50 protein-coding genes (1 of these 50 only partly in view) are annotated in these 55,598 nt (G+C 66.0%); 21 read left to right on the forward strand and 29 right to left on the reverse strand.

Features of this window, described 5'->3' with window-relative positions; translation table 11 throughout:
* From ACSS7Z_RS08885 to ACSS7Z_RS08895, 3 genes are all read right to left on the reverse strand, one after another.
* On the reverse strand, positions 1–825 hold the 5' portion of the coding sequence (locus ACSS7Z_RS08885; RefSeq protein ID WP_438254196.1) for a tryptophan 2,3-dioxygenase. It extends 27 nt beyond the left edge of the window; the window shows 825 of its 852 coding nt (coding positions 1–825); its start codon is at positions 823–825; its stop codon lies off the left edge, out of view.
* A gap of 118 nt (positions 826–943) precedes the next feature.
* Positions 944–2,005: an alpha/beta hydrolase gene (locus tag ACSS7Z_RS08890; protein ID WP_438254197.1), complete on the reverse strand. Its 1,062-nt coding sequence runs from the start codon at positions 2,003–2,005 to the stop codon at positions 944–946.
* 155 nt (positions 2,006–2,160) lie between these two features.
* Positions 2,161–2,700, reverse strand: a complete 540-nt coding sequence (locus tag ACSS7Z_RS08895; RefSeq protein WP_438254198.1) for a TetR/AcrR family transcriptional regulator — start codon at positions 2,698–2,700, stop codon at positions 2,161–2,163.
* A gap of 91 nt (positions 2,701–2,791) precedes the next feature.
* On the opposite strand from ACSS7Z_RS08895, the gene ACSS7Z_RS08900 reads away from it, so the two are divergent.
* Positions 2,792–3,499, forward strand: a complete 708-nt coding sequence (locus tag ACSS7Z_RS08900) for an MBL fold metallo-hydrolase (protein ID WP_438254199.1) — start codon at positions 2,792–2,794, stop codon at positions 3,497–3,499.
* 103 nt (positions 3,500–3,602) lie between these two features.
* On the opposite strand, the gene ACSS7Z_RS08905 is transcribed toward ACSS7Z_RS08900, so the two are convergent.
* The 7 genes from ACSS7Z_RS08905 to ACSS7Z_RS08935 form a co-directional block, all read right to left on the reverse strand.
* Positions 3,603–5,165, reverse strand: a complete 1,563-nt coding sequence (locus ACSS7Z_RS08905; RefSeq protein ID WP_438254200.1) for a GMC family oxidoreductase — start codon at positions 5,163–5,165, stop codon at positions 3,603–3,605.
* A gap of 16 nt (positions 5,166–5,181) precedes the next feature.
* Complete coding sequence (locus ACSS7Z_RS08910) at positions 5,182–6,654, reverse strand: aldehyde dehydrogenase family protein (protein ID WP_438254202.1); 1,473 nt, start codon at positions 6,652–6,654, stop codon at positions 5,182–5,184.
* Positions 6,651–8,801, reverse strand: coding sequence for a choline BCCT transporter BetT (gene betT, locus ACSS7Z_RS08915; protein ID WP_438254203.1), 2,151 nt, complete (start codon positions 8,799–8,801; stop codon positions 6,651–6,653). The genes ACSS7Z_RS08910 and betT overlap by 4 nt, the downstream gene beginning before the upstream one ends.
* A gap of 85 nt (positions 8,802–8,886) precedes the next feature.
* Entirely contained in the window at positions 8,887–9,513 is a 627-nt protein-coding gene (locus tag ACSS7Z_RS08920; protein ID WP_438254204.1) for a cysteine hydrolase family protein, read from the reverse strand.
* The gene (locus ACSS7Z_RS08925; RefSeq protein WP_438254205.1) at positions 9,510–10,955 is read right to left on the reverse strand and encodes a purine-cytosine permease family protein; all 1,446 of its coding nucleotides are present in this window, start codon (positions 10,953–10,955) and stop codon (positions 9,510–9,512) included. Before ACSS7Z_RS08925 ends, ACSS7Z_RS08920 begins: the two co-directional genes overlap by 4 nt.
* A gap of 306 nt (positions 10,956–11,261) precedes the next feature.
* Complete coding sequence (locus ACSS7Z_RS08930) at positions 11,262–12,551, reverse strand: M18 family aminopeptidase (RefSeq protein WP_438254206.1); 1,290 nt, start codon at positions 12,549–12,551, stop codon at positions 11,262–11,264.
* 31 nt (positions 12,552–12,582) lie between these two features.
* Positions 12,583–13,239: a response regulator gene (locus tag ACSS7Z_RS08935; protein ID WP_438254208.1), complete on the reverse strand. Its 657-nt coding sequence runs from the start codon at positions 13,237–13,239 to the stop codon at positions 12,583–12,585.
* Positions 13,240–13,467: 228 nt separating this feature from the next.
* Here ACSS7Z_RS08935 and ACSS7Z_RS08940 point away from each other — a divergent pair, with 228 nt between their 5' ends.
* The 5 genes from ACSS7Z_RS08940 to ACSS7Z_RS08960 all read left to right on the forward strand — a co-directional run bounded on the left by ACSS7Z_RS08940 (position 13,468) and on the right by ACSS7Z_RS08960 (position 18,952).
* Positions 13,468–14,607 carry a sensor histidine kinase gene (locus ACSS7Z_RS08940; RefSeq protein WP_438254209.1) on the forward strand — a complete coding sequence of 380 codons (1,140 nt, stop codon included), beginning with the start codon at positions 13,468–13,470 and terminating at the stop codon, positions 14,605–14,607.
* A gap of 366 nt (positions 14,608–14,973) precedes the next feature.
* Complete coding sequence (locus ACSS7Z_RS08945; protein WP_438254211.1) at positions 14,974–16,107, forward strand: TIGR03364 family FAD-dependent oxidoreductase; 1,134 nt, start codon at positions 14,974–14,976, stop codon at positions 16,105–16,107.
* The gene (locus ACSS7Z_RS08950; protein WP_438254212.1) at positions 16,104–16,838 is read left to right on the forward strand and encodes a phosphonatase-like hydrolase; all 735 of its coding nucleotides are present in this window, start codon (positions 16,104–16,106) and stop codon (positions 16,836–16,838) included. Before ACSS7Z_RS08945 ends, ACSS7Z_RS08950 begins: the two co-directional genes overlap by 4 nt.
* 1 nt (position 16,839) lies before the next feature.
* Positions 16,840–17,928, forward strand: a complete 1,089-nt coding sequence (locus tag ACSS7Z_RS08955; RefSeq protein ID WP_438254214.1) for an alcohol dehydrogenase catalytic domain-containing protein — start codon at positions 16,840–16,842, stop codon at positions 17,926–17,928.
* A 19-nt stretch (positions 17,929–17,947) separates the two neighbouring features.
* Positions 17,948–18,952: an EamA family transporter gene (locus ACSS7Z_RS08960; RefSeq protein ID WP_438254216.1), complete on the forward strand. Its 1,005-nt coding sequence runs from the start codon at positions 17,948–17,950 to the stop codon at positions 18,950–18,952.
* 13 nt (positions 18,953–18,965) lie between these two features.
* Here ACSS7Z_RS08960 and ACSS7Z_RS08965 read toward each other — a convergent pair whose 3' ends face one another.
* Both ACSS7Z_RS08965 and ACSS7Z_RS08970 read right to left on the reverse strand, forming a co-directional pair.
* Positions 18,966–19,712, reverse strand: coding sequence for a YidC/Oxa1 family membrane protein insertase (locus ACSS7Z_RS08965; protein ID WP_438254217.1), 747 nt, complete (start codon positions 19,710–19,712; stop codon positions 18,966–18,968).
* 65 nt (positions 19,713–19,777) lie between these two features.
* Positions 19,778–20,065: a DUF6412 domain-containing protein gene (locus ACSS7Z_RS08970; protein WP_438254218.1), complete on the reverse strand. Its 288-nt coding sequence runs from the start codon at positions 20,063–20,065 to the stop codon at positions 19,778–19,780.
* Between the two features lie 44 nt (positions 20,066–20,109).
* On the opposite strand from ACSS7Z_RS08970, the gene ACSS7Z_RS08975 reads away from it, so the two are divergent.
* The 3 genes from ACSS7Z_RS08975 to ACSS7Z_RS08985 are packed head-to-tail and all read left to right on the forward strand — an operon-like array spanning position 20,110 to position 21,837.
* Complete coding sequence (locus ACSS7Z_RS08975) at positions 20,110–21,153, forward strand: NAD(P)H-dependent flavin oxidoreductase (protein ID WP_438254220.1); 1,044 nt, start codon at positions 20,110–20,112, stop codon at positions 21,151–21,153.
* A 43-nt stretch (positions 21,154–21,196) separates the two neighbouring features.
* The gene (locus ACSS7Z_RS08980) at positions 21,197–21,454 is read left to right on the forward strand and encodes a type II toxin-antitoxin system Phd/YefM family antitoxin (protein ID WP_438254221.1); all 258 of its coding nucleotides are present in this window, start codon (positions 21,197–21,199) and stop codon (positions 21,452–21,454) included.
* On the forward strand, positions 21,451–21,837 hold the full coding sequence (locus tag ACSS7Z_RS08985; protein WP_438254222.1) for a type II toxin-antitoxin system VapC family toxin: 387 nt from the start codon (positions 21,451–21,453) through the stop codon (positions 21,835–21,837). The genes ACSS7Z_RS08980 and ACSS7Z_RS08985 overlap by 4 nt, the downstream gene beginning before the upstream one ends.
* A 211-nt stretch (positions 21,838–22,048) precedes the next feature.
* Here the strand turns inward: ACSS7Z_RS08985 and purU are convergent, their stop codons facing one another.
* Positions 22,049–22,912 carry a formyltetrahydrofolate deformylase gene (purU, locus tag ACSS7Z_RS08990; protein ID WP_438254223.1) on the reverse strand — a complete coding sequence of 288 codons (864 nt, stop codon included), beginning with the start codon at positions 22,910–22,912 and terminating at the stop codon, positions 22,049–22,051.
* A gap of 95 nt (positions 22,913–23,007) precedes the next feature.
* Here purU and ACSS7Z_RS08995 point away from each other — a divergent pair, with 95 nt between their 5' ends.
* From ACSS7Z_RS08995 to ACSS7Z_RS09005, 3 genes are all read left to right on the forward strand, one after another.
* Entirely contained in the window at positions 23,008–24,216 is a 1,209-nt protein-coding gene (locus tag ACSS7Z_RS08995; protein ID WP_438254225.1) for a cation:proton antiporter, read from the forward strand.
* Entirely contained in the window at positions 24,213–24,671 is a 459-nt protein-coding gene (locus tag ACSS7Z_RS09000; RefSeq protein WP_438254226.1) for a glutaminase, read from the forward strand. The genes ACSS7Z_RS08995 and ACSS7Z_RS09000 overlap by 4 nt, the downstream gene beginning before the upstream one ends.
* 74 nt (positions 24,672–24,745) lie before the next feature.
* Complete coding sequence (locus ACSS7Z_RS09005; RefSeq protein WP_438254228.1) at positions 24,746–27,286, forward strand: ATP-dependent Clp protease ATP-binding subunit; 2,541 nt, start codon at positions 24,746–24,748, stop codon at positions 27,284–27,286.
* A 13-nt stretch (positions 27,287–27,299) separates the two neighbouring features.
* On the opposite strand, the gene ACSS7Z_RS09010 is transcribed toward ACSS7Z_RS09005, so the two are convergent.
* Genes ACSS7Z_RS09010 through ACSS7Z_RS09020 form a run of 3 tightly spaced genes read right to left on the reverse strand, consistent with a single transcriptional unit; the run spans position 27,300 to position 30,498 of the window.
* Positions 27,300–28,016, reverse strand: coding sequence for a glutamine amidotransferase-related protein (locus ACSS7Z_RS09010; protein ID WP_438254229.1), 717 nt, complete (start codon positions 28,014–28,016; stop codon positions 27,300–27,302).
* Positions 28,016–29,755, reverse strand: coding sequence for an alkaline phosphatase family protein (locus ACSS7Z_RS09015; RefSeq protein WP_438254230.1), 1,740 nt, complete (start codon positions 29,753–29,755; stop codon positions 28,016–28,018). The genes ACSS7Z_RS09010 and ACSS7Z_RS09015 overlap by 1 nt, the downstream gene beginning before the upstream one ends.
* Before the next feature lie 20 nt (positions 29,756–29,775).
* Complete coding sequence (locus ACSS7Z_RS09020; RefSeq protein ID WP_438254232.1) at positions 29,776–30,498, reverse strand: LysR substrate-binding domain-containing protein; 723 nt, start codon at positions 30,496–30,498, stop codon at positions 29,776–29,778.
* A 162-nt stretch (positions 30,499–30,660) separates the two neighbouring features.
* Here ACSS7Z_RS09020 and phnD point away from each other — a divergent pair, with 162 nt between their 5' ends.
* Genes phnD through ACSS7Z_RS09035 form a run of 3 tightly spaced genes read left to right on the forward strand, consistent with a single transcriptional unit; the run spans position 30,661 to position 34,379 of the window.
* Entirely contained in the window at positions 30,661–31,611 is a 951-nt protein-coding gene (gene phnD, locus ACSS7Z_RS09025; RefSeq protein ID WP_438254234.1) for a phosphate/phosphite/phosphonate ABC transporter substrate-binding protein, read from the forward strand.
* 39 nt (positions 31,612–31,650) lie between these two features.
* Positions 31,651–32,547 (forward strand): phosphonate ABC transporter ATP-binding protein, encoded by an 897-nt coding sequence (gene phnC, locus ACSS7Z_RS09030; protein WP_438254236.1) that lies wholly within the window; start codon positions 31,651–31,653, stop codon positions 32,545–32,547.
* Complete coding sequence (locus ACSS7Z_RS09035) at positions 32,544–34,379, forward strand: PhnE/PtxC family ABC transporter permease (protein ID WP_438254238.1); 1,836 nt, start codon at positions 32,544–32,546, stop codon at positions 34,377–34,379. Before phnC ends, ACSS7Z_RS09035 begins: the two co-directional genes overlap by 4 nt.
* Before the next feature lie 82 nt (positions 34,380–34,461).
* On the opposite strand, the gene ACSS7Z_RS09040 is transcribed toward ACSS7Z_RS09035, so the two are convergent.
* The 4 genes from ACSS7Z_RS09040 to ACSS7Z_RS09055 all read right to left on the reverse strand — a co-directional run bounded on the left by ACSS7Z_RS09040 (position 34,462) and on the right by ACSS7Z_RS09055 (position 41,313).
* Positions 34,462–34,869: a transferase gene (locus tag ACSS7Z_RS09040; protein WP_438254240.1), complete on the reverse strand. Its 408-nt coding sequence runs from the start codon at positions 34,867–34,869 to the stop codon at positions 34,462–34,464.
* A gap of 80 nt (positions 34,870–34,949) precedes the next feature.
* On the reverse strand, positions 34,950–35,723 hold the full coding sequence (locus tag ACSS7Z_RS09045; protein WP_438254241.1) for a DNA-formamidopyrimidine glycosylase family protein: 774 nt from the start codon (positions 35,721–35,723) through the stop codon (positions 34,950–34,952).
* Positions 35,716–36,558, reverse strand: a complete 843-nt coding sequence (locus ACSS7Z_RS09050; protein WP_438254243.1) for an EI24 domain-containing protein — start codon at positions 36,556–36,558, stop codon at positions 35,716–35,718. The genes ACSS7Z_RS09045 and ACSS7Z_RS09050 overlap by 8 nt, the downstream gene beginning before the upstream one ends.
* A gap of 54 nt (positions 36,559–36,612) precedes the next feature.
* Complete coding sequence (locus ACSS7Z_RS09055; protein WP_438254245.1) at positions 36,613–41,313, reverse strand: Lhr family ATP-dependent helicase; 4,701 nt, start codon at positions 41,311–41,313, stop codon at positions 36,613–36,615.
* A gap of 115 nt (positions 41,314–41,428) precedes the next feature.
* Here ACSS7Z_RS09055 and ACSS7Z_RS09060 point away from each other — a divergent pair, with 115 nt between their 5' ends.
* Positions 41,429–41,839, forward strand: coding sequence for a DUF6157 family protein (locus ACSS7Z_RS09060; protein WP_438254247.1), 411 nt, complete (start codon positions 41,429–41,431; stop codon positions 41,837–41,839).
* 215 nt (positions 41,840–42,054) lie between these two features.
* Positions 42,055–42,516, forward strand: coding sequence for a hypothetical protein (locus ACSS7Z_RS09065; RefSeq protein ID WP_438254249.1), 462 nt, complete (start codon positions 42,055–42,057; stop codon positions 42,514–42,516).
* A 14-nt stretch (positions 42,517–42,530) separates the two neighbouring features.
* Here the strand turns inward: ACSS7Z_RS09065 and ACSS7Z_RS09070 are convergent, their stop codons facing one another.
* Genes ACSS7Z_RS09070 through ACSS7Z_RS09085 form a run of 4 tightly spaced genes read right to left on the reverse strand, consistent with a single transcriptional unit; the run spans position 42,531 to position 44,931 of the window.
* Positions 42,531–43,205 (reverse strand): GAP family protein, encoded by a 675-nt coding sequence (locus ACSS7Z_RS09070; protein ID WP_438254251.1) that lies wholly within the window; start codon positions 43,203–43,205, stop codon positions 42,531–42,533.
* Positions 43,198–43,524 (reverse strand): SHOCT domain-containing protein, encoded by a 327-nt coding sequence (locus ACSS7Z_RS09075; protein WP_438254253.1) that lies wholly within the window; start codon positions 43,522–43,524, stop codon positions 43,198–43,200. Before ACSS7Z_RS09075 ends, ACSS7Z_RS09070 begins: the two co-directional genes overlap by 8 nt.
* 1 nt (position 43,525) lies before the next feature.
* Complete coding sequence (locus ACSS7Z_RS09080) at positions 43,526–43,987, reverse strand: DUF6325 family protein (RefSeq protein WP_438254254.1); 462 nt, start codon at positions 43,985–43,987, stop codon at positions 43,526–43,528.
* Positions 43,984–44,931, reverse strand: a complete 948-nt coding sequence (locus ACSS7Z_RS09085) for a DUF1214 domain-containing protein (protein WP_438254256.1) — start codon at positions 44,929–44,931, stop codon at positions 43,984–43,986. Before ACSS7Z_RS09085 ends, ACSS7Z_RS09080 begins: the two co-directional genes overlap by 4 nt.
* A gap of 148 nt (positions 44,932–45,079) precedes the next feature.
* Here ACSS7Z_RS09085 and ACSS7Z_RS09090 point away from each other — a divergent pair, with 148 nt between their 5' ends.
* The gene (locus ACSS7Z_RS09090) at positions 45,080–46,171 is read left to right on the forward strand and encodes an ATP-binding protein (protein ID WP_438254257.1); all 1,092 of its coding nucleotides are present in this window, start codon (positions 45,080–45,082) and stop codon (positions 46,169–46,171) included.
* A gap of 10 nt (positions 46,172–46,181) precedes the next feature.
* On the opposite strand, the gene ACSS7Z_RS09095 is transcribed toward ACSS7Z_RS09090, so the two are convergent.
* On the reverse strand, positions 46,182–48,764 hold the full coding sequence (locus ACSS7Z_RS09095; RefSeq protein ID WP_438254259.1) for a winged helix-turn-helix domain-containing protein: 2,583 nt from the start codon (positions 48,762–48,764) through the stop codon (positions 46,182–46,184).
* Between the two features lie 295 nt (positions 48,765–49,059).
* On the opposite strand from ACSS7Z_RS09095, the gene ACSS7Z_RS09100 reads away from it, so the two are divergent.
* Positions 49,060–49,458, forward strand: coding sequence for an SHOCT domain-containing protein (locus tag ACSS7Z_RS09100; RefSeq protein ID WP_438254260.1), 399 nt, complete (start codon positions 49,060–49,062; stop codon positions 49,456–49,458).
* 74 nt (positions 49,459–49,532) lie between these two features.
* Here ACSS7Z_RS09100 and ACSS7Z_RS09105 read toward each other — a convergent pair whose 3' ends face one another.
* Positions 49,533–51,689 carry an LAVTG motif-containing sortase-dependent surface protein gene (locus ACSS7Z_RS09105; RefSeq protein ID WP_438254261.1) on the reverse strand — a complete coding sequence of 719 codons (2,157 nt, stop codon included), beginning with the start codon at positions 51,687–51,689 and terminating at the stop codon, positions 49,533–49,535.
* 187 nt (positions 51,690–51,876) lie between these two features.
* On the reverse strand, positions 51,877–53,571 hold the full coding sequence (locus ACSS7Z_RS09110; protein WP_438254262.1) for an ABC-F family ATP-binding cassette domain-containing protein: 1,695 nt from the start codon (positions 53,569–53,571) through the stop codon (positions 51,877–51,879).
* Positions 53,572–53,849: 278 nt separating this feature from the next.
* Between ACSS7Z_RS09110 and ACSS7Z_RS09115 the strand changes: the two genes are divergently transcribed.
* A complete protein-coding gene (locus ACSS7Z_RS09115) occupies positions 53,850–54,176 on the forward strand; it encodes a glycine zipper domain-containing protein (protein ID WP_438254264.1) in 327 nt (108 codons plus the stop codon).
* On the opposite strand, the gene ACSS7Z_RS09120 is transcribed toward ACSS7Z_RS09115, so the two are convergent.
* Positions 54,165–54,818 (reverse strand): alpha/beta hydrolase, encoded by a 654-nt coding sequence (locus ACSS7Z_RS09120; RefSeq protein ID WP_438254265.1) that lies wholly within the window; start codon positions 54,816–54,818, stop codon positions 54,165–54,167. The two genes, ACSS7Z_RS09115 and ACSS7Z_RS09120, sit on opposite strands and share 12 nt — an antisense overlap.
* A 45-nt stretch (positions 54,819–54,863) precedes the next feature.
* On the opposite strand from ACSS7Z_RS09120, the gene ACSS7Z_RS09125 reads away from it, so the two are divergent.
* Positions 54,864–55,469 (forward strand): DUF4916 domain-containing protein, encoded by a 606-nt coding sequence (locus tag ACSS7Z_RS09125; RefSeq protein WP_438254267.1) that lies wholly within the window; start codon positions 54,864–54,866, stop codon positions 55,467–55,469.
* Between the two features lie 5 nt (positions 55,470–55,474).
* Here ACSS7Z_RS09125 and ACSS7Z_RS09130 read toward each other — a convergent pair.
* Positions 55,475–55,598: integrase core domain-containing protein (locus tag ACSS7Z_RS09130; RefSeq protein WP_438254287.1), on the reverse strand; the 124-nt coding region annotated here is incomplete at its 5' end.

Raw genomic sequence — 55,598 nt, forward strand, 5'->3', positions numbered from 1 at the left:
GTACAGCTCGGGGAAGAAGGTCAGCTCCAGTGCGCGCTGCAGGAATCCGACCCCGCTGGACCCGCCCGTGCCGGGCTTCATCCCGATCGTGCGCGTGACCGTCTTCAGATGGCGGAAGCGCCAGAACTGGAAGTTGTCCTCCAGATCGACGAGATCTTCGCACGCTTCGTAGAGGTCCCAGTGCGTCTGCGGGTTCTCATAGATCTCCCGGATGGCGGGCACGAGCGACTCGTGCGGACGGTACGGATCGCGCACATCGCGCTCGAGGATCTCGACGGGGATCGGGATGCCCCGGCGGGAGGCGTATCGCAGAAACTCGTCGTACAGCGTTGGCCGTTCGAACTCGGTCGTCAGCATTGCCAGGTTGGCCGGATGGTCGCGGAAGATCTGCAGCATCCGCTCGTTCTTGTTGCCGAGGGCGAACTCGACCGCGCGGTACTGCACCGACTGGAAGCCGGACGAGTTTCCCAGCGCACCGCGGAACTGCGCGTACTCGGTGGGGGTGAGGGTGGCCAGCACCGACCACTGCTGGGTCATGACGTCCTGGATGCGCTTGACGCGCGCGACCCGTTTGAGCGCCTCGCGCAGATCATCGCTGGCCAGTAGATCGCGCGCGGAGGACAGCTCGTGCAGCAGCTGCTTCAGCCACAGCTCGGTCGTCTGATGCTGAATGATGAACAGCATCTCGTCGTGGTGCTCAGGTCTGCTGACCGGATGCTGCGCGGCGAGCAGCGTGTCCAACCCCAGATACGACCCGTAGGTCATCCGTCCGCTCAGGTCTGTGACGATGCTGTCTTCCAGCGCCCGTTCGTTTTCATTGCCCATGATGCTTTGAACGTTACGCCAATTCCCCCCATCCTCCCATCTTCCGAGTGTTCGGTTGTGGCTCTGAATTTCGCAAAAGTCGAGCCACAATTGGCCACTCGCAAGCGGGATTAGGGGGTTAGGGGGTGGTGTGGGCAGCCAGGAAGGCGAGGGTTTTTTGGAGGGCGGTCTGGGCGTCGGGCATATCCAGGTGGAACTGGTACTCGTGCGGAAGGGCGGGCTCGTGCGGGGCGGGCCAGAACAGGGTCGTCACGTCGACCCCGAGCTCATCCAGGCGTTGCGCCATCGGGATCGACTGCAGCCAGGTGAGCGCATCGCCGTTACCGCCGGAGATGTAGGTGGTCGGGAAGTCCTCGGTGACCCAGTTCACGGTCGACATCGTCGCCCCGGTGGATCCCTCTGCCCAGGTCTTCTTGCCCGCGTACGCCCACATCGAGGACTTCAGGCCCCAGCCGACGACGCCGTCGAGGGCGGCGAGGGCGGCGAGGTCGTAGACCCCGCAGTTCAGCACGGTCGCGACGACCTGATTGGCCTCCAGCGTGGGGGTGATGCCCATGATCTCGGCATAGTCCTCGCTCGTGACGAGCGTCGCCATCTGGCTGGCCAGTTGGCTGCCCGCGGAGTCGCCGGCGAGGACGATCTGGGATGCATCGACGTTCAGCTCATCGGCGTGGTCGTTGATATATCCGAGAGCCTCGTTCACCTGGTGCACGGCCTTCGGATAGACACCCTCGGGCCCGAGCGTGTAGTTCACGGCGATGGTCGTGTACCCCTCGGCGGCGAGGATGCGCATGTACGGGGCGACGTTCTCCTTGGACCCGGAGATCCAGGCGCCGCCGTGGATCCAGACGATGGTCGGCAGGGGGCCGGTGGCAGATGCCGGTGTGAAGACATCCATCGTCGTATCGACGCCGTCCGTGCCGTAGGAGACGTCGAGAGTCTCCGTGAGCTTCGTGTCCGGGACGTATTTTTCCATCTCGGCAGCGGTGGCGTCGCCGCCCTGCGTGAAGACGGCACGGATGACCATGGCGGACGGCCAGGGAGTGATCGCCCCGACGATCGCCACCACCACTGCGATGGCGACGATGATTCCGAGAGTGATCCTCGTCTTCCACCACCGCCGATGCGGCTTCTTCGAGTTGGCGGCGTCGTCTGCCTCGGCGTGCGTGAGCGTGGTCATGGAACCCCTTCCACGGATCAGTGTGGCAGGAAACGGGCTCTGCAGTCGACGACGGCTGGTTTCCGCGCGTTGCGATCGTCGGAGGTTGTTTCAGATGCAGGAGGAATTCGACTGAAACCTCCGTCAGGTGTAACAACCTCCGACAGGCGTGACGGTCAGGATGCCCCGGACGGGCGCCGCAGGCCCGCGATGATGCTGCGCAGACCATAGTCGAATGCCTGATTTACGTCGCCACCCAGGCGGAACGCCCCGGACAGCTCCATCTGCAGAAATCCGGTGGCCCAGGCGGTGAAGAGGCGTGCTGCGTCGAGGGCTTCAGCCTCGCCGACGAGGGCGGATGCGGCGCGGATGACAGGGGCGGCAGCCCGATCGAGTGAGGCCAGCGGGGCGGATGCGGTGAACATCAGGCGGAACCCCTCCGGAAAGGCGTAGGCGTGCGCGCGATAGACCAGCGCGAGGGATGCGAGGTCATCGCCCGCATTCTCTAGGCGTACGGTGAGCTCGTCCACCACGGCCTCGGCGACGGCGGCGATCAGCGCATCCCGATCCTTCACCCGTTTGTAGAGCGACGGTGCGCGCACCCCGACGCGCGTGGCGACGGCCTGCATCGTCAGCCCGGCGGGGCCGTTCTCCTCGAGGATCTCGCGAGCGGCTGCGATGATCGCTGGATAGGACGTGCGTTCCGGTGTCGGCATCCGAACCTCCATGGGTATTGACATTAGCCATCATAGCTACGTACTGTAGCCATGACAAGCGCCACACGGATGGCGGAGAAAGGACGCGACCATGAAGCTCGCACCGCACCTGCACCGTCTGGGCAATGACATCGTCGCCTCGTACCTGATCGATGTGCCGGAGGGGATCACGCTCATCGACGCCGGTTTGCCCGGGCATTGGCATGATCTGCAGAAGGAACTCCAGGCGATCGGCCGGCCGCTCTCCGACATCCGCGGGCTCATCCTCACCCATGGCGACAGCGACCACATCGGCTTTGCCGAGCGACTTCGGCAGGAAGCAGGCGTGCCGGTCTACGTGCACGCGGCAGATGCCGATCGCACGCGCACGGGCGAGAAGCCGAAGACCCCGATGGGGCCCGCGCGCCTGGGGCCGATGCTGGGTTTCCTGGCCTACGGGATGCGCAAGAACGCGATGCGAACGCGGTACGTGCAGGAGGTGACGGAGATCGCCGACGGTGCGGTGCTCGACCTGCCAGGCTCCCCGGTCGTGGTCGGGATGCCGGGGCATTCGCCCGGGAGCATCGCCGTCCACATTCCGGCGGTGGATGCCGTCTTCGTGGGCGACGCCCTCACTACCCGGCACGTGCTCACCGGCCAGCAGGGCCCGCAGCCGGCGCCGTTCACGGATGATCCGGCACAGGCACTGGCGTCTCTCGACGCTCTGGCGCAGGTTCCGGCATCCTGGATCCTGCCCGGCCATGGCGCGCCCTGGCGCGGCGCACCTGCGGAGCTTGCCGCCGCCGTCCGCAGCGCCTGACACGTTCGTCGGAGGGTGTTACACATGTCGGAGGAAAATCAGCAGAACCTCCGACAGGCGTAACAGGCTCCGACATCCGTAACGGGACGGGGGCAACAGCGCCTCAGCTGCCGGAGCGAATCATCTCCGCGCACTTCTCGCCCATCATCATCACCGTGATATTGGGGTTGACCGTAGTGATCTCCGGCATCGCCGAGGCATCCACCACGCGTAGTCCGGTCACGCCCTTGACGCGCAGCTGCGGGTCCAGGGGTGACATCTCGTCCTCGACCGGCCCCATCCGAACGGTGCCCACCGGGTGGTAGACCGTGTTGTGCGTGGCGCGGATGTATGCGGCCAGGTCCTCGTCCGTGACAGCATCCGCACCAGGCGCCAGCTCTCGCCCTGCCCATTCGGCCATCGCCGGCTGCGCGACGATCTGGCGTGCCTTGCGGATGCCGTCGATCATCACCCGCATGTCGTGGCCCTCGGGGTCGGTGAAGTAGCGCGGATCCACCTTCGGCTTGTCGCGGTAGTCGATCGATCGCAGCCGCACCGTGCCGCGCGAGCGAGCATGCGTCACGTTCGGAGTCAGACAGATCATCTCTTCGGCCGTGGGATAGCCAGCGCGATAGGTGTGCATGTCGAAGGGGACTGAGCCGTAGTGCATCATCAGATCGGGGCGGTCAAGGCCCTCCTCGGTGGGCGTGAAGATCCCGATCTCCCACCACTGCGTCGACTCACGAGGCATTTGCTTCTTCGATTCCCACTGCACGACGCCCTCGGGGTGATCGGCGAGATTCGAACCGACGCCGGGGGAATCCACGCGCACCTCGATCCCGACCTCGCGCAGGTGGTCTGCAGGGCCGATCCCGGAGAGCATGAGCAGTTGTGGGGTGTTGATCGCACCGGCCGAGACGATCACTTCGCGGGTGGCCGCGATGTGCGATGGGCGTGCGAAGGGGTTGTCAACGCTGATCACGCCGGTGCACACGTTCTCATCGGAGAACGTGAGCTCCTTCACGTGCTGACCGGTGAGGATCGTGAGATTCTCGCGGCCGAGGATCGGATGCAGGTACGACACCGAAGAAGATGCACGAGTGCCGTCGGCTTGACGGTTCACCTGGAAGAAGTTCGCGCCGTTGATGACCGTCTCGCCGGTGTTGAACTGCACACGCGGGATGCCGGCCTGCTCGCAGGCATCCAGCAGTGCGATGCCGCACGGGTCGACCGCGGGCACATTCATCAGATGTACGGGGCCGTCATGGCCGTTCAGGTCACCCTTCAGCTCGTTCGTCTCGAGCTTCTTGTAGAGCGGGAAGGTCTTCTCGGACTCCCAACCGGTCGCGCCGTGCACTGACGCCCACTCATCGAGGTCTTCGCGCGGCGCCCAGAAAGCGATGCACGAGTTGTGTGAGGAGCATCCGCCCAGCACCTTGGCGCGCGCATGGCGCATGAAGGAGTTGCCGTTCTCCTGCGGCTCGATCGGGTAGTCCCAGTCGAAGCCCGATTCGAGCAACTCCATCCAACGGTTCAGCTGCAGCACGACCTGCTCGTCGGTATCCGAGGGACCCGCCTCCAGCAGACCCACCGTCACGGACGGGTCCTCACTCAGTCGGGCGGCGACTGCAGCGCCGGCGGACCCGCCGCCGACGACCACGTAGTCGAAAGTGTGCGTCGTCTTCATCGTGACCAACTCCTGATCAGTGCTCGGGGAACCAGCCGGTCACCGCGGGGGTGAGGTTCTGGTAGATGTGCTTTGCTTCCTGGTACTCGGCAAGCCCGGTCGGGCCGAGCTCCCGTCCGAAACCTGACTGCTTGAACCCGCCCCACTCGGCCTGGGGCAGGTAGGGGTGGAAGTCGTTGATCCAGATGGTGCCGTGGCGGAGGCGTCGGGCGATGCGCTGGGCGCGTCCGGCATCCTGCGTCCACACGGCGCCGGCGAGACCATAGATCGTGTCGTTCGCGATCTCGACAGCCTCATCTTCGGTCGTGAATGTCTCGACGGTGACGACAGGTCCGAAGGCCTCGTCGCGCACCACGGACATGCCGCGCTTGACCTGATCGAGCACGGTCGGAAGGTAGTAGAACCCGTCCGCCAGATCGCCGTCCGGTGCCCGCCCGCCGGTACGCAGTCGCGCACCTTCGGCGACGCCGGCCTGCACGTAGGCATCGACCTTTTCACGGTGCTCAGCAGAGATCAGCGGACCAGTCTCAGCCTCGTCGTCGAACGGTCCGCCGAGGCGGATGGCCTCTGCCCTTCGCACCAGCTCATCGACGAAGCGCTCGGCGATCGACTCTTCCACGACCAGACGTGCCCCTGCTGAGCAGACCTGCCCGGAGTGCACGAACGCCGCGTTCAGCGCGTTGTCGACCGCAGCATCGAAATCGGCATCCGCGAAGATCACATTGGGGTTCTTGCCGCCGAGCTCCAAGGCGACCTTCTTCACGGTCGCCGCGGCATTCGCCGCCAGCATCCGGCCGGTGACCAACCCGCCCGTGAACGAGACCATGTCGACGTCTTCGTGCGTGGACAGCGGCCCGCCAGCGGTGGCACCAGCGCCGAGCACGAGGTTGGCGACGCCCGCTGGCAGACCGAGCTCGTCGAGCACGTCCATCATCAGGATCGCCGTGTGCGGGCTCAGCTCAGCGGGCTTCAGGACGAATGTGTTTCCGGCGGCCAGCGCCGGGGCGATCTTCCACGCGGCCTGCAATAGCGGGTAGTTCCACGGGGTGATCAGCGCGCACACTCCGACGGGTTCATGCTCGATGCGGCTGAGGACATCTGCGTCGCCGGCATCCACAATCCGCCCGGCATCCTGGGCTGCGAGCTTTCCGAAGTAGTCGAAGCAGGCCGCGATATCGTCCATGTCGATGCGCGATTCGACCAGGCGCTTGCCGGTGTCACGAGATTCGGCCAGCGCGAACTCTTCTTTGCGCTCCCGCAATCGCTCGGCCACCTGCAGCAGGAAATCGCCGCGTGTCGGCGCAGGAGTCGAACTCCACTCGCCGCCGTCGAACGCGCGACGTGCGGCGCGGATCGCCGCGATCGTGTCAGCCGCTGAAGCCTCGTCGACGACGCCGACGAGTGACCCGTCTGCCGGGCAGTGGATCTCTCTGGTGCCGCCATCGATCGCCGAGGTCCAGGTGCCATCGATGAACAGTGTCGCGGTCATGGGGTCTCCTTGGTTGTGTTCTCTGCGGAGGTGTTCGCTGAGTCGTCGGCACCGTTCGTGTCGGATGCCGGATCCTGGAAGTCGTCCTGCCAGTCGGTGACTACCGGGAGTGCCTCTGTGAAGACGGGCTCCGCAACGTCGACCGTGATGCGCAGATACTCCAGGTGGGACTCGTAGCCGCTCAACACATCGGTGATCAGCTGGTCGGTCGTGTAGCCGTACACGTCGTAGCCGCGCGAGCCGGTGGCGGAGAACACTTCGAGCCGGAAGTACTGGCCGGACTCACTGACACTTCTGTAGGCGAAAGTCGGGAGCTCGTGACTGACCGGATACACCTGGTAGGTGAAGTCCTCGCTGCCGTCGTAATGCACGGTGAGCACCATCGAGGGCGCATCCAGCGACTCGATTTCGATACGTTCCAGGGTCGCCGGCACTCCGGCTGCCTGCAGTTCGTCGCTGACCTCCTGGAGTGCGGGCGCAACAGTCTTTTCCAGATACGTGATCACCTGTGCGCGCTGAGGATAGGTCGTGGAGCGCTTTAGCCGCTGGCGCCAGTTGGTCTGGGTTGGACCGAAGCGCCCAGGGATCGTCGCGAGATATCCCGCACGACGTTGCTTTTCAGCACCCAGTGAGCGGTACAGCGAGATCATCACCAGATACAGCAGCAGCGACACCGGCAGGCCGATGATCAGCGTCGCTGCCTGCAAGGTCGGCACGCCGCCGACCAACAGCATCCCGAGGGTCAGCAGGCCGGTCGCCAGCGCCCAGAAGACGCGCAGGAGCTTGCCCGCATCCTGCTTGGGGTCTTCCATCTTCGAGGTCAGGTTCGCCAGTACCAGGGCGCCGGAGTCGGCGGAGGTCACATAGAACAGCAGGCCGGTCAACAGCGCGACTCCGAGCACGACCGGGGCCGCCGGATACTGCTGCAATAGGTCGAAGAACGCCCGTTCCGGGGTGTTTACGGCCGACTCGGCGAAGGCGGCGTCGCCTCCGAGGATGATCTCGAGCGCGGAGTTGCCGAAGATCGATACGAAGATTGCAATGAACGCGAACGGGATCACCAGCACACCGACGATGAACTGGCGCAGCGTCCGGCCACGGGAGATGCGCGCCAGGAACAAACCGACGAACGGCGCCCACGCGATCCACCATGCCCAGAAGAACAGCGTCCATCCCTGCATCCAGTCATCGGGACGGCTCCACGCGAATGTCTCCATCAGGAGACTGGGGAACGTGGCGACGAAATCGCCGATGTTCATCACGAGGCCGTCCATGATGCGACGTGTCTGGCCGGTGATCGTGATCCAGACGAGCAGCACGATGGCGAGGATGACGTTCGCTTCGGAGAGTCGGCGGATGCCCTTCTCCACACCGCTCACGGTGGACACGGTCGCCATCGCGACAGCGAGCACGATCAGCGCGATCTGCATCGACACCCCATCCGGAGTGCCGAACAGCACGTGCATTCCGTAACTGAGCTGCACGACGCCGATGCCGAGCGTGGTGGCGATGCCGAAGACGGTGCCGAGCACGGTGAAGATGTCGACGCTGTGCCCCACCCAGCCGTTGGTGAACCTGCCGAAGATCGGCGAGAGCACCGACCGGATTGTCAGCGGCTTGTTGAGACGGTAAGCAAAGTAGGCGAAGGCTGCGCCCATCAGTGCGTACATCGCCCAGCCGACCGGGCCGTAGTGGAAGAACGTCCACACGATCGCCTGTCGTGCGGCGGCAATGGTCTCGCCTTCGCCCGTCGGCGGGTTCATGTACTGCGCAGCGGGTTCGGAGACGGCGAAGAACATCAGGTCGATGCCGATGCCTGCAGCGAACAGCATCGAGGCCCACGTGAACATACTGAACTGCGGCTTGGAGTGATCGGGGCCGAGTTTGGTGCGCCCCACCGAGGAGAACGCCAGAATCAGCACAAATACCACGACGATCGCTGCGGTGAGGACGAAATACCAGCCGAAGTTGGTCGCGATCCACCCGACCATGACGCCGATCACTTCGCCGGCCTGGACCGGGGCGAAGATCGCCCACAGCGCGATAGCCAGAATCGCCGCTGCCGAGCCGATCAGCACCGGCCAGCGGGGCGGCGGAACGGCGGTTCGTGTGCTGGCGGGCGTGGGCGGCGAGGTATCTTCAGTCATCACATCAGTTTCGTCGGGTGTCGCTCAGTAAAAGTGTCTGTCAGTTACGTGTTGCATTGACGATAGCAAAGCGCTGGACGCTCGTTTAGGTGATATTCGCGAGCACCTCTGCAGTGCTGCTGATCGTGATCTGCGGCGGATAGAGCCCCATCACGTGGACCGCCGCGGCATGGTTCTCGGCCGTCGAGCCTGCGCAGGCGTCGGCGGCGACGGTGATGTGCGCGCCGGCATCCGCTGCCGCCAGGGCAGTGGAGATCACGCAGCAGTCCGTCGAGACTCCGGCGAGGACGACGTGCGCGCCGCCGCCGACGATCGCCTCGATCTCCGGCCCCCACTTGCCGAAACTGGGCAGGTCAAGGGGCGGATGCGGGGACAAATCGCGGGCCGCGGGAACGAGGTCGAACAGCGCATCCGTCGGCGGCTGATCGGCGAACGGCCACGCCGCGAAGTACGCACCCCATGACGTGGAACGGTCGGCCGTCGGCATCCATCTGGTGACGAGTACGCGGTCGTCGAAAGCATCCGCCAGAGCGCGGATGCGCGGCATCGCCTCAGCGAAGAAGGGCGAGCCCCACTCCGAATCGGTCGCGGCGAAGATGTTCTGCGGATCGATGACGACGAGCCACGTCTGCCCACTCGCTGACGCTTCGACGGGCTCAGCGACCGAAGCGGGCTCAGCGACCGAAGCGGGCTCAGCGACCGAAGCGCTCATCTCTCCTCCTGCCGCCGGATCTTCCCGGCGCGAGCGAAGTACGTCACAACGAACGAGACGACGAGTGCGAAGAAGACGCCGAGGTTCGCGTAGCCCCAGTCATCCCTCAACCCGAACAGATCGAGGAAGTATCCCTGCCAGTCATTCCACGCGGCATCCGAGAACTGATTGATGACCAGGCCCCAGCCGATGACGCTGGTGACGACCATCGTGATGATCGAGGTCCAGTCCCAGGCGCCATAGCGGCCGTTGGCGTCGAAGAGGGCGTCGTCGTCGTAAGCCTTCTTGCGGCGCAGAATGTCGGCGATGAGGATGCCAGCCCACGAGGCCAGCGGCACACCGAGGGTGATGAGGAACGACTGGAAGGGGCCGAGGAAGTCCGTGGCGAAGAACACCACGATGATCGTGCCGATGGTGAGGATGACGCCGTCGATCGCCGCGGCCGAGGGCCGCGGAATGCGGATGCCGAGACTGATCAATGTCAGCCCCGAAGAGTAGATTCCGAGCACAGCGCCAGAGACGAGAGCAAGAACGGCGGTCAGCAGGAAGGGGATGAGCACCCAGATCGGAAGGATCGCCGCCAGCGCACCGATCGGATCCGCCTGCACAGCGTTGAAGAGGTCTTCGTCAGAACCCGCCAGCAGCAGGCCGAAGATCACCAGGACCACCGGTGCGATGGACCCGCCGATCGTGTTCCATGCGACGATCGCGCCATCGGATGCGGTGCGCTTCTGATAGCGCGACCAGTCGGCGGCGATGTTGATCCAGCCGAGTCCGAAACCGGTCATCACCATCACCAGTGCGCCGATTGTCTGAGCGAGGCTGCCACTGGGGAGTGCCATCACGGCGGCGAAATCGATGTGCGAGAAAGCGAGGATCACATAGAGGATCGTGACGGCACCGGTGATCCAGGTGAGCACCGATTGCAGCTTCATGATCGTGTGATACCCGAGAACGGATGCCGCGACGATGAGCGCGGCGACGATCACGGTGGCGATGATCTTCAGGGCGACGCTGTCGCCGTCGCCGCCGAGCTGCGTGATCACGGTCGCGGTGGCGAGCACGGCCATGATCGCCAGGAACGTCTCCCAGCCGATCGAGGTCAGCCACGAGACGATGCCGGGAACCTTCTGCCCGTGCACGCCGAACGCAGCGCGGGAGAGCACCATCGTCGGCGCGGAGCCGCGCTTGCCGGCGATCGCGATGAGGCCGCAGAGCAGGAACGACACCACGATGCCGATGACGGAGACGATCGTCGCCTGCCAGAACGAGATGCCGAAGCCCAGGACGAACGAGCCGTAGGACATCCCGAACACGGAGACGTTGGCTGCGAACCACGGCCAGAACAGGTCGCGCGGCTTAGCGGTGCGGTCGGACTCGGGGATGACCTCGATTCCGGCGCGCTCAATCAGTCCTGGTGCCGCGGCAATCTTCTCTGACATGCCATCATCTTGGCACCACTGCCGTGCCGATGGAATCAGATGCCGAGTGCTGATGAATCACGCGCGGGTGTCGATGGCGCCGGTCCCCGGTCCCCGGTCGGGGCGTGCGCCGGTCCCCGGTCGGGGGATGCGCCGGTCCCCGGTCGGGGAGGGGTCGCGTTTTGCCGCATGCGCGCACGTCGAGCGGCCCTTCGCGACACCTGCTGAATCGGGCGCCAGCGGGAGGGGTCGCAAAGGGTCGCTGCGCGGTGGTCGCGGCGGCCATTCGCGACACCTGCGACTCCTGGCCGGGCCCGCCCGGGACCGTCAGGCGGCGAAGAAGGCCTCCGCGACGCGAGTCAAGGCGTCGAGGTCGGCGACGCCAGCCAACTCGCGAGCGGAGTGCATCGAAAGGATCGGGATGCCGACGTCGACTGTGCGGATGCCGAGACGAGTGGCCGTGATCGGGCCAATCGTCGACCCGCACGGCACAGCGTTGTTCGAGACGAACTCCTGCGACTGCGCTCCGGCGGCCTCGCACCACTTCGCCCAGGCGGCAGCGCCCAGAGCATCGGTCGCATAGCGCTGGTTGGCGTTGATCTTCAGAATCGGGCCCGAGCCAAGAAGCGGCTGCACGACCGGGTCGTGCTTGTGCGCATAGTTCGGGTGCACCGAGTGTCCGACGTCGCTTGAGAGGTGCCAGGATGCCGCGAACGCGCGGCGCTGCTCGGTGGCATCGGCGCCGAGGCCGGCGTAGACCCGGGCCAGGATGTCTTCGAGGAAGGGGCCGGCGGCGCCGGAGCGCGACGCGGAGCCGAGCTCTTCGTGGTCGAAGGCGGCGAGGATCGCGATGCCCGGTCCCTCGAAGGTGTCTGCGGCGAGCGAGGTGAGAGCGACGACTCCGGCATGCACCGAGGCGAGGTCGTCCAGGCGGCCCGAGGCGAAGAAGGCGTTGTCCTTGCCGAACACGGCTCCGCGAGCGGAATCGGCAACGACGGCGTCGAAGCCGCGGATGTCAGCGGCGTTCACTCCGGCGGAGGCGGCGAGTTCGCCCAGCAGATCTTCGGCGGTCGGGTCGCCCAGGCCCCACACCGGCTGGGTCTGGAACTGCTTGTCCAGCGCCAGGCCGCTGTTTGCTTCGCGGTCCAGGTGAACGGCGAGCTGCGGCAGGCGCAGCAGTGCTCCGGTGTCGGCGAGCACGACGCGGCCATCGGCCAGGGCGAGGCGCCCGGCCAGGCGCAGTTCGCGGTCGAGCCACGAGTTCAGCAGCGGACCGCCGTAGACCTCGACTCCGGCCTGCAGCCACCCGCGGGATCCGGTGGTCGGCTTCGGCTTGAGTTTGAAACCGGGGGAGTCGGTGTGCGCTCCGAAGATCTGCGAGGGCGTGGTGGGCGAAGCATCCGCCGGCACCGCCCACGCGATTGTGGCGCCATCGCGGACGACGACGAACCGGCCACCGGCCTGCGTTGGCCACTCATCTTCCTCTTCGAGCCGAACGAATCCGACTTCTTCGAGGCGGCGGGCCACCTCTTCGGCGGCGTGATAGCTGGAGGGGGACGCGGCGACGAAGTCGGCGAGGTCCTCGGCGTGCGCGAGGGCAGAAGGCGTGACGGACATGCCTTCGATCGTAGCCGCGCCGGTTATGAGGTCAGCCGAAGTCCACGAGGCCGGCGCGCGCTGCCGTGACGATGATCTGCACGCGGTCGCGCACATGCCATTTCGACATGATGCTGCCGAGATGCGCTTTCACGGTGCCCTCGGAGACGATCAGCACGCGGGCGATCTCGGCGTTCGACATCCCCTGGGTGAGCCGGTGCAGCACGTCGGTCTCGCGCTCGGTGAGAGGTTCGAGTTCGGGTGTGCTGGATGCTGTGGGCTTGGTGTCACGTACGTGATCGATGAGCAGCGACGCGATGATCGGCGACAGCGAGCTCGCGCCGCTGTAGACCTCTCGAACAGCGGCGAGGATGCTCTCCGCGCTGGAATCCTTGAGCATGTATCCTGCGGCGCCGGCGCTCAGCATGGGAAGGACGGTGTCCCGGCCGGCGAGTGTCGTCACCGCAAGGATGCGCACCTCAGGCCAGCGTTCGGCGATGATCGCGGTCGCCTCAATGCCGTTCATCTCTGGCATCTGCACGTCCATCATGATGACGTCCGGGCGGTCTGCCTCGACGAAGGTGATCGCTTCAGCACCAGTGGTGGCTTCACCGATGACCTGGATCTCCGGATCGCGGGACACGAAGTGTGACAGTGCTGTGCGAACCAGAGGGTCGTCATCGACGACGAGAACACGGATTTCTGGCATGGGGGAAGCCTAACGGCGAAGCGGTACGTCACCGCGGGCCTAGACCTTTGGCTAGCAAGGTCTGACCGGTGGTCTGATGTGCAGGGTGTTGGTTGTCGAGAAGATGGGGGCAGTTATCCGACAAACGACTAGCTCGGGGTGGTGAACACTATGTCTTTTTGGCAGATGCTTGCAAAGGCTTTCGGTCTCTGACGCTAGCGCACCTGGCGAATAGGGGATACTGCAACTATGGCTTTCGGTCGGTCGCTGCGGAATGAACCTGGCGCCATCCGATTGACGCAGGGCGGACGGCTGAGCCCTCTCGAACGCGTCGCCACTCTGGTGGTCGTCGGCGGGCTCATTGTCGTTGACATCGTCGGCATCGTCATATTCGGTGCCAATCCCCTGACAGCGGTGGTCAGCATCGCGACCACAGCCGCTTTCGCGCTCTACCTCTGGAAGCCGTGGGTGGCAACCTGTGCGCTCGGCGTGGTGTTCGCGCTCTCGTTCATCACCGGCACCGGATCAGAAGTGATTCTCGCCGCCGCGATCGCGGCAGGCCTGGTCATGCGGCTGGGGCGAACCGTGCTGATCCTGTCTTACGCCGGCGGCTTTCTTGTCGCAGTCGCGATGATCGCATTCACGGGCACGGCTATTCCCGTCACCGTCGGGATCTACCTGATCATTGCGACGGTGGCAGGCGCGACCGGTTTCGCTCTTCGGGTGGCTTTTGATCGAGGGCATCGCCTCGAGCAAGAACTGGCCGAGCGTGCCGAGCGTGAGAAAGAAGCGGTCCTCGCTGAGCGGCGGTGGATCGCCGGCGAATTACACGACAGCATCGCGCACCACCTGACCGTCGTCGCACTGCATGTGCAGATGCTGGATGCCTCAGACAAGCGCAAAGAGTCTCAGGACGCGATCCGCGGCGCGGCGAAGAAGGCCATGGCTGACCTCCGTTTCGTCATCGAACTTGCGGATGATGGGCCGCGTTCGTCCGCAGCTCACTCGGGTGATCTGGCCGCGGCTATCGACGAGGCCCGGGGTGAAATCGAGTCCGCGGGCTATCCGGTGTGCAGCGAGGGAAACCCGCAGGATGAGCGACTGCCTCGTGTCGCGGAGATCATCCTGAGCCGGATTGTGCGCGAGTCGGCTACGAACATTCTGAAGCATGCGGGACCCGGAAACGTGAGCGTCCGGCTGATCGTCGACGATGACTCAGCGGCTTTGGAGATCTGCAGCCCGCTTCCGGCGACGCCCCGGCGCGATCTGCCCTCCAGCAGCACTGGTCTGAACCGCATGGCTGAGCGCGTGGTCGGAGGCAGCGGTGAGTTCAGCGCGGGCGTGGTCGATGGGCGGTGGGCGGTTGCGGCTCGGCTGCCGATCCGGTGACAGGGGCCACGGCATCCTCTGAGAGATCATTGGACGAAAGTCCAATGCGCTTGCGACCTTCGGCACTTCTCGTGGCTTTCATCGGTCAGTAGCGTGAGTGGCACCCCAGAAATAGACGTCCCCAGCGTCTGATCGCGGGCGCGGACTTGGTACTAGAGTCCATGCGCTCGCGATCGTCTGTTTTTACGGTGATTCGGGGCGATCCGCGTGGGGAACTGCCGGTCCGGGTGGCACGTGAGTTTGCCTGCTGTTTACCCGAACGAAGGACTGGTGAACGCCAGCCGAACGTTCACTCGAACGGCGTATTCACCGGGCGCTGCGGTGTCACAGTAGGTGCTGAACACCCCTCAGCATCGAAAGGCCGTCATGACCGTATCCACTGCCGATTTGGTGGTCGTCGGATCCGGGATCGTCGGTCTCGGCGCTGCCTACGCCGCCGTTCGTCGCGGCCTGCGAGTGATCGTCGTGGACCGGACGGCTGAGCCCGTCGGGGCGACGATCCGCAACTTCGGGCACGTGTGCATCGGTGCCCAGACGGGGATCGCACGCGAGTTCGCCGATACCTCGCGCGAGATCTGGCTGCGTTTGGCGACTGACGCCGGCTTCTGGGTGCGCGAGTCCGGCACGCTGATCGCCGCCCGCGACAGTGACGAGCTCGCCGTGCTCGAGCACGCGGCAGGTGCAGACCTGCGGATGCTGGATGCCGCTGAACTGCTCGAGCGCGCCCCGCTTCGTCCCGACTCGATCATCGGCGGAGCGCTCATCACACCCGACCTGCAGACGAATCCTCGCGAAGCCGCGGGCGCTATCGTCACTCACCTCTCCCGCCTCGGCGTCGAGTTCCGCTTCCGCACCGCGGTGACGGCGGTCTCGGCATCCGCTGTGCACACAACGCGCGGACAGATCGACGCGGGCCGGGTCGTCGTCGCGGTGAATCACGACATCGACCAGTTGCTGCCGGAGATCGCCGAACGTGCCGGCGTCGTCCGCTGCGCACTCGACATGATGCGCGTCGCCGCCAACCTGCCACGCACTCTTGATGCGCCGCTGCTGACCGGATGGTCGCTGCTGCGCTACGGGCGCTTCGCCTCCGCCGCGGCGGATCGGCTGCGCGAGCGACTGCACGCCGAGCATCCACAGCTCGCGGCCCTCGATCTCAACCAGATGTATACGCAGCTGCCGGATGGCACGCTCATCTTCGGTGACTCGCACGTGCGCGGCATGCAGCCGGGTCCCTTCCAGCCCGAGGCGGCGTTTGACGCATTCCTTGCCGAGGCGCGAACGCTGTTCGCCGCCGAGAGGTTCCGCGTCATCGAACGTTGGCAGGGCGTCTACGCCTCCGGGCCGGGCGAGTTCCTCATCGAGGAGCCGGAGCCAGGCCTGCACGTGATCGCGGCAACGACCGGCATCGGCATGACGACGGGTCTGGGGCTCGCCGAACACACACTTCAGACCGCATTTGACCGGGCATCGCAGCCCGCACAGGGAGGAACCCCATGACCGCCATCGAACTCGTCGTCTTCGACATGGCCGGAACGACCGTCCGAGACGACGGCGTCGTCGAGCAGGCCTTCGCGCGCGCTGCCGAGCGAACCGGAGTCGCCGATCGGATGCCGTGGGATGACGCCCTGCAATACGTCCGCGACACGATGGGCATGTCGAAGATCGACGTGTTCACCCACCTTTCCGGTGGCGACACGGACGCGGCTGTTGCCGCCACCGCTCAGTTCGAAACGGCGTACTCCGAGATCGTCGCCGAGCAGGGTGTGACGGAGATTCCCGGCGCTGCGGCCACGATCGCAGCGCTGCGCGACGCCGGACTCACGGTCGCACTCACCACGGGCTTCGCCCCCGTCACTCGCGACGCACTGATCGATGCCCTCGGCTGGCATGATCTGATCGACATCGCGCTGTCGCCGGTGGATGCTGGTCGCGGACGCCCTGCGCCGGACCTCATCCTCACCGCGCTGCTGCGCACCGGGACCTCGTCTGTGCAGGCGGTCGCCGTTGCTGGAGACACCAGCAGCGACGTGCGCTCCGGTCGTCGCGCGGGTGCGGGCTTCGTCGCCGGCGTCCTCAGCGGCGCTCACGCTCATGATGTGCTGGCGGATGCCGGTGCCGATGCGGTGCTCGACGACATCACCGCTGTGCCCGCGGCGCTGCGCGAACGCGGACTCCTCGGTGCTGGTCGCGACGCGGCCGTCGGCACCACCCTCGCTCAGGCGCTGTGACGTGCGCGTACTGCTGCCGCAGGATGAGCGGCACGACGTCGCGCTGAGACCCGCGGCGACGGCGATGGTCTGGGTCGGCCCCAGCCAAGCACATGAGACGATTGCTGTGCCCGGGGTCGCCCTGGGCCTGAAGGATGTGCTGGTCGCGATCGAGCTGTCGACCATCTGCGGCTCGGACGTGCACACGGTGCAGGGTCACCGATCGGCTCCCATTCCGCTTGTGCTCGGACACGAGAGCGTCGGGCGGGTGATCGCCATCGGTGAGGCGGGTGTGCTGGCTGCCGACGGCAGCGAGTTGCGCATCGGCGACCGCGTGGTGTGGTCGGTGACGGTGTCCTGCGGAACCTGTGAACGATGCCAAGCCGGGCACACGCAGAAGTGCGCGGTGCTCGCCAAATATGGGCACGAGCGCATTGAACCGCGCTGGGAGCTGACCGGAGGATTCGCCACGCATGCGCATCTGCGCGTGGGAACGGCAATCGTGCGGGTGCCGGAGGCGCTGCCGGCCGCGGTGTTCGCGCCGGCCTCGTGCGCGACGGCCACGGCCTGGGCGGCGGTCGCACGCGCAGCGGCCGGTCGGAGCTTGGAAGGGCTGCGTGTTCTCGTCTACGGCGCGGGTCTGGTCGGGCTGTCGGCCGCGGCAATTGCAGCGGATGCCGGAGCTCAGGTCAGCATCGTCGACCCTTCACCTGCGCGCCGCAGTTTCGCGGAGCGATTCGGGGGAGTGGGACTCGCTGCCGCTGTCGAGCCCGCAGACATCGTGATCGAGGCATCCGGCCACGCTGTCGCCGACGCGCTGGCTGCAGCCGACGTCGGAGGAAGCGTGGCTCTGGTCGGCAGCGTCTTTCCGGCACCGCCCGTGCCGCTGGATGCCGAAAGCATCGTGCGGCGTCTGGTGAGCGTGGTGGGCGTGCACAACTACACGGCCGACGACCTCGTCGGGGCAGTGGGTTTCCTGGCCGGTCGCGGACGTGCGTATCCGTTCAGCGAGGTGATCGGCGCGGTGCATCCGCTGCGCGATGTGGATGCTGCACTCAGCGCAGCATCCGCGCCCGGAGCGCCGCTGCGAGTCGCTATCGATCCGCGCTGACATCGGGCAGGCTGGTGTGATGCGCACACCAGCCTCGCAGAGCACCGCCGTGGGCGTAGCTCTGGTCGTCGGATCGTGCCTCTCGCTGCCTTTTGGCGCCGCCATCGCCACCCAGCTGTTCCCAGCCCTCGGCGCGTGGGGAGTGACATCACTGCGCATCGGGATCGCCGCACTTCTGCTGCTGGTGATCGTCCGCCCGCGCGTGCGCGGCTGGAGCAAGCAGCAATGGATCACCGCCGTGCTGTTCGGTGTCTCCCTCACGGGGATGAACGGCTTCTTCTACGCCGGAATCGAGCGCGTTCCGCTGGGCCCCGCCGTGGCGATCGAGTTTCTCGGACCGCTCGTGCTCGCCGCCGTTCTCACCAGACGCCTCCTCGACGGCGTCTGGGTCACCGTCGCCCTGATCGGCATGGCGTTGCTCGGTGTGGACGGCATCCTCGGCGCAGACCCGCTCGACCCCCTCGGCGTCTTCTTCACCCTGATCGCAGCGGGGTTCTGGGCGTTCTACATCCGCATGAGCGCCAGTGTCGGCAAGGCGATTCCCGGCAGTGGGGGTCTCGTGGTCGGGCTGCTCGTGGCATCCGTTCTTCTCCTCCCGATCGGTGTGCCCACGACGATAGCCGCGGCATCCGACATCACCCTGCTGCTGCTCGCGCTCGCCACGGCGGTGCTCTCTTCAGTGATTCCCTACAGCTTCGAACTGGCGGCGCTGCGCCGACTTCCGCAGCGCGTCTTCGGTGTGCTGCTGAGCCTCGAACCGGCTTTTGCCACACTCGCCGGATGGCTCGTGCTCGCCCAGAGTGCGACACCCTTGAGGCTCGCGGCCGTCGCGCTGGTGGTCGTCGCGAGCGTGGGAATCACCGTGGGTGCGCGCCGTTCCGCGCGGGTTGCAGGCGGCGCAGGCGGCGCGGGCGACACCGGCGGCACGACCGACGCCGATCGCACAGGCGCCGCGGATGCGACGAAGGGCCCGGAAGAACCGCCGGCGGTGTTCACCGGGACGATCCCGATCATCCCGAACTGACCCAGCACCCCGCTCACACGCTCGTCGGCAGCGGATAGCGACGCCGCAGGATCACCCGCTGCACGAGCGTCCACACGACAGTCACCGTCAGATACAGCCCTGCTGCCAGCGGCACGAACACCGCGAAGACGGCGGTCAGATAGTGCAGGGCGTTCATCATCCCGAGCATCCCGGGCGATGACATCGGGGAATCGTCCACGGCGACGGGGCGGAAGATGCGCCGCGTGATCTCGGCGACGACGATCATGATCGCGATGAGCACGCCGGAGACGACGAGCGTCGGAAGCGAGAACGGACCGGTGAACAGCATCGTGACCAGACTCGTGCCCAGCGACGCCCCGAACAGATCATGCGTGAGCAGTTCGTTCGCATGGCCGGCGATGTCGGTGCGCAGGAACAGCGTGTAGAGGATGCCGATCACCGGCGCCTGCGCGAGCACAGGCAGACATCCCGCGAACGGCGACGTGTTCTCGTCCTTGTAGAGCTGCATCGTCTCGCGCTGCAGCTTCTCGGGGTTCTTCTTGTGCCGCTTCTGCAGTTCGCGCAATCGCGGCGCGAGCCGGGCGCGGGTCTGCTCGGCTTTGGCCTGGGAGATCCCGACCGGGATGAGCAGCGCACGCACGAGCAGCGTCACCAGAATGACAGCGGCCGCGGATGCTGCGGTTCCGGCCAGAGGTTCCAGCAGTGCAGACAGCGCGGTGAGAGCGCCGTAGGCGGCGTCGAGGATCGCCGCGATGGGCCCGAAGGCGTAGATGTCCAAAAGATAGTCCGTTCAGAGTGAGGGGAGTGTCGGCGTGATGCCGTGCTCCCGTCACTGGCGGACGATCACACGGCGCGCACGACTCCCGGTGCTCGCGGACGCGGGTGGCCCGCGGCATCCGGATCACTCTGCGAAAGCAGCACGGATCGATCGATGGCGCGCAGCGGATGCGGCGAAGAGCCCTGGCCAGTCTCGGCGATGCCGAGCGTGATGGCGACGATGAGCGTCGCGACGGCCACGAGGGCGAGTGTCAGGCTAAGAGCGGCGAAATCGAGCGTTGCCAGGTCGGGCATCGCGAGCAGCCCGAGCGCGGACAGCACCAGCTGCACCACCTGCTCGAACCAGTCCGCCATGTCACAGAGATTACCAGTGGGCACCTGAGGCGTAGCCTCGGAGTATGAGCGATCTGCGTGAGGTTTTCGGCATCCAGCATCCGATTCTGCTCGGCGCATTCGGCGGGCTGTCCTCCGTCGCGCTGACCGCGGCCGTGAGCGAGGCCGGCGGCCTCGGCGCTTATGGGCTGTACGGCTACGACGGTGACCGCATCCGGTCCACCGCTACCGAGCTGCGCGCCGCAACCGACAAACCGTTTGCGCTGAACATCTGGCTTCCGACCGGAGATGAGGTGGCGCCCGGTCCGCAGCACACGGTCTTCGCGCAGGCGCTGGAGCCGTTCTACGAGGCCGTCGGCGTGGAGGTTCCCGCGCGTCCCGAGCGCTACCTGCCGCCGCTGGACGAGCAGCTCGACGCGATTTGGGATGCCGCTCCCGCCGTACTCAGCGTCGTCTACGGGGTGCCATCGGGCGACGTCGTCGAGGAGGCGCATCGGCGTGGGATCCGAGTTGTTGGCACGGCGACGACGGTGGCCGAGGCCGTCGTGCTCGCGGGTGCAGGTGTGGATGCTGTCATCGCCAGCGGCGCCGAAGCGGCAGGTCACCGGGTGTCTTTCCTGCGCACGCCGGAGCAATCTCTGGTGGGCACGTTCGTGCTCGTGCCGCAGGTGGTGGATGCCGTGTCGATTCCGGTCATCGCAGCCGGAGGCGTTGCCGACCGGCGCGGTGTCGCGGCGGCCCTGGCGCTCGGGGCATCCGGTGTGCAGGTCGGCACGGCGTTCCTGGGGACGCGCGAATCCGCAGCTAACGATGCGCACCGTGCGGCCATTCGTCGCACCGCCGCCGACGAGAGCGTCCTGACGAAGGCGATGAGCGGACGCCTGGCCCGCGGCGTCCGCAACCGCACCGTGCGGGCGATCGAGGCCAGCGGCACGATCGCACCGTTCCCGATGCAGAACTGGTTGACCGGGCGCTTCCGCGCTGAGGCGGGCAAGCAGAGTCTGGGGGAGCTGCAGTCGCTGTGGCTCGGCCAAGGGGCCCCGCTGGCGCGGTGGGATGCGGCGGACGAGGTGTTCGCTGAGCTGGTGGCGGGGCTACCCGACCACTGAACCAGATTCCCGACCTGGCTAGAAGTTTGGCTATAATGGCTAGATGGCTCAGCACAATGTTCTCGACGCGCGGAACAACCTCTCGCGATTGATCGCGGAGTCGCAGTCCGGCGAGGATGTGGTGATCACGAAAAGGGGCGCCCCAGTGGCGCGTCTGGTCCCGATCGGTCCGGTCGATCTGATCAGGAGTGGCACCGCACTGATCGAATGGATCGAGTCCAATCCGGTGCCAACGAGACTCTCTCGGACGAGCGCAGAACTGGATGCCCAGATCGCTGCAGCGCGGGATTCCTGGGAATGATCTACCTGGATTCGTGCATCCTCATCTATGCGCTGGAAGACCGGAGTGCGCGCGGGGATGCCGTGCGAGCCGCTCTGAGTCAGACCAGGTCGCTGGTGGGCGCAAGCGATCTCGCTTTGCACGAATGTTTGGTGGTCCCGTTGCGGGAGAAGAACGTTGAGCTCCGGGACCGCTACCTGGCGATCTTTGACCGACTGGAGCGGATATCCCTCGACGCCGCGGCATTCATTCGCGCTGCAGAGCTGCGCGCGGATTTCGGGCTCAAGACTCCGGATGCTCTGCACCTGGCTGCGGCGCAGCTGAGCGGATGCGACGAATTCTGGACTAACGATAAGAGGCTCGCCGCGGCATCCCATGGCCTCGCGGTCGATGTCGTGAATTGACCTCCGACCGACCGACAGGCAGACCCACCCTGCTGCGGCGTCCCCGCGCGCCTACCCCCTGCTCCGGTCGCAATTCGTGCTGCTAACAGTGGGGTTTAGCGACACGAAGTGCGACCGGAACGGGTTGTGAGGGTCTGGACCGGCGCGGGCCGCGCGACCCACGAGGGCGGCGCGGGACCGGCCGGAGCGGGTGGTGTGGGCGCGCGAAGCGCTACAGAATAACGGTCGAGCGGCCGTGCACGATCACGCGGTCCTCGGCGTGCCACTGCACAGCACGCGCGAGCACCAGCCGCTCGACGTCGGCGCCGCGGCTCTGCAGCTCGGCGGCCGAGTCGGAGTGCGTGGCACGTGTGACGTCCTGCTCGATGATCGGGCCCTCATCGAGGTCGGCCGTCGCGTAGTGCGCGGTCGCACCGATCAACTTCACGCCCCGCTCTTTCGCACGTGCGTACGGGTTCGCCCCGATGAACGCCGGCAGGAACGAGTGGTGGATGTTGATCACCGGAGCGCCGACCTGCTCGATGAAGTCGTCGGTGAGGATCTGCATGTACCGCGCAAGCACGACCAGGTCGACGTTGCCGCGCAGCAGGTCGAGCTGACGCTGCTCCATCAGAGCCTTCGCCTCGGCGCCTGAGCCGGAGGGAATGTGTACGAACGGCACACCGAAAGTGCGCACGGACTCGGCGAGATCGGGGTGGTTGGAGATGACCATCGTGATGTCGACGTCGAGCTGACCACGCTGGGTGCGCCACAGCAGCTCCATCAGGCAGTGGTCGTACTTCGACACGAAGATCGCCACACGCTTGCGCTTGGCCACGTCATGCAGCGACCACTCCATGCCGAACCGCTCGCCGACATCGCCGAGATCGGCTTCGAGCGCGAGGCGTGCGGCCGAGAGGCCGGGCAGGTGAATCACCGTGCGCTGGAAGAAGCGTCCGTCCTCGGCATCGGTCGAGTGCTGATCGAGCGAGATGATGTTCGCGCCGTGCTCAGCAAGCACGTTGGCGACGGCGGCGACGATGCCGGGCTGGTCGTCACAGGCGATGAGCAGACGTGCGGTATCGGGTTGAGACATGGATGCTCCTTGCAGAAGTTCTGTGTCGATTCTGCCCCGTTCATCCGGGGCTGGCGAATCGAGCGCGCCGACCGCAGTGCCGATACTCTGAGCGAGTGAACGCGAGCGAGGCCGGACTGGTGCTGATACCGCTGCTGGCGGTTGCCGCGCCCTTGCTGGCCCGCGGCATCCGCCCGGCGCTGCGCGTGCCCATCATCGTGTTCGAACTGCTCCTGGGCATCCTGTTCGGGCCGGCAGTGCTCGGCTGGGTCGAATCGGGTGTCGTGCTCGACAGGCTCAGCGATTTCGGCCTCGCGATGCTGTTCTTCATGGCGGGCGCCGAGATCGACTTCCGCGCTGTCTCCGGTCGTCCGCTGCTGCGTGCTTCGCTCGGATGGCTGCTCAGCCTGCTGCTCGGCATCGGTGTCGGATTCCTCATCGCCCCCGATGAGGGCATGGTCGTGATCGGCATCGCGCTCAGCTCGACGGCGCTGGGCACGCTCATGCCGATCCTGCGTGACGCGCGTGAGCTGGATACGCCGTTCGGTCGGGTCATCTCCACGATCGGCGCGGTGGGGGAGTTTCTGCCGCTGATCGCGATCTCGATCTTCCTCAGCACCCGCAGAGCGCCGATCGCCGCCGCGGTCCTGCTGGCTTTCGTCATTCTCGCCGCGGTTGTGGTGCTGCTCGCCCATCGCGCGCCGCACGGGCGTCTGCACGAATTCATTCGGGCCACGCTGCACACATCCGACCAGTTCGGTGTGCGATTCGTGCTGCTGCTGATCTCCGCCCTGGTCGCGCTCAGCGTCCTGTTCGATCTGGACATGCTGCTGGGCGCATTCGTCGCCGGCGCTGTCTGGCGCATCATCATGGCGAGGGCGCCGAAGCCGGATGCCGAAGCTATCGAGAGCAAACTCGAGGCGATCGCGTTCGGGTTCCTCGTGCCGGTCTTCTTCATCTATACCGGCGTCACCTTCGATCTCGCATCGCTCACCGCCTCACCTCTCGCACTTGTCCTGGTGCCGGTGTTCCTGATCGCGCTGCTGGTGATCCGGGGCAGTGCCGCACAGTTCTCGGCACCGTCGGACGCCGGTGGCAAAGACCGCATGTCGATCGCGATGCTGGCTGCCACCGGACTGCCGATCATCGTGGCGGTGACCGCGATCGGCGTGAACGAGAAGATCTTGGACCCGGCGATCGCCGCGGCGCTGGTGGGCGCGGGGATGCTGTCGGTGTTGATCTACCCGCTGATCGCGATGACGCTACGCGGCGACCGCGAGCGGTTGGATGCTATCGAGCAGGACCAGCCGCAGGGAGAATTGTGACCGCTTCGGAGATGCTGTCCGGCGCACGCGCCGCGCTCGCGGATGTGTCCAAGGAAGGCCTCGGCGAAGAACGCTCGTCCCGCTGGCGCGGGGATCGGATCGTTCGCGTCGGCGAGGCATGGCACGTCGGCGTGCTGCTGCTCACCGATGATCGCGTGCTCGCTACCGCCGAGATCCTGCGCGCCGCAGATCCCGGGCGTCGTGGCTATACGGCCGAGTCGGCGCGCGAGCGTGCTGCGCGTCGACAGATGGCGCTGCGTGGTGGTTTCACCGAGGGCGAGGTCGTCCACGTCGGCTGGTCGGTCATTGATGTGGATGTGGTGGATGCCGGCGGCTCATCCGGCCCGCTCGCATCGGTGGATGCCATCCCGCACGTGCGCTGGTCGCCGACGGGTGCGTACATGCCGCTGGACGCCTATCTCCGCGAACGCATCGAGCTGATGCGAAGCCTCTGACACTCGTCGGGAATACTTGCGTCCTCCGCGCGTTTAACTTGAGTGAACTGCACTCAACTTTCAGGAGAACGCACATGCCCAACGACTTCAGTGACACCGGCGCGGACTCGTTCGATGAGTTCCTCGCTCGTTATCTCGCGGGCGATCGAGCCCGTCAGACGCGATCGATCGACCTCAGCCGGTTCCTCACCGCGCGCACGCAGCAGATTCTGCAGAGCGCGGGCCGTTTTGCTCTGGAACGCGGACAGACCGAGATCGATGCCCTGCACATCCTGCGCAAGATCGTCGAGGACACCGCCGTCGCGCAGGCGATCGAGCGCATCGGGGTGACCCCGCAGCAGATCATTGACACTGTCGAGACCCGGTTGCCATCGCCCGCCGAGCGCGCCGGAGTGGATGTTGCGACGATCACTCCGAGCGCTTCTCGTGCGCTCTTCCACGCGTATCAGGTGGCCCGCTCTTCCGGCGCGACATACATCGAGCCCGTGCACCTCTTCTTCGCGCTCGTGCTCGGCCAGGACGTGCCGGCAGGTCAGGTTCTCGCACAGATCGGCGTGACGGCGGATGCTCTTACCGAGGGCGTCCGTGAGCACGTCGATGCACCGGTGGGCGGCGATGCCGCGCAGACCGGCGACGCGGCATCCGACTCGCCCATGCTCGACAAGTACGGCATCGACCTGACTGCGCGCGCCCGCGAAGGCGCGCTCGACCCGGTGATCGGCCGCAGCGAGGAGATCGAGCAGACCATTGAGATCCTCAGCCGCCGGACCAAGAACAACCCCGTCCTGATCGGCGAGGCCGGTGTCGGCAAGACGGCGATCGTCGATGGCATCGCACAGGCAATCGTCGACGGCACCGTTCCCGCACAGCTCGAGGGGCGCCGGGTGATTTCCCTCGATCTGCCGGGCATGCTCGCCGGAGCCCGCTACCGCGGTGATTTTGAGGAGCGTCTGACCAAGACGATGGATGAGATCGCCGCGCGCAAGGATGCGGTGATCGTGTTCATCGACGAGGTGCACACCGTCGTCGGCGCGGGCGGATCGGGAGAGGGCGGAATGGATGCGGGAAACATCCTCAAGCCGCGCCTCGCTCGTGGAGACCTGCACATGGTCGGTGCTACGACGCTCAAGGAGTACCGCCAGATCGAGAAGGATCCGGCGCTGGAGCGCCGCTTCCAGCCGGTGAAGGTGGACGAGCCCAGCATCAAGGACGCCGTGCGCATCCTCGAGGGCCTCGCGGACGCGTACCAGGATCACCACCGCGTGACCTACACGGATGCCGCGCTGCGCGCTGCCGTGACGATGAGCGCGCGTTACCTGCCCGAGCGTGTTCTGCCGGATAAAGCGATCGATCTGATCGATCAGGCCGGTGCTCGGCTGCGGCTGAAGCTGGGTCTGCCCGAGGACACCTCCGCGCTGATGGCAGAGCTCGCCGACCTCGAGGCGCAGAAGAACGCGGCCGTTGCGGCTGAGCACTATGAGGAAGCATCGCGGCTGCGCGATGAGATGGTTCAGACTCAAGCGCGGATCGACGCGGTCGAATCCGGGCACTCGGCTGACGGCCCGGCGATCGTCGATGAGCGCGAGATCGCCGAGGTGATCGCGCGGGCGACCGGTATCCCGGCCAGCCGCCTCACCGAGGGGGAGCGTGAGCGTCTCGCCGACCTGGAGAGCGACCTGCATGCGCGGGTGATCGGTCAGGATGACGCGGTCGCCGCCGTGGCACGTGCCGTCCGTCGCAGCCGCACCGGCATGGGTGATGCCCGCCGACCGGTCGGTTCGTTCCTCTTCCTCGGACCGACGGGTGTGGGTAAGACAGAGCTTGCGAAGGCTCTCGCTGACCGTCTGTTCGACGACGAGAGTGCGGTGATCCGCTTCGACATGAGCGAGTTCGGTGAACGTCACACGGTGTCGCGGCTCGTCGGCGCCCCTCCCGGATACGTCGGCTACGACGAGGCAGGACAGCTGACCGAACGGGTGCGGCGCAATCCGTACTCGATCGTGCTGTTCGATGAGATCGAGAAGGCGCACCCCGACGTGTTCAACCTGCTGCTACAGGTGCTCGATGACGGACGCCTCACCGATGGTCAGGGCCGCACCGTCGACTTCCGCAACACGGTGATCGTGATGACCTCGAACATCGGTAGCGAGTTCCTCGCCTCCCGCTCGGGTGCGCTCGGTTTCGTCTCATCGCAGGATGCCTCGGCAAACGGCTTCGCGTCGATGAAGGATCTGCGCGATCGCGTGATGGGCAAGCTCCGTGAGGCGATGCGACCGGAGTTCCTCAACCGCATCGACGAGATCGTCCTGTTCCAGAAGCTCACTCGCGATGAGTTGGCGCCCATCGTGCGGTTGCTTCTCAGCGCGAGCTCGGCCCGTCTGGCTGAGCGCGATATGCGTCTGCACGTGACGGATGCCGCGGTTGAATGGCTCGGCGAGCACGGCTACGAACCGGAGTTCGGTGCTCGTCCGCTGCGCCGCCTGATCCAGCGGGAAGTCGATGATCGCATCGCCGATCTGTTGGTCAGCGGTGCTCTCGACGATGGTGGCGATGTGCATGTGGATGCTGATGAGAACGGCCTCATCGTGAAGGCAGCCGTGCTCCAGGAGGTGTGACGGAACCTCGTCGTCAGTCGAACGTCAGCGCGAACCTGCGCAGTAGATCCTCGCCGCCCACATCCTGGGCGGCGAGGATCTCTGCTTTCACCGCGTCGAATTCGGCAGCATTAAAATAGCCGTTGTTTCGGTAGAACGTCATGCGGTTCGCGAAGTCCTGCGGACTCGGCTCGGGGTGGAACTGCGTCGCATACAGCTGCGTTCCCACCCGGTACGCCTGTACCGCGCAGTCGGTGTTGATCGCCAGAAGCGTCGCGCCGGGCGGGACGGCCACCGCGCTCTCCTTGTGCGCGGTGAAGACGGTCAGCGCGGGTGCGCTCGGTCCGAAGAGCGGGTCGGATGCGGCCTCATCGGTGGTGCGGATCTCGGATGCGCGCGTGGACTCGGGCCGCTCGAGCGTGAGCGCACCGCCGAGCAGCCGGGTGACGACGCCGATGCCGTAGCAGGTGAACATCGCGGCGGCTTCTCCGGACAGCGCGCGAGCGGCGATGCGCTCGAGGTCGGCTTCGACGCGCTGCTGCAACGGCGTCTTCACAGCATCCGTCACGTTGAACGGTGAACCGCCGATGACGAAACCATCGTGGCGGCTGAGCAGCTCATCGGTGAGTGGATCGGCGATGAGGTCGAGCTGATCAAGTGCTGCGACGCCGAGCCCGCGCTGGAACGACACATGCTCGGCGTCGGCGGCGCCGCGTTCCGGGCGCACGCAGACGTAGAGGATCGACGCCATCAGTTCGGGCCCATCACTCCGGTGCCGTGCTTGTGCAGTAGTTCATACGCCTCGGCGTAGGTCTCTGGCTCCGGGGCATCCGAATCTCCGAACCTCGCCTGCAACAGCCCGATGAGTCCGCGCGCGGGCGGGCTGAGCGGCTTGTCCTTGTGCACGTGGGCAGGATGCGGCGGTGCCTCCTGCGGGTTGGCGGGCACCCACTGCGGCATGGTCTCCGGCCAGTCATCCGGATGCCGCGGTTCGGTGAGGTTCACGATCGACAACAGATCGTTCGCCCCGGCGTCGCGGTGAGTCAGGGGTTCGAGGCCGTGCAGTTCGCTGAGCGTCTTGATGACAGCGCCGTGGTGCATCTCGTCGTTGATGATCGTGCCGCGACGGGTGTACGCCGACACGGCGATGGCGGGAACGCGGCATCCGAGTCGGTCGAATCCGAAGCCCATCTCGCCGGGTTCCTGATCCGTATACGGGGGCTGGGCGGCAGGAGGTGCGGCATGGTCGTAGGTTCCGCCGTGCTCGTCGAAGGTGATCAGCAGCATCGTGTTGACCGCGTTCGAACCCTTCGGCGTGCGCGAGTTCTTGACCGCCGTGTAGATCTCGTGGATGAGCGCCTCACCGGCGCGCACGTCCGAGATCGCGCTGTCGACGACCTCGACGCCGTCGATCTTGCTCCCGCGCAGCTTGCCGAACGGCGGATGGAAGTCGTTGTGGTTGAACGTCATCCGGGGTTCGATGAATGCGTACGCCGGCAGGGTGCCGTTTGCCGTGTCGGCGTAGAACTGGTCCATCGTGGCGAAATGTTCGCTCTTCCAGAAGCGCTGCAGCGCCGGTGCGTGCAGAAAGCCGGTGTATGAGACGAGTTGCAGTTCGTCGTAGTAGATCTTCCAGCTGAGACCGGCATCCTCGAGGCGGTTGAAGATCGTCGGGATCTCATCGGCATCGATCCACTTGTCGTAGCCGCCGCCGTGCTTGTTGGTGACGAATCCATGCGAGGACGAGGCATGAAAGAACGATCTGTTGCAGAACGTCTGCGATGGCACGGCCGCGAACCAATTGTCGAAGACAGCGAACTCTTTCGCCAGCGTCGACAGCACCGGCAGCATCTGCGGGGAGAAGCCGCCCATGATGTTCTGCAGCTGATCTGTGCTCGGCTTCTTGCCGTTTTGGAGCCGGCGATAGTTGATGAAGTAGTCCTGCACGAATCCGCCGTTGGTCGGCTTCGCACCACGGGGCGGGGTGTTGTACGGGGACGACATCTCCTCGACCCATAGGTGCTCGTTCTCTCCCGGGGCGACGTGCTCGAAGAGCTGGGTGTTGACGTGCGGGAACTCCTCGCCCGGGTCGGGATTCGGGTAGCCCATCACGTCATCCGTCGGGCCGTCGTACACGTGGGCGGGAATCACGGTGCCGTCGGGTGCGACGTTCGAGTAGTCCCCGAACGCGATCCCGTCGAAGCTCTGCCCCTCGGGCAGATCATCGGGGGTGTACAGGTGGCCGAGCAGGTTGTCGAAGGAGCGGTTCTCGCCCATGACGACGACGATGTGGTCGAAGCCGGGTGCCGATCGCGGCTCAAGCGCGTCGAAATGGCTGTCACCAGCGGCGAAACCGGCACGATATCCGGATGCTGCGCCGATAGCCGCACCGGCAGCACCACCGGCGGCAGCACCGAGAGCAGCCGCGCCGCCAATCTTGAAGAACTGCCGCCGGGAAGCATCCTTGGGGCCGTTGCGATCGCTGGACATGCAGATAAATCTATCGCCGGTCAGCGGGAGGAGTTTGCCGTGCGTCCGCGCACGATCCCGACGAACGCCTCGACGTCTTCGGTCGTCCGCTCGCGGGGCCAGGCGAGTGCGACGGTGGAAACCGGTCCGTCGACGAGCGGGCGGTAATCGGCATCCTTGCGCTGGTGCATCCGCGCGAGCGACATTGGCACGATGACGATGCCGACACCGGATGCGGCCGTCGCGATCGCTTCTCCGGTGGTGGGAAGCGGCGCGAAGCGCGGGGTCTGGATGCCGGGAATATCCAGCGGCCCGAGCACGTCGTCCAGCGGCGTGATGAGCACTTCGTCGGCGAGGTCAGCGGCGGTGAGCTCATCGGCTGCCAGAAGGTGCGATTCGATGGATGCCACGACCACCGCGAGCTCGTCGTAAAGAGGAATGAGGTGCAGGCTCTCATCGGTCAGCGGCAGGCGGATGAGGGCAGCATCCAACTCATCGAGGGCTGAGCGCTGCGTTTCCGCCTCGATCGGGACGAGTTCGAGCGTGACATGGGGCATCCGCTTCTTCCACGTGTCGATCCACTTGCCCGGTGTCGCACCCGCAACCGCTCCGAGGCGGAACGTGCGCGGTTCGGGGGCCGGGGGCGGCGGCGGTGCGGGCTGCTTCTTCGCGACTTTCTGCGGATGCTTCGCCGGCTGCCGCTTCGTCGATCGAGCGGGTCCGCCCAATGACGCGCGAGAGCGTGATCTGCCGGAATGTGCCATGGGTTCAGCGTACTCGCGGCTGCTCGCGCTCGCGGAATTCACGACTCGTTCACGCAGCCGTCAGAAGCGCGCCGCGCTGCGGTCGCCTGCGGAGCTTTAGCTGTTCGACATCGGCTGTCCCGCCGAGAAAACCCATGCACCCACGCCTGCGAAAGGTTCCCCATGCAGTCAACTCTGAAGCGCGGTCTCGCGATCGCCGCCGGTCTCACCCTCGCCTTCGGTCTTGCCGCCTGTGCCGCTGACCCGGCTGATTCCGCAACCGGCGGAGAAGCAACCGGCGGTGAGAGCGCGGAAGGCACGTTCGCCTCCGGCGACTCCGACACTCTTGTTTTCGCTGTTCTCCCCGACCACGAGGGCGCCGACCAGGACGCCCAGCCGATCGCCGACTGGATCGCTGAGATCACCGGTAAGAAGGTCGACTTCTTCCAGGCGACCGACTACACCGCCGTCGTGCAGGGGCTCGCCGCCAACCAGATCGACATCGCACAGATCTCGGCGTTCACCTACTACCAGTCGCAGAACGCCGGCGCTGACATCGAGCCCATCGGTGCGCAGATCACCCAGGATGGCGCTGAGCCCGGATACTTCTCGGTCGCTGTCGCGAACCCGGAATCCGGAATCACCTCACTCGCGGACTTCGCCGACCAGCCGGTCTGCTTCGTCAACCCGACCTCCACCTCCGGCTTCGCCGTTCCCATGGGCGGCCTGCTGGATGTCGGGGTCACCGTCCCCGCGAACGACCGCGTCTTCGGTGAGGCTCACGACCTCAACGCGAAGAAGGTCGCCGAGGGTGTCGACTGCCAGGTCGGCTTCGCACAGGACCTCGACGCCCAGCCGCTCATCGACTCCGGCGAGCTCGTCGAGGTCGAGAGCGTGCAGGTTCCGGCTGCGCCGATCGTTCTGCAGGCGGGCCTCCCGCAGGAAGTCAAGGACCAGCTCTTCGACGCGCTTGCCGACAGCACCCAGTCCGACCTGACCGACTCTGGCGTTGAGCTCAACGAGTTCCTCACCGATGGCTGGTTCGGCTTCGGCGCAGTGGACGACTCGTACTACGACCTCATCCGCACCCTGTGCGATGAGATCGCAGACGAGGTCGAGGCCTGCCGCGCCTGATCCCGGTTCCCGACGCACTGACAATCCAGGAGTAAACAGATGACGTACAGCGACACCCCCGCCGTCCAGATCGCAGATCTGGGTAAGACATATCCCGGAGCCGGAAAACCAGCTCTGTCGGGGGTGTCGCTGGCCGTCGATCCCGGAGAGATCGTCGTGCTCCTGGGCCTGTCCGGTTCAGGGAAATCGACGCTGCTGCGTCACATCAACGCGCTGGAGACTCCCACCACCGGTGCGGTCGAGTCTCTCGGCCAGACCATCTCCGCCCTGCGCGGGTCCGAGCTTCGGGCGCTGCGCGGGCGTATCGCCTTCATCTTCCAGCAGTTCGAGCTGGTCGGTGCCCTGACTGTGCTGGAAAACGTGCTCACCGGTGGCCTGTCCACGCTGCGCGGCCCGCGCGTCGGCATCCGTACCTACCCGCGCTCCATGCGTGAGAAGGCACTCGGACACCTGGAGCGGGTCGGCCTGCTCGATTTCGCATACCAGCGTGCCGACAATCTCTCCGGTGGTCAGCAGCAGCGCGTCGCCATTGCGCGCGCGCTGATGCAGGACCCGGAGATCCTGCTCGCCGACGAGCCGGTGGCATCCCTCGATCCCGAATCCAGCAGCCAGGTCATGGCGCTGATCCGCGAGATCGCCGCGGAGCGCTCGCTGACGGTGATCTGCTCCCTGCACCAGGTCGACCTCGCACTCAGCTGGGGTGACCGCATCATCGGATTGCGCAACGGCGCCGTCGTCCTCGACACCAGCACCGACGACCTGACGCGCGAAGAAGTGATGGAGATCTACGGTCGGGTTGCCACTACTACCCGCGAGATCCATGCGCTGGACGACGAGCTCGCGGAGGCCCGCGAGCAGGTGCTCAGCCGCGAGCTGTACCGTGCTGCCGCCCGCGAGCGCCTCGCCGAGGACTTCGCCAACGAGGAACCGGCATGACCGCACTTGCTCCACGCACGATCGAGTCACCGACCGCCCCGCGTGCAGCATCCGTGCCGCGGCCGGCTCCGCGTCTGTCCGCGATCGTCTCGTACGGCACCATCATCGCGATCCTTGCCCTCGGTGTGTGGTCGTTCATCGGCCTCGATTACTCGTTGAAGAGCCTCGACGTCACCGCCGGGAACATCAGCCGATTCCTCACCATGGCGACACCCATGCAGTGGCCGGGCTGGGAGGTCGCCGGCGAGCGGCAGGCAGACGGCACGACGGTGTTCGTCACCACCTGGGTCGGGTTCGAGCCGATCTGGGACATGTTCCTCACGATCGTCATCACCCTCTCCCTGGTGATCGCGGGTACGGCGCTTGCTGCGGTGCTTTCGGTTCCGGTGGCGTACGGCGCCGCGCGGAACACGACCCCGAACTCCGCCGTGATGGCGCTGTGCCGTGCGATCGGCGTGATCGCCCGTGCGATCCCCGACGTCGTCTTCGTCGTGGTCCTCGCCTTCCTCTGGTTCAACTCCGGAACACTCCCCGCGATCGTCGCGATCGGTCTGCATTCGGTGGGCATGATCTCCAAGATGTTCGCGGATGCCATTGAGCAGATCGATGAGGGACCGAGGCTCGCGATCCGCGCGGCTGGCGGTTCGAAGTCGCAGGAGTTCTGGTCGGGGGTCGTGCCGCAGGTGCTGCCCGCCTGGGTCGCTGTGACGCTGCACCGCGCCGACATCAACCTGCGTGCGACGGTCATCCTCGGCGTCGTGGGCGTCGTTGGCATCGGCTACGAGCTCAACGGAGCGCTGCACGGCGGGCCTGCGGGCATGCGTCGAGTGATCCCGCTGGTGGTCATCATCATCGCCCTGTGTGTGGCTTTCGAGATCGTCTCGTCGCTGCTGCGCGCTCGCCTGTTGAACGTCCGTCCGACCGGGAAGGGCGTTGGTGACTCGGTTGCCCGCGCGGTGTCGCGCAAGCCGTCGGCATCCGCCGGCGTCACGAGCACGGGCACGATCAAGACGCAGGATCGCAACGCCCGGATCGAAGCGGCCATGCACCGGCCGTGGGATCGGAGCCGCATCGGCAACACAGTGTGGGTGTGGGCCGGCATCCTCATCGTCATTGCAGCATTCCTTTACGCCGCGCCGGACGTGGCGAAGATGTTCGCCCCGTCATGGAGCGAACTGGTCAATCCCGAGCGCGACCGGGCGATCTGGCCGCCGCACTTCGGCAGCCGCAGCTGGGGCGACGTTCTGGCCGCGGTGGTCACGACCATTCAGATCGCGTTCGCAGCAACCCTGATGGCCACGATCATCTCGGCTGTCGTCGGGCCGCTGTCCGCCCGCAACGTCGCTCCGAACAGCTGGGTGCGCAATACGTTCCGCGGCATCGCCCTCGTCATTCGTGCGATCCCGGACCTGGTCATCGCGATCCTGTTCATCATCGCAGCCGGCATCGGGCCGCAGGCCGGTGCGCTCGCGCTGGGTATCGGCGGAGTGGGCCTGCTCGCAAAGCTCATCGGCGATTCGATGGAAGAGGTGCCGGGCGGCCCCGAGCGGGCGCTGTTCGCCGCCGGTGGCACCCGCACTCAAGTGTTCTTCTCCTCCACCATGCCGATGTCTGTTCCCGCGATGGTCAGTCACCTGATGTACCTGCTCGAGCAGAACATCCGCTCGGCGACCCTGCTCGGCATCGTCGGTGCCGGCGGTATCGGCTTCCTGCTGCTGAACGCTCTGCAGGGCCGACACTTCGACGAAGTGCTGGCCTATGTGCTCGTCATCATCGCGATGGTGGTCGTGGTCGAGAGCGTGTCGATGCTCATTCGGCGGTCGCTGAAGTAGACCGAAACGGTAATACCGCGCCGGGACTGTCACGATGGGTGGCAGTCCCGGCGCGGTATTCGTGCAGGTTCAGGTGAGGTGCTCAGGCAGCGAGCCAGAGGCCCCTGCGGTCGGTCGCGATGCGCAGGCCCGCGGCGACGGTCTCGTCGTCGCCGATGCGTGCTCCGCGGGCGATGCGTGCGCCCGCGCCGATCTCTGTGCGGACGCCGATGTGGGCGCCGTCGCCGACGGCAGCGCCAGCGCCGATGTGGGCGTGAGCGTCGATGTACGCGTTTTCGCCGATGCTGGCATCAGGTTCAACCCACGCTCCACGCACGAGTATTGCTCCGGCGCCGATGCGCGCGCCGGGTTCGACATAGGCGCCGATTTCAACCACAGCCTGCGGATGCACCTTCGCGCCGTGCGCGACCAGTCCTCGACCATTGACATGCTTGCGGTAACGCAGTGCCTTGCCCTGGTCGTCTTCGATGTCGATGTAGTTCTTACCCAAGATTCCTCCCGTGTCCGGACACCTCCGGATATATCAACAACCACGGCGAGGGCCGATTCATTCCCGAATCGAGATGATGGCTACCTCTGGCAACGCGGGCACCAGAACGTCACCCGTTCGCGGGTCGCGTCGGCGCCCTGTTCGCCGCGCAGGATGAGTGTGCCGCAGCGGCGGCACGGACGGTTCGCGCGGCCGTATACCCAGGTCGTCTGACCCCGCCGGTTCACCCCCGTGAAGGTCCGATCGAGCCGGTTCCGGTTGGCCTGGATCGTGCGCGCGCCCAGATCGAGCAGCGCTCGGGCGTCGACATCAGATGCCGCCGTGGTGGGCAGGATTCCGCGCAGGAAGAGGAGCTCTGCTGCGTACTCGTTGCCGAAACCGGCGACGTTTCGCTGATCGAGCAGGGCGACATGGATGCTGCGGGCATCCGCGCCCACGCGCCGCGCCGCCGCTGCAGCATCCCAATCCTCGGCGAGGGGATCAGGGCCCAGATAGTCGACGAGCTGTCCCTCGTCGCGGGTGGCGACCAGCTCGATCTCGGCGAGGTCGACGCCGACAGCCTCGCACTGCGGCGTGCCCACGATCGCGCGCACCCGGAACGCGGGATGCCGCCACTTCTCGCCCGCGCTGTACACGAGCCAGGCGCCATCCATGCGCAGATGAGAATGCAGCGTGTGCTGACCGATGCGCATCAGCAGGTGCTTGCCGCGGGGAACCACGCTGTGCACGGATTCACCGGTGAGATCGCCGGTCGCGAAGGCAGGAACGCGCAGGTCGAATCGTGTGACGGTGTGCCCGGCGAGCGCGGTGTTCAGCCGCTTCGCGGTTCGAAAGACGGTGTCTCCCTCAGGCACTCGGGTACTCCGGGTCTCTCGGCGTGTTCTGCTGCGCCGTCATGGCAGCCGGAGGTGGCGCAATGGGTCGCTCCGGAGCCGCCGGGACGGCCACTTGCGACACCTCCCGGCTGTCCTGCAGGCTGCGGGCGAGGATCGTGGAACCCGCGACAGCCGCCGGCATCGTGACGATCGCCCCGAGCGGCACCAGAAAACAGAGTTGGGTGGCGACACCGAAACCGATCACCCGTGCCCGTCCGCTGCCGAGCAATTCGGAGCGTGTGTAGGTCGTGATCCCGCGGGCATCGAAGGCACGGGCGGTGAGCTCTCGTGCCAGCAACCGTCCGGAGAGGATGACACCGGTGACCGAGGCGAGCACACCACCGACGATCGGCATGAAACCGAGCAGCAGCGTCAACAGCGCGACCAGGATGCCCAGGACGACCAGCCGGATGCCCTCACCCACGGTGGTCCAGAATCCGGTCTCGCCGCTGGGCTCTGGCCCGCCGAGCTCGCGCTCGACGCCGCGCCAGATGCGCTGGTAGAACGGATCCCCGATGGTCAGGGTGAGAGCGGTGAACACCGTCCCGGCAAGGGCGAGCGCGGCAATGAAGATCACGATGCCGAGGCCGACCCGCAGCAGTTCTCGCCAGGGCGAGAGCCAACTGTCCGCGAACGGGGTGATCCAGTCGGTGATCGAGCCGAGCGTGAACCCGAGGGGGATGAGCGCGGCCACCAGCGCGACGAAGGCGATGAAGGCCGGAATGAGCCCGAGCGCAAGCAACTTCGGGTGCGTGCGCCACATGCTGAACCCGCGAAGGAGGATGCGAACCCCGGCGAAGAATTCACGGATCAATAGGGGTACCTCGCCTGCAGATTTGTGATGGGTCGCTCACTGGCCATCGTAACTTCACAGCGCCTTGCGCAGCGTGAACCCGCGTGGGGTGGGCACGAATCCGGCCTCTTGCAGAGCCAGCGCGAACGGTGTCGCATAGATCGCCTCACCGTTGATCTTCTCCACGGTGAGTGTCTCCAGCCGGCGGGCGCGCGAGGTCGCTACGAGATCGGATGCAGCGGCCCGCAGGACCTCCGGATCATCATCGAATGCGAGCACAGTGCGTCCACCGCGTTCGAGGTAGAGCACGAGCGAACCGTCGACAAGGACGACCAGCCCGCCCGCTTTGCGCCCGGGCCGGTGGGAGACGCCCTCTCGTCGCGGCCAGCCGAGCGCCGCGCCGTAGGGGTTGGCCGGGTCGGTCGCGGCGAGGGTGATGGCTTTCAGCGGGGGTGGGTCGGCGAGGGCTGCGAAGGTGCGCAGGCGGTCGACGGTGGCGGATGCTGCGAACTGCGCGACGCCCAGCTTCTCGATGACGTACCCGCGGCGGCAGTGTCCGGCCTCTTCGAACCCGGCGAGTATTCGGTACGCCTGGGCGAAGCCGCCGGGCACGCCCTCTGACTGCACGGCGCCTCGGGTGACGACCCCATAGCGGTCGAGCAGCAGCCCCGCGGTGACGGTTGCCCGGCGCGCGGCATCCGCACTGGTCTGCGCTCCTGTGGTGGCAGGCAGGGCAGACCAGCGTCCGCCGGTGATCGTCGGACGCGGCGTCTGGCCGGAGAAAGAGACACCCCGGTAGGCGCGTGTGCGCGGCGCGCGGCGCACCGACTTGTGCGCCTGTGAACCGCCGGCGAGCAGCTGGCGCACGGGCGCGAAGGTGTCGTTCGTGATGCGGCTCGACCAGGTCAGATTCCAGAGGGCGTCGAGCACGGACTGCTCGTTTGGGGCTGAGATCATGTCGCGCAACTGAGCTGTGAAGTAGGCGCCGCCGGCGCTGAGCGCCGCGAGCAGGTCGGCTTCGAGGGACTCCGACGCGGCTCCCTCCGGCTCGGGCAGTGTGAATGGGGCAAGGTCGGCGGGATGCAGCGACACCCACCCGTCACGCCCTGGCAACGTGCCATGCCCAGACCAGACGACTTCGCCGCTCGCGGTCAGTTCGTCCAGCAACGCTGGTGTGTAGTCCCGCACTCGTGAGGGCAGCACCAGCGATTCCCAGGCGCTGGCGGGAATCGGCACGCCGGCGAACTGCTCGATGACGTTCAGCACGCCGTCGATGCCTTCGAGCGGACGATCCAGATGCTGCCATGCCGGAAGGAAGCGTGCGTAGGCCTCGGGGGAGACCGGCTCGACGCTGCCGCGGATCGCCGCAAGCGAGCGCATCCGCAGGCGGCGCAGCACTTCGGCATCGCACCATTCGGACTCCGACCCGGTGCCCGCCGCGTTCGGCAGAAAATAGCCGCTGGCGAGCCGTCCCGCCTGCTCGAGCCGTTGCAGAGTGTGGCGTGCGACGGCGCCACCGAGACCGAATCGAGCGGCGGCAGCATCCGTTGTGAACGGACCGTGCGTGCGGGCGAAGCGTGCGAGCAGATCACCGAGCGGATCGGCGACCGGCTCGAGGAAGGCGATCGGGATGCCCGTGGGCAGCGCCACCCCGAGCGCGTCGCGCAGGCGCCCGGCATCCTCGATCGCGGCGACGCGTTGGGTGCCGGCGATGGTGACGGAGATGGCGCGGCGCGCGGCGATCAACGCATCGAGGTGGGCATATGCCTCCTGCGTGCCGGATCCCAGACGGTCGGGGCTCTGGTCGGAGTGTCGCCCGTCCGACACGCCGTCGACGGGTACCTCCGTCTGGGATTCGGAACCAGCCTCGGCGGGCTGCAGTCGCTCGGCGACCTCAGTGGCATCCAGGGGCCCGAGCAGTCGGAGCAGATCGGCAACGCCCTCGAGCCCGCGCACGCGCCGTTCCGGGTCGAGCCGCTGGGCTTCGCGTTCGAACTGGGCGAGCACGTCCGGGTCGAGCAGTTCGCGCAGTTCGACCGTGCCGAGCAGCTCTCCCAGCAGTGCCGGGTCGACCGACAGTGCTGCTGCACGTCGTTCGGCCAGCGGCGAATCGCCCTCGTACATGAATGCGCCGACGTAGCCGAACAGCAGATCGCGCGCGTACGGGGAGGGCTGGGCGGGCTCGGTCTCGATGAGGCGGACGCGTCGCTCGGCAATCGACGTCGCGAGTCGGCGCAGCGAGGGGAGGTCGTAGACGTCCTGCAGAACTTCGCGCAGCGTCTCGAGGATCACGGGGAAGGTCGGATGGCGGCGGGCCACCTCGAGCAGCTGCGCGGAACGCTGTCGCTGCTGCCACAGCGGGGTGCGCTTATTCGGATTCATGCGCGGCATGAGCAGCGCACGCGCCGCGCACTCGCGGAAACGGGACGCGAACAGGGCTGATCCGCCGACCTCCTCGGTGACGACGTGCTCCAGCTCATCGGGTTCGAAGACGAACAGTTCGGCGCCCGGCGGTTCGGCGTCAGCATCCGGGATCCGCACGATGATGCCATCGTCGCTGGCAACGGCAGAGCCATCAACGCCCAGCCGCTCGCGCACCCGGGCGTTGATCGCCAACGCCCACGGCGCGTGCACCTTCATGCCGTATGGGGAATGAAGGATGACACGCCAGTCGCCGACCTCATCGCGGCCGCGCTCGACGGTCAGAGTTCGATCGGTGGGGAGGGTGCCGGTTGCCTCGCGCTGCTCGCTGAGATGCGCGAGCAGGTTGCGGCGCGCCTGCTCATCCAAGCCCGCATCGATCAGGCGCTGGGCTGCCTTCTCTGGCGGGGCGGATGCTACTTCTCGGGAGAACGCACCGAGCGCCTCGCCGAGTTCGAAGGGGCGGCCGATGCCGTCGCCGTGCCAGAACGGCACGCGTCCTGGCTGTCCGTAGGCCGGGATGACGTTGACGCGGTCGTGGGTGATCTCGGCGATTCGCCAACTCGTGGTGCCGAGGGTGAAGACGTCGCCGACGCGGGACTCGTAGACCATCTCCTCGTCGAGCTCACCGACTCGGCGTCCGGCTCCTTCGCCGGCGACGAAGACACCGAACAGGCCGCGGTCGGGGATTGTGCCGCCGCTGGTGACGGCGATGCGCTGTGCGCCGGGGCGGCCGGTGAGGGTGCCGGCATCTCGGTCCCAGACAAGTCGGGGGCGCAGCTCGGCGAACTCGTCGGAGGGGAACCGGCCGGCGAGCAGATCGAGCGTCGCCTCGTACGCCGAGCGCGGCAGCGTGTGGAACGGCGCGCTGCGGCGCACCGTCTCGAACCACTCCTCGACGCTGAGCGGGTCGAGCGCGCAGGCGGCGACGGTCTGCTGGGCGAGGATGTCGAGCGGATTGCGCGGCACGGCGATCGCCTCGATCTTGCCCGCCAGCATCCGTTCGGTGACGATCGCGGTGTGCAAAACGTCGCCGCGATGCTTCGGGAAGAGCGCGGCGCGGCTGATCTCGCCGACCTGGTGCCCCGCGCGTCCGACGCGCTGCAGACCGGATGCCGCGGATGGTGGTGCCTCGACCTGGATGACGAGGTCGACCGCGCCCATGTCGATGCCGAGTTCGAGGCTGCTGGTTGCGACGACACAGCGCAGGATGCCGGATTTCAGTTCTTCTTCGACGAGAGCGCGCTGTTCTTTGGATACCGAGCCGTGGTGCGCCTTGGCGAGCACGGGATCGGCGCCGGCCGTGGACCCGCCCTGTGCCATCATCGCGGCGGGCGGCGCCGTTGTTTCGGGAAGGGGCGCGCCGATACGCTCGGCGTAGATCTCGTTTAGTCGTCCGGTCAGTCGTTCCGCGAGACGACGCGAGTTCGAGAAGACGATTGTCGAGTTGTTCTCGAGAATGCGGTCGACGATGGCCTCTTCGACGTGCGGCCAGACCGATCCGGTGACCTCGGTGTACTCGGCGGGATCATCGCCTGCGGCCGGCGCGCCGGGCGGTGGCGGCGGGTTCGTCATGTCGTCCACCGGGACCGTGACGCTGAGCTCGAACGTCTTCGATGCCTTCGGTGCCACGATCTCGACGGGCTCGGATCCGCCGAGGAATCGGGCGACCTCGTCGATGGGACGCACAGTCGCCGAAAGTCCGATGCGCTGTGCCGGTGGGGCATCCGGTCGATGTGAGCGCCGCAGCGAGTCGAGGCGTTCGAGACTGACCGCAAGGTGCGCACCGCGTTTGGTGGCGGCGACGGCGTGTACTTCGTCGATGATCACCGTGTGCACGTCGCGCAGCGTTTCACGAGCGCGGCTGGTGAGCATCAGGTACAACGACTCGGGTGTGGTGATCAGGATGTCTGGCGGATTCGTGACGAGTTTTCGCCGATCGCTGGAGGTGGTGTCGCCGGAACGGACGCCCACGCTCACTCCCGGAGCTTCGAGTCCCAGCCGTCGGGCGGACTGGCCGATGCCGACCAGGGGCGAGCGCAGGTTGCGCTCGACGTCGACGCCGAGCGCTTTCAACGGAGAGATGTACAGGATGCGCGTGCGGGCTTCGCCGTCGGCGGGGTCGGATGCCGGGGCATCCGCTGGCTTGTGAACTTGATGGGCACGGAAGACGCTGTCGATCGCCCAGAGGAATGCCGAGAGCGTCTTACCCGACCCGGTCGGGGCAACCACGAGCGCGTGCTTGCCCGCTGAGATTGCCTTCCATGCGCCGGTCTGCGCGGGAGTCGGCGCGCTGAAGGCGCCCCGGAACCAGTCCTGGGTTGCCGGGGTGAAACGGTCGAGCACGCTGCTCATCCTTCAATCATCGCCCAGGCCTCAGACATTCGTCTCTGACAGACGTGCAGCCGACGATGTCGGTTGCGCCGTTTCGACCCTGGACGATTTCGACAGACGGGGCCATGCTGTAGCCATGGCTGCGCACACGACGAACTATCAGAGCACTTTCATCGAGGTTTCGGAGGACTGCCCGATCGATCATGGCACCGAGCCGCCGATCGCGGAGAACATGTCGATCGCTGCGCTGCAGTATCGGCTGATCATGGAGCGTCCGTTCGAGCTGACGTCGGACGATGTGATCTTCGAGACGTATGCGCTGCGCAAGGGTATCGACGCCGACGATGCCGCGGCGCGGGAAGAGTTCTTCTCCAAAGGGCAGGCGTGCTTGCGGTCATCGCAGTTGGGGAAGCACTACGGCTGGGGGATCCTGCACGACGCCGAGGGGCGCGTCGGCCTGATTCCGCGTGACTCCGCTGAGTACACGGCGTCTGCCGCGGATTCGGAGCTTTCGCACATGCGCGCGATGCGCAGCAGCCGGCGCTGAGACCCCCGGGCCGCTGGCCCCGCACAACGCGCGCTAACGTGAGGTCCATGGATGACGCCGCGTTCGAGAGCCTCTACGGAAGCTGGGCGCCTTGAACACCGGCGGACGCGGCCCAGCTGTTCGACGGCTACTCGGGTACCTGGTGGATCGCCGGAGGCTGGGCTCTGGAGGCTTTCACCGGAGTTCGCCGGCACCACGAGGATATTGATCCGTCCGTGCTGCGCGCAGAACTCCCCCTGCTCCGAGACCACCTCATCGGACGCCTGCACGTGTGGGCTGCCTTTTCCGGTGCATTGAAGCCCCTCATCGATGGTGACCGTCCGAACGCACCAGCGGAAGATCTTCTTCCGGACGGCTGCGGGCAACTCTGGGTTCGCCCGAACACCGCCCATCGCTGGGAGTACGACATCCTCCTCAGCCCGGGCAGCATCCAGGAGTGGGTCTACAAGCGTGACGAGACCGTCCGGTTACCGATGGCCGAAGCGTTGTGGATGCGCGATGGCATCCGCTATCTCCAACCGGAGATCCAACTCCTCTATAAGGCCAAGGGGCAGCGGCCCAAAGACGATATCGACTTCGCCGCCACCCTGCCGTACCTGGACGTTGCACGTCGTGACTGGTTGCGCCAGGCTCTTGAACGGACGCTTCCCGGCCACTCGTGGCTGCGGCAGCTGTGATCAGCGCCACGCGTTCAGAAGCTACCGAAGCCCTTTCCGAGCACCTGGGAGCCCAACACAATGAACACAACGGTCATGATGGTCGCATTGTTCGCGGCGAGCCAGGTGCGCACACGAGCCAGAACCTGTGCAGCCTTGTCCGGCGTGATGATCGTGATCAACACGGGCGCGGCAACGGAGAGGGCGGCAACGACGGTGAAACAGGCGATGGTGATCATCGAACTGCCGAGGTCGACGCCGGCCCGCCCGATCACCGTTCCGGCCGCGCCAGCGACCAGGAGATTCTTCGGATTGACCGCGGCGAGGGCGAACCCGAGCCCCAGGGCGGCGATTGCACGCAGTGAATCGATCTTCGACATCCACGCCGGAAGTTCCGCTTCAACACCGACGGCCGGGCGCGAGCGCCATTGCCGAATGCCGAGCAGGATCAGCAGCAGACCGATCACCAGCTGAATCACTCCGATGACCGGTTGAGATTCGCCGGAGGAACTCGGCTCCGGTATCACCCCGGCCAGGAGCGTGAACACGGTCGTTGCGACCAGGATTCCGAGAACCCATCCGATGAGGAAGCCGATCCCCAACTGTTTGGACCGGGGCGACATCAGCATGAGGATCACCGCGATGATCGGGATCGGACTGATTGCGACCGCGACAGCATTGGGAAGGATGCTGCCCAGGATCTCAAGCATTCATGGATCCGAGCAGTTGCTGCTTGGCCAGCGTGAATTCCTCCGAGGACAGCAGACCCTGCTGGTGCAGCTCACCGAGCTGCTGCAGGCGCGTGACAACATCGGTGGCTGGCGCCGCGGGCATCGCCGGCGCGGGAGTCGTCACGGGCGCGAATGCCGCCTGTTGCTGCTGTTCCTGCAGAGCCTGCCGCTCGGCGGCGCGATTGTGCTGGCGCTGTGCGACGGCACCGCTCACCGCAGTCGCCGTGCCGGCGACGACTGCGGTCCGCGCGGCCATTCCCAGCAGACCGGGGCGACCGCCCCTTCTCATGATCGGCATGTCAGGCTCCTTCATCCGCGGCCAGTGAGGCCGCGACCAGTTCGTTCACCAGTGGGGCAGGAACGCGTTCCGTGCGCACCACTCGTCCCTGCGCGGCGGCGAGACGAGAAGCCAAAGCGGTCGCCCAGCGCATCTCGATCGCAGCAAGGGCCACCCCGAAGCCGGGCGCGACGCCAGCGATGGATTCAGCGATGTCTTCTTCGCCGATGAGTCCCTCGATCTCCAAGTCGAGTCCGATTCCGGACAGAGCGTTCGCGGCATCCTCACGCAGCTCGGTGACCCGCACCTCGCCGTCAGACATTCGCGTGACCACGACAAGGTCGACCACGCGAACCGTCCCGGTCGCCGACAGCTCGAGAAGCGCATCGAGGACGGTAGGCGCGAGGCCCTCTCCTTCGAACTCGACCACGTAGACATCAATCGGCCCGTACTCGAACCCGGCGGAAGCCTGGTTGTTCGTCATGATGCCTCGATCGTGGGGAAGGTCCAAGTGCCGTCCAGCACCTCAGGACGCGGACGATACAACCGAACGAGGTAGTTCCAGCCCTCCATGATCGGCAGCGCATTGGGCGCGCTGGGATCCCCGCCGAACCGGACAGTGACCGAACCGTCGGCGTTCCGCTGGCCGGTGATGTTGTTGACGCTGTATGCGCCCGCGGGGTTCTCCGCGAAATAGCCCTCCGAGTTGTACAGAGAGATCGACCAGAATCCGTCGACGGGAACGTCTCGGACTGTCAGCGTGTACTCGCCGACCGGGAGCTCCGGATTGACGTTGATGTAGAACGCCTCAGCCTCGGGCAGGCCGCCCCAGCCGGCCGCGGTGCCGAGCAGATGGCGGATCGGGTCGACATTCTCCTTCGCGCCGAAGCAGTTCTCCAGGCCGCCGAGTCCTTTCGCGAGCTCCAGGATCGCGCCGCGTGTCGTTTCGAAGGACGCCTCGTCGTAGGGCTGCATGGCGAACTGCCTGCCCGCGACGGAAGAGAGAGCGAACTGATCCTGCAGCGTGTTCACAGCCGCGACGTCGGCCGCATCCTCGGGGTCCACCAGGACGCGGGCCGCCGCGAGCACGAAGTCGCTTCCCAACTGGTCGGCGGTGAGGTCATAGGTGCCGGCGGAATGCAGCACGAGATTGATGTAATGGTCTTCATTCACCAGCATCACCGAGACGTACCGCTCTCCGGCCTCGGGGATGGTGATGCTCGCTCCCTGCGAGACGTCGATGATCGCGGCGCTGTACAGCGTGTCGCGATTCATCCGAATGACGGTCTGTTGATCCACAGGAGTCGGCGCCCGGTAGTGGTTCCAACGGTTGGATCCACCAGCCGACGCGGCGATACCAGCGAACATGCGGGCGCTTTCGACTCGCGCGAAGTCTGCGAAGGTGACAGGGACAGGGGAGTCGGCCATGGACTGCCTTTCTCAGGGATTGCGCTCATCCTCCGGTATCGCCGTTGGGGCCACATCATCAAGCGAGGATGATTTTTCCGGATGCCTGCGGTGAAGTCGCCGCGGACACGATGGAATCGATGTGGCACTACGAGCGAAAGGCACACCGATGACCAACCTCACGATCGGGTCCGCCATCGGCGACCCCGCAGCCGCAGTCGAATTGGACGCGCGTCGCTTCAACCGGCACACGTTCTGGTGCGGCCAGAGCGGCAGCGGCAAGACCTATGCGCTCGGCGTGGTCTTGGAGCAGTTGCTTCTCAACACGGAACTGCCGATGCTCATCCTTGACCCGAATGGTGATTACACGCGTCTGCGCGAGACACGCCCATCTGCGGATGGCGCGAGTGCGTCCCGGATCGCGGACGCCGATATCCGGGTGTTCCGTTCGGGCAGCGCGCCGGGCGAGCGTCTGCATGTTCGCTACACCGAGTTGTCGGCGGCATCCAAAGCGGCGGTATTGCACCTGGACCCGATCGCGGATGCTGAAGAGTACAACGTGCTGCTTCACGCCGAGGAAGATGCGCAGAGCTTTGACGGACGCGAGATGCTGATGCGGCTGCGGGCATCGGGAGACGCCAGCGAAGCCAGACTGGCGAACCGCATGGAGAATCTGCAGGTTCTGGAATGGGACCTGTGGTCTCGCGGTGCGGAATCTGTCGTCGATGTCATCGATGAACGTCCGCGCGTCACCGTTCTCGACATCGGCGGTTTCACGCACCCGGCAGAGCCGAAGGTGGCAGCGCTCGCCGTGCTCGAACAGCTCTGGGCGCGGCGCGAGGAGCGTCGCCCGGTGCTGATCGTCATCGATGAAGCGCACAACCTCTGTTCACCACAACCGCAGACCGCGGTCGAGAGGGCACTCACCGAACAACTCGTGCAGATCGCTGCCGAAGGGCGGAAGTTCGGACTCTGGCTGCTGCTCTCCACCCAGCGTCCGACGAAGATTCACCCCAACGTGCTTTCACAGTGCGACAACCTTGCACTGATGAGGGTGAATGCGCCGCGGGATCTCGCCGAATTGGCTGAGGTGTTCGGTTTCGCCTCAGAGGAGGCGATTCGGCATTCCGCGGAGTTCCTCCAGGGCCAGGCGCTGTTCGCCGGTGGATTCGTCTCTGAGCCGACGTTCGTGCAGATGGGCGAGCGGATCACCGAGGAAGGCGGCGGCGACGTGAAGGTGCCGCTGCGCCGAACTGAGTGACAGAAGTCCTCTACAGACGCAGACGGATCGCATCGCGCCGGTTGGAGACACCCAGTTTGCGATAGATTGCGCGCTGGTGTGTACGGATCGTGTTCACAGACACGAAGAGCGCTTCACCGATCTCCGTCGCCGTCATGCTCGTGTGTAGGAATCCGTAGATCTCGCGTTCGCGAGCGGACAGCACGACACCATGGTCGAGATCACTCATACCGCTCGACCCGTGCGACGCGAGACGCGACGCGATGAACTCTTCGTGCGCCGTACCGCTGCCGGCGTGGACGGCGAGCAAAGTGCGCAGTCCCTCATCCGCTATGGCAAACGGACGGATTACCCCTTCTGGCACCGCGACATCGAGCGCGCGTTCGAGGATGCGGTGCGCCCGGGGATCATCGCCGCGTTCGTGAGAGATCAGCGCGGCCGTCACGTGAGCGGAGGCGGCGACGTAGGAGATCGAGAGCTCAGCCCTGGACAGTGCGGAGAGCAAGTGCCCGGCTTCGCCGAGCCGACCGGCACGTCGCATGAGCTCTGCAGCACCGACGCGCACGACCGGTACGTTCGACTGAGCGCGGATTGGTTCGATGGCGGCAATCGCTTTATCGAAGTCGCCAGCGGCAGCGAACAGTTCTGCGCTCGCGAATGCCTGGTAGGTGTGCCACGGCAGACCGTGGACCTCCTGCCTGCTCACCCCGGCGATCGTCGCGCGTGCAGTGCGTAGTGCCATCGGCCGCCCGTCGATCGCGGCGCACAGTGCCACGTAGACCCGAGCGAGCGCCGTATATGACGCGTCGTGCCCACCTGCCGCGACGAGTGCGAGGAAGACCTGCTCTGCCTCGGGGATGCGGTTCTGCCAGTAGTCGGTGAACCCGCGCGCGAAAAGTTCGATGCCGCCGTCGTAATGCTGCCAGTCCTCCACGGCCTCGCTCTGCGCGAGCCCCGAGTCGATGCGCGTACGTGCCCGGGTGAGGTTTCCCGCGTAGCCCAGGGCGAACAGAAGATTGTTCGAGGCGCGGCGAGCGAGCACCACGAGACGTGCGGCATCCGCTTCGTGCAACGCAGACTCGAGCAACCGGACGGCGGACTGCGGATCGCGGCGCAGCCGCAGTTCGGACCAGCCGAGCAGGAACAGGCAGTGCGCATGCATTCCTGACGCGGTACCACCAAGTTCCAACATGGTCTTCGCTCTGTCGACCGCCGACGCGAGCTCTGAGTGCGCATCAGCGAGGAACAGAGATGCGAAGGCATGGGTGATTTGGGAATCGGCGTCCGTGCTCGCGGCTGCGTGCGCCTGGGAGGAGAGTAGATCGGCTCCGGTGCGGTCTCCCATGAGGTTGAGGCAGCATGCCCGGATCAGCAGGATCTCCGGATGTGCAGCGAGCGTCGCCGGAAGCGCGAGACACTGCACATTGAGCGACTTCGCTCCCGCCTCGATGATCACCCGCATCCACGAGGAACGGATGATACCGATCGCAAGAGCGGCATCATCCGCGCGCATGGCATGCATCACGGCTTCTGCGGGGAAGTGCGGTGTCAGCCAGCGTGCGGCCGTGACATCCAGGGCGCGCCGGCGTGAGCTATCGGCTCGTCCGAGGATGTCGCGACAGCGTGCCGCGAACTCATCGTGCCATCGGTAGATCCTCGAGCCGTTCTCGTCGACGTGCCGATACAGGAAAAGTCCTTGTGAAACGCAGTCCTCAAGGAGAGACTCGGCGTTGTCCGCGCCGCTGAGCGCACCGGCGAGCGCGGGCGTCAGCCGACTGCAGACGCTGGTCGCCAGGACGAAATCCGCGAGCCCTGGACTCAACCGGGGCAGCACGTTGCCGGCTATGTAATCGGTGAGCAGTCCTTCTGCGCCGGTGAGTGAGGGTTCGTTGCCCCCGGCCAGTCGATGAAGGTGCACGGCGATCGGCCATCCGTCGGTCGCTTCACGCAGCGCCGCGGCTGACGCCCGATCGTCTGCAGTCGGTGTACTGACCCCGTCCGTCATTATCTCTTCGGCCGTCAAAGCGAGATCGGCGGCGGTGAGCACGGCCGTGTGCTCTCCGGCTATCACGCGGGAGAACCAGGACGTCAGCTCCGGCGTGCCAGCGAGCGCGAAGCGCAGTCGGCCTGCGGTGAGTGCCGTGAGCACGTCGATCACACCGCTCGCCAGGGACGGGCCGGCGTGGTGCGCGTCATCGATCACGATGACCACGATCTCGTCGAGCGAGCCAGTGATCTCGGCGATGCGCCCGATCAACGCGCGGGCGTCCGCATCTGGGGTCAACGCCACCCGCACGGCAGTTTCGGATGGCAGTTCCGTGAAGCGACGCAGTGCGCTGAGGATGCCCGCGAGTACGAGGGCCTCGTCGCCGTGATCGTGGCGAGTCAGTGTCAGCCAGGCAGTCGTCGCCTCACGACGTCGCGCCCATTCCGCCAGCAGTACGGTCTTACCGTAACCGGAGGGGGCAGCGATCAGCGTCACCGCGTGATCGCTGGTGGACGCGTCCAGACGCGTGAGAAGCCGCTCGCGGGGGATCGTGCCTCGGGGAGATTGCGGAGGAGAAGTCAGGAACCACGGCGAAGGCGCCCAGAGCGCTTGCGACTGAGTGTCCATAACTCCAGATGATAGCGATCCGGCGACGTCTCATATAGGGGTGGATCCGCCGATGCGCATGCGGCACGACTGCATGCCGCAGGTGGTGCGATTGCGGCCGCGAACCGCTGGCGTGACCGACCGTAGTCGCGCTCATCCATCGTGCATGATTTTCATCGCGATTCCCGCGACGAATGTGCACTACGACACCATCGGGACGATGTGCACCGATACGCTCCGGAGATCGACGCTCGAACGATCGCGCGCCGATTCTCGTCCATTTCTCGTCCAATTCGAAAAGAAAGCTGGATCCGTCATGGGAATCCTCGAGTCCCTGTGGGACATCATCGTGCTGTTCTTCTGGTCGTTCGTGTTCATCGCCGCGCTCTTCGCATTCATTCTGGTCGTCATCGATCTGTTCCGTGACAAGAAGCTCAACGGCTGGGCGAAGGCCGTATGGGTTGTGTTCCTCGTCTTCGTTCCGCTGTTGACCTCGCTGATCTATCTCATCGCGCGTGGTGCCGGTATGCCCGATCGCATCAACGACGAGGCACGTCGTCAGCGCGAAGCCAACGAGGGATACATCCGCGACGTGGCGGCGATCAGCCCCGCGGACGAGATTCTGAAGGCGAAGACACTGCTTGATTCCGGAGCGATCTCGGCCGAGGACTTCGCAGTGTTGAAGGCGCGGGCGCTGGCTTCTTCCTCCGTCTGAGCCCGCGAAATGACAGACGCCGCGGCTGACTTCACGAAGGAAATCAGCCGCGGCGTCAGTCGCGAAAAGGCCCGTTAGCTGCGCGTGCGCAGCCGGCGGAACAGGACCAAGCTGCCGCCCAGGAACAGCAGAATTACAGCCGCGGACAGGGCAATGATCGGTGCGTCGGCACCGGTCGTTGCAAGGTCCGTGCCGTCTGCGTTCCCAGCGTCGGTTGCGTCTGCGGCATCCGTGCTGGTCTCATCGTTGTCGGCGTTTCCAATGCCCTGGTTGCCAGAACCAGAGACGCCGTCTGTTGCGTCGGTGGCGTCTGCAGCGTCGGTTGCGTCTGCGTCGGTGGCGTCTGCAGCGTCGGTTGCGTCAGCGTCGGTGGCGTCGGTGGCGTCGGTTGCGTCAGCTGCGTCGGCATCCGTTGCGTCGGTAGCGTCTGCGTCAGCTGCGTCGGCATCCGTTGCGTCGGTAGCGTCAGCGTCGGTTGCGTCGGTTGCGTCGGTTGCGTCGGTTGCGTCAGTGTCGGTGGCGTCGGTGGCGTCGGTGGCGTCGGTGGCGTCGGCTGCGTCGGCTGCGTCGGCTGCGTCGGCTGCGTCGGTTGCGTCAGTGTCCGTGGCGTCAGCAGCGTCTGCGTCAGCTGCGTCGGCATCCGTTGCGTCGGCATCCGTTGCGTCGGCATCCGTTGCGTCGGTAGCGTCAGCGTCGGTTGCGTCGGTTGCGTCGGTTGCGTCGGTTGCGTCGGTGGCGTCGGTTGCGTCAGTGTCCGTGGCGTCAGCAGCGTCTGCGTCAGTTGCGTCGGCATCCGTTGCGTCGGCATCCGTTGCGTCGGCATCCGTTGCGTCGGTTCCGTCGGTTGCGTCGGTTGCGTCGGTTGCGTCGGTGGCGTCTGCGTCGGTTGCGTCGGTTGCGTCGGTTGCGTCAGTGTCCGTGGCGTCAGCAGCGTCTGCGTCAGCTGCGTCGGCATCCGTTGCGTCGGTTGCGTCGGTGGCGTCGGTGGCGTCGGTGGCGTCTGCGTCGGTGGCGTCGGTTGCGTCAGTGTCGGTGGCGTCGGCTGCGTCGGTTGCGTCAGTGTCGGTGGCGTCGGTTGCGTCGGTTGCGTCAGCGTCCGTAGCGTCAGCGGTGACATCGATGATCGCCGCAGCGTCGAAGCCCTCTGTCTCCCAGAGCGCGAAGACCTGGCAATCGCGGTCGAGCAGGTCACCCGTGTCGCTCTGGACGAAGCGGTTTCCGTTGCCGATGCGGCTCAGCGCCAGCTCGTAGCCGCCCTCCTCCGAAGCAGGACCGCCACAGAGCGAGATTGTGACCGACGAGCCGGCGTCACCATTCACGGTGAGCATTCCATCGGTGATGGTGGCGTCTCCCGCGCACACTGTGACAACGGTGTCTGCGTCGATGACGATGGGGGTGTTCACGACGTTGGTCGTGACGCCCCACTGCAACGTTTCGCCGATCTCGATCTGGGAAGACACCGGCGTGACTGCCATGGCCGGGCGCAGAGCAGCACCGGCCGCGACGAGCTCGGCTCGCTCTTCATCGCCAATCCCCGTGAGGAAGCAGTTCATGCCGCCGGCGGAGTCGGGGTTTGTGATGCACCACACCATGTTCTGCAGGACGCTCCGCTCGAAGCTCGTCATGTCGGTGGCGCCGACCACGTCGTTACCCATGAAATCAGTGCCGGTGTACCCGAACTCGATGAGCGCGCTGACCGCGTCGATCTGGTCCTGGCTCAGCCGGGTGGTCTCGATGTCTTCGGGAAACGGAATGGTCACGGCGGTGCCGGTGTCATCCCGAATCTGCACGAGCTCGCCGCCGGCACCAAGGCCGCCGCACGTGTGCAGATCGGCATCGGTGCAGAACATCCAGGTGGTGACGGGACCATCGACGGTGGCGTCGTAGTACAGGGCGCACACGGCGGGGGTGGAGTCGGCCTCGGCGCGGCCGTTCGTGTCGTACAGTGGCACAACCTGGCCGGCGTTGTACGCCGCCAGACGGTCGCCGTTGACGGTGGCGAGGTTTTCGTAGCCGCTAACAGTTCCGCTCGTCGCTGGATCGAACGTCGTATCGCCCGCGCACAGCTCCGCTGTGAATGCAGAAGCAGGAGTGGCCGGTGCCTCGGCTGCATGGGCCGGGGCCGGGTTCGTAACAGCGAGGACAAGCGAGCCGGCAACAATTGCCATGGCTGTCAGGGCTGCACGCAGTCTTCGAGTTCGACCGGTGGTGATGCGTGTGTTTTTGAGCACGCCGATTCTCCTTAATCGTCAGAGGTCCGCAGCGCGAACATCGTTTCGAGGACGGCAAGCTACTGCGAGGTGCGCTGGGATGTGCGCACAGAGAGAGACATTGAATTATGCATTTTGTAAATGATGGAAGCAAATCTTTCCGTTGCGTTTAGTTGCACTCAAACGCAGCGACTCGAGCAGCTGCGCCCTATTGTGTAACCGGCCCGGCTTCGCGCTGCTGCATCCGTTCCTCATCGATCTCCAGCAGCAGGTCCAGCTCCAATCGCTTCAGAAACGCATCATCGTGACTGACGACGAGCACGGCACCGCGGTATGCGCGCAGCGCGTCGACGAGCTGATCGACCGTGTCGAGGTCGAGGTTGTTCGTCGGCTCATCCAGCACCACGAGCTGCGGCGCGGGGTCCGCGAGCAACAGCTTCGCCAGCGCGACGCGGAAGCGTTCGCCGCCGGACAGGGATGACACCGCTCTGTCGGCAGCGCCGCCACGGATGAGGAACCGGGCTAACCTGTTGCGCAGCTCCTTCTCCGGTATCGCCGGTGCCACCTCCATAATGCTCTCGACCACCGATGCCGCGTCATCCAGCCCGTCGATCCGCTGCGGCAGGTACCCGATCCGGTCGGTGTGCGCGGTCGCGGTGAGCGTGCCCGGTGCATAACTCCTGAAGATTTCGGGTTTCGGAACGTTTTCAGCACTATTGAGGCCGTTCTGCAGAGAATCTCCGGAGTTGTGCGCGGCACTCGCCACCAACCGCCGCAGCAGCGTCGTCTTGCCGACGCCGTTGCGACCGATCAGCGCCACGCGCTCCGGCCCCTGGATGATCCAGGACCGCTCCCCGTCCGCGATCGTCGCGATGCGGCGGGACGCCGACACATCCGGATCAGGTAGCTCGATCTTCATCGAAGCATCGCCCCGAACACGTCGGCCCGCCTCATCGAGCGCGGTCCTCGCGTCGGACTCTTTCTCGGCCACTTCGGCGCGCAGCCGTCCCGCCGACACCTGGGCGGCGGCCTTCCGGCCGTTGGCGACCATCTTCGGCACACGTTTCTCAATGAATGCCTTGCGCCCCATCTGCGCGCGCCCGGCCAGTTTCGTTTCCGCTTCGATCCGCTGGCGCTTCTCCTTCTTGAGTGACTGTTTGGCATCGCGTTCGTCCTGCTTCGCGGCATCCTGCTCGGCGTCGAGCCACGCCCGCCACTCGGAGTACGGACCGCCGAACACGCTCAGAGTGTTCGCGTACAGCTCGGCGGTGGCATCCATCAGCTCGAGAAGCGAGACATCGTGACTGACGACGATGAGTGTGCCTTTCCACGACCGCACCATCGCGGCGAGCTTCGCGCGCGCGTCACGGTCGAGGTTGTTGGTCGGCTCGTCCAGGAGCGTGATCGGCGCGCGCCGGAGACGGATGCCGGCAATCGCGACGAGCACGGACTCGCCGCCGGACAGCTCGCCGACCGAGCGGTCGAGGAATGACGGATCCAGACCTGCTTCGGCGAGGGATGCTTCGGCTCGAGCCTCGATATCCCAGTCGTCGCCGACCGCATCGAAGTGCGCCGGGTCGACATCGCCGAGCGCGATAGCGCGAACGGCGTCGAGCGCCGGTGCGACGCCGAGGAGTTCGGCGACGCGGCGTTCGACGTCGAGCGTCAGTTGCTGCGGTAAGTAGGCGACCTCACCGGCGGCATGCACCGCTCCCGATGTGGGCTGGAGGTCGCCGGCGATCAGGCGCAGCAGCGTCGACTTGCCGGATCCATTGCGGCCGACGAGACCGATGCTCCCGGCGCTGAAGGCGCCAGAGATCGTGTCGAGTGCGGTGGAGCCGTCCGGCCAGGTGAAGGTGAGGCGGTCGAGAGTGACCGCGGCGTGCGGGGTCGGTGTTGACATACGTGTCTCCGGAAAATGTGCGAGAGCACTGACACCGGGGGTGCACGGATCGACGCCGAAGATGGCGGATACGGTCCCTGAGCCTGTCAAAGGGTCGTCGGGTCAGCGCGCGGAAAGATGGGCGCGGAGGCGACGACTCAGATCAAAGAACTTCCAAACACGGCGGACAGGGCTCATCGATGCTACCCGGGCGTGTCGCAGCGCGCAACCGAAATTGCTCGGCGAGATCCCCCATAGGGCGGATGCTGAAGCTCCTGCGAACCCGTACCGTTGAAGTCATGGCCGACCATCAGATGAGCAGTAGCGAGATGCGCCAGCGATTGAGCTGGGGCGCCGGCATCGCGATCGGCATGGGTGTCGGAGTTGCGATGGGCTCAGCGCTAGACAACATGGGGCTCGGCCTCGCGATCGGCATCGCCGTCGGGATCGTCTTCGCTATTGCGATCGGCTCAATCGGGCGCCGTCGGAGGCGCGGTCCTTCGGCCGAGGATTCCGCAGCGGAATCCGCCGAGGAATCGGCCGAGGAATCCTCAGAAGAATCCGCCGAGGAGCCCGCAGAGAACCCCGACCTGGGCGATGAGGTCGACCCGAACTCAGCTCGCTGAGCCGTCGCGCCACTTCTCCAGGAACACCCGCACGTCGTGCAGTTCATCTTCTGAGATGCTGTGCGTGAGCCCCGGGTAGACGCGTCCAGTCAGCTCGGAGTGGTCGGGCAACCACTGCGCGGTGTGATCGATCAGGACGGCAGGGATCACGTCGTCATTCGTGCCGCGCCCCCAGAACACCAGCGGCCGGGATTCGCGCAGTTCCTCGTCATCGGGCAACTCACCCGGCGAGGCATAGCCGCTGAGGGCGACGACGGCGCCGAAGCGCGAAGCATCCAATCTCAGCGCCTGCAAGGAAACGGCCGCGCCCTGCGAGAATCCGAGCAGGGCGATCTTCGGGGCATCGGCCGCATGAGCGTCGAGCCACTCGAGCACAGCTTTCGCGGCGTGGGTCACGGCATCCGGATCCCTGCTCTCAAGACCATCGATCGGATACCACGAGCGGCCCGGCGAGGGCCACGGTGGAGACAATGGCGCCGCGAGCGACGCGACAGCAATGCCTTCGGGGAGGTGCGGGACCAGTCCGAACAGGTCGTGCTCGTCCGCGCCGTACCCGTGCAGCAGCACGAGCAAGGGCAGGCCGGTTCGGTCGTGGGTCGTCCAGCGCGTGGCATCCGCGTCGAGTTTCAGGTTCTGGCTCACAGTCTCTATCCTGCCAGCGGGCTCCGACACTGGTAGAAATGAGACATGGCGGTGCGCACCCCTGATCCTGATCCTGACTCCGAGGGCTCCGAGAATGACCTCTCGCAGTTCAGTGAGCTGCCCAGCGACGCGAGCAATCCGGCGTGGCTGAGTGAGGTCGAGCTCGCTGAGGCGAGGCGACGCATCCCGATGCTGTACGTCGAGGCTATTCCGGTGCGCACGGACGGTTCCGGGCAGGTCGCCGAGGTCGGAATTCTGCTCCGTTCCACCCCGCTGGGTGAGATGACCCGCACGATCGTCTCGGGCCGTGTCCGCTACGGCGAAACGGTGCGCGATGCGCTGTTCCGACACATCGAGAACGATCTCGGCCCGATGGCATTCCCGTTACTGCCGCCGCAGCCGTTGCCGTTCACGGTGGCCGAATACTTCCCGCTTCCGGGGATCAGCGCGTACCACGACGAGCGTCAGCATGCGGTGTCGTTGGCATTCGTGGTGCCAGTGACCGGGACGTGCGAGCCGCGGCAGGATGCCCTGGAGCTGACGTGGTTCTCTCCGGAGGCCGCTGCGTCCGACGCCGTCGCAGCAGAAATGGAAGGAGGGCGCGGCACTCTCGTGCGCCACGCCCTCGCCAGTCTCGGGCTGCTGCGGTAGCTGCCCTAGTTGTTCTTCCCACTGACGTTGTGGACGCGGTCGATGGGTGAGAGTCCTCCGATGCCGGTATGGGGTCTGTGGTGATTGTAGCTATGGATCCAGGCTTGGTAAGTGGCAGCTCTGGCGGCG

The organism is Microbacterium wangyouchuni (assembly GCF_051546305.1).
GTDB lineage: Bacteria > Actinomycetota > Actinomycetes > Actinomycetales > Microbacteriaceae > Microbacterium.

Excerpts from the sequence above, each read along its gene's own strand:
- ACSS7Z_RS08890 (WP_438254197.1), bottom strand. The coding sequence starts at position 2,005 with ATGACCACGCTCACGCACGCCGAGGCAGACGACGCCGCCAACTCGAAG.
- ACSS7Z_RS08895 (WP_438254198.1), bottom strand. The coding sequence starts at position 2,700 with ATGCCGACACCGGAACGCACGTCCTATCCAGCGATCATCGCAGCCGCT.
- ACSS7Z_RS08900 (WP_438254199.1), top strand. The coding sequence starts at position 2,792 with ATGAAGCTCGCACCGCACCTGCACCGTCTGGGCAATGACATCGTCGCC.
- ACSS7Z_RS08905 (WP_438254200.1), bottom strand. The coding sequence starts at position 5,165 with ATGAAGACGACGCACACTTTCGACTACGTGGTCGTCGGCGGCGGGTCC.
- ACSS7Z_RS08910 (WP_438254202.1), bottom strand. The coding sequence starts at position 6,654 with ATGACCGCGACACTGTTCATCGATGGCACCTGGACCTCGGCGATCGAT.
- betT (WP_438254203.1), bottom strand. The coding sequence starts at position 8,801 with ATGACTGAAGATACCTCGCCGCCCACGCCCGCCAGCACACGAACCGCC.
- ACSS7Z_RS08920 (WP_438254204.1), bottom strand. The coding sequence starts at position 9,513 with ATGAGCGCTTCGGTCGCTGAGCCCGCTTCGGTCGCTGAGCCCGCTTCG.
- ACSS7Z_RS08925 (WP_438254205.1), bottom strand. The coding sequence starts at position 10,955 with ATGTCAGAGAAGATTGCCGCGGCACCAGGACTGATTGAGCGCGCCGGA.
- ACSS7Z_RS08930 (WP_438254206.1), bottom strand. The coding sequence starts at position 12,551 with ATGTCCGTCACGCCTTCTGCCCTCGCGCACGCCGAGGACCTCGCCGAC.
- ACSS7Z_RS08935 (WP_438254208.1), bottom strand. The coding sequence starts at position 13,239 with ATGCCAGAAATCCGTGTTCTCGTCGTCGATGACGACCCTCTGGTTCGC.
- ACSS7Z_RS08940 (WP_438254209.1), top strand. The coding sequence starts at position 13,468 with ATGGCTTTCGGTCGGTCGCTGCGGAATGAACCTGGCGCCATCCGATTG.
- ACSS7Z_RS08945 (WP_438254211.1), top strand. The coding sequence starts at position 14,974 with ATGACCGTATCCACTGCCGATTTGGTGGTCGTCGGATCCGGGATCGTC.
- ACSS7Z_RS08950 (WP_438254212.1), top strand. The coding sequence starts at position 16,104 with ATGACCGCCATCGAACTCGTCGTCTTCGACATGGCCGGAACGACCGTC.
- ACSS7Z_RS08960 (WP_438254216.1), top strand. The coding sequence starts at position 17,948 with ATGCGCACACCAGCCTCGCAGAGCACCGCCGTGGGCGTAGCTCTGGTC.
- ACSS7Z_RS08970 (WP_438254218.1), bottom strand. The coding sequence starts at position 20,065 with ATGGCGGACTGGTTCGAGCAGGTGGTGCAGCTGGTGCTGTCCGCGCTC.
- ACSS7Z_RS08975 (WP_438254220.1), top strand. The coding sequence starts at position 20,110 with ATGAGCGATCTGCGTGAGGTTTTCGGCATCCAGCATCCGATTCTGCTC.
- ACSS7Z_RS08980 (WP_438254221.1), top strand. The coding sequence starts at position 21,197 with ATGGCTCAGCACAATGTTCTCGACGCGCGGAACAACCTCTCGCGATTG.
- ACSS7Z_RS08985 (WP_438254222.1), top strand. The coding sequence starts at position 21,451 with ATGATCTACCTGGATTCGTGCATCCTCATCTATGCGCTGGAAGACCGG.
- purU (WP_438254223.1), bottom strand. The coding sequence starts at position 22,912 with ATGTCTCAACCCGATACCGCACGTCTGCTCATCGCCTGTGACGACCAG.
- ACSS7Z_RS09005 (WP_438254228.1), top strand. The coding sequence starts at position 24,746 with ATGCCCAACGACTTCAGTGACACCGGCGCGGACTCGTTCGATGAGTTC.
- ACSS7Z_RS09010 (WP_438254229.1), bottom strand. The coding sequence starts at position 28,016 with ATGGCGTCGATCCTCTACGTCTGCGTGCGCCCGGAACGCGGCGCCGCC.
- ACSS7Z_RS09015 (WP_438254230.1), bottom strand. The coding sequence starts at position 29,755 with ATGTCCAGCGATCGCAACGGCCCCAAGGATGCTTCCCGGCGGCAGTTC.
- ACSS7Z_RS09020 (WP_438254232.1), bottom strand. The coding sequence starts at position 30,498 with ATGGCACATTCCGGCAGATCACGCTCTCGCGCGTCATTGGGCGGACCC.
- phnD (WP_438254234.1), top strand. The coding sequence starts at position 30,661 with ATGCAGTCAACTCTGAAGCGCGGTCTCGCGATCGCCGCCGGTCTCACC.
- phnC (WP_438254236.1), top strand. The coding sequence starts at position 31,651 with ATGACGTACAGCGACACCCCCGCCGTCCAGATCGCAGATCTGGGTAAG.
- ACSS7Z_RS09035 (WP_438254238.1), top strand. The coding sequence starts at position 32,544 with ATGACCGCACTTGCTCCACGCACGATCGAGTCACCGACCGCCCCGCGT.
- ACSS7Z_RS09055 (WP_438254245.1), bottom strand. The coding sequence starts at position 41,313 with ATGAGCAGCGTGCTCGACCGTTTCACCCCGGCAACCCAGGACTGGTTC.
- ACSS7Z_RS09060 (WP_438254247.1), top strand. The coding sequence starts at position 41,429 with ATGGCTGCGCACACGACGAACTATCAGAGCACTTTCATCGAGGTTTCG.
- ACSS7Z_RS09070 (WP_438254251.1), bottom strand. The coding sequence starts at position 43,205 with ATGCTTGAGATCCTGGGCAGCATCCTTCCCAATGCTGTCGCGGTCGCA.
- ACSS7Z_RS09075 (WP_438254253.1), bottom strand. The coding sequence starts at position 43,524 with ATGCCGATCATGAGAAGGGGCGGTCGCCCCGGTCTGCTGGGAATGGCC.
- ACSS7Z_RS09080 (WP_438254254.1), bottom strand. The coding sequence starts at position 43,987 with ATGACGAACAACCAGGCTTCCGCCGGGTTCGAGTACGGGCCGATTGAT.
- ACSS7Z_RS09085 (WP_438254256.1), bottom strand. The coding sequence starts at position 44,931 with ATGGCCGACTCCCCTGTCCCTGTCACCTTCGCAGACTTCGCGCGAGTC.
- ACSS7Z_RS09090 (WP_438254257.1), top strand. The coding sequence starts at position 45,080 with ATGACCAACCTCACGATCGGGTCCGCCATCGGCGACCCCGCAGCCGCA.
- ACSS7Z_RS09095 (WP_438254259.1), bottom strand. The coding sequence starts at position 48,764 with ATGGACACTCAGTCGCAAGCGCTCTGGGCGCCTTCGCCGTGGTTCCTG.
- ACSS7Z_RS09100 (WP_438254260.1), top strand. The coding sequence starts at position 49,060 with ATGGGAATCCTCGAGTCCCTGTGGGACATCATCGTGCTGTTCTTCTGG.
- ACSS7Z_RS09110 (WP_438254262.1), bottom strand. The coding sequence starts at position 53,571 with ATGTCAACACCGACCCCGCACGCCGCGGTCACTCTCGACCGCCTCACC.
- ACSS7Z_RS09115 (WP_438254264.1), top strand. The coding sequence starts at position 53,850 with ATGGCCGACCATCAGATGAGCAGTAGCGAGATGCGCCAGCGATTGAGC.
- ACSS7Z_RS09125 (WP_438254267.1), top strand. The coding sequence starts at position 54,864 with ATGGCGGTGCGCACCCCTGATCCTGATCCTGACTCCGAGGGCTCCGAG.